The sequence below is a fragment of the Mycobacterium sp. NTMscope_MAC_12 genome, from assembly GCF_976985675.1.
This window is the reverse complement of the sequence record NZ_CDRJYY010000001.1, coordinates 2,183,084-2,240,754: the sequence shown is the minus strand read 5'-3', so window position 1 is coordinate 2,240,754 and position 57,671 is coordinate 2,183,084. Positions and strand designations below refer to the sequence as shown.

Sequence of the window (57,671 nt, the reverse complement as noted above, 5' to 3'; positions counted from 1 at the left end):
ACGCGGTGTTCGCTGACTTCACCGCCCAACCCATGGCCGCGGCCTCCATCGGCCAGGTCCATCGCGGTGTGCTGCTGGACGGTCGCCAGGTCGCCGTCAAGATCCAATATCCCGGTGTCGCACAAGCGATTCACGACGACCTGGCCAACACCGAACTCTTGACCACCCTGTTTCGGCTCACTGCCGGCGCATTCGGGGCGGCGATGCCCGACATCGACGGCGCCTCAGCCGAAATTGCCGACCGCATCTCCGAAGAAGTCGACTACCGGCGCGAAGCCGCCAACATCACCGCTTTCGCCGACCTGTACCGCGGGCATCCCTTCATCCGGGTACCGGAACTTGTGTCTGAGGCGTCTTCGGATCAGGTGTTGACAATGACGTACCTGGACGGAATGGACTGGGCTGCAGCCCAACACGCCGACCAAGAGCTGAAAAACCGCTGGGCCGAAGTCATCGCGCGGTTCGTCTTCGGCTCCTATCGGCACGCCAACCTATTCCACGCCGATCCGCACCCGGGCAATTACCGCTTCGGCGCCGATGGCACCGTCGGGTTCGTCGACTTCGGATGCATCAAACGCCTGACCGAGCCACAACGCCAACGCATCGTCACAGTCGTGCGCGCCGCCGTCGACGGGCGCAAGGACGACCTTCGCGACATCATGATCGACAGCGGATTCTTTACCGCCGATTCCGCGCTGACCGCCGATGACACCTATCAGTGGTGGCAGGGCATCCTCTACGAAACCATGGACAGCCAGCCGGCGACCTACACCGAACACGCCTCGGCGCGTGCCATCCAATTTCTGCTTGATGTTCGCGCCCCCGATCACCCCATGCGCCAGATGTCGATCCCACCCGACCTGGTGTTCTTCTCGCGGATCAACCTGTCTATGAACGCCGTGTTCTCCGCGCTGCGCGCCTGCATCTACAACCGGGGCCTGCTCGACGATATGGATGGCGTCGCACCGCCGGTTACCGAGTTAGGCCGCCAACACCTCACCTGGGTCAACCAGCGGGGCCTGCCGTTGGGAGTGGACAACCATGACCAGCGCTGACGTCGCCAGCATCCGGCTGCCCTGGGATGCCGCCGATCCCTATCCCTTCTACGAGGCGCGCCGCGCCGACGGGGAGGTGGTGTGGGATGACACCGCCCAAGCGTGGCTGGCACTGAGCTATGAGGCCGCGCGCGAAGTCCTCGGCGGATCCGGCTGGACTAGTGATCCAGTCGCCAACCCACTGGCTCGAGCTGCGATTGATCCGCTTAGCGCGGACTTCTTCGCCGGGTCCATGTTGTTCGCCGACGGAACCCGGCACACGCGGCTACGCACCGCGGTGCGTGACGTGTTTACCCGATCATTCGTTGCCAATCTGGGCGCAGGTGTCGAGGCGATCACCGCCGCTCTGATCGGCGAGCCCGAAGTCGCTGTGCCGTTTGATTTCATGGCAGAGATCGCGCTGCCGCTACCGATCGCAGTTATTTGCAGCTGGCTGAATCTGCAGCCCGCCACCGCCCGTCTGCTGCGGGAACTGTCGCCGGTGATCATCCGCATGCTTGGCGCTCTCGCCGATGCAGACGAGATCGCCGCTGGCGCGGCGGCCGGCGCCGCGCTGGTGGCCGAGTTCCTTCCCATGGCCGCCGACCGGCGCACCCACTCTGGTGACGATCTACTCAGCTTCATCGCCGCCGACCCCGACATCTCACTCGAAGAGGTCGCCGCGACCGCGATACTCATCGCCGTCGCCGGACACGAAACCACAGCCAATATGCTTGGCGCCGGCATCGTTACGCTACTCACCGCAGCCGACGATGGCAGCCGCGTCCTCGACCGCATCGACCCCGCCGACCCCGCACTGGTGACCGAGCTACTTCGGCTGCACGGGCCGGTGCAGTCCACGGTGCGTACCGCTACCACCGACCACACAATCGCCGGCACCCAGATCGCGGCCGGTGACACCGTGCTTGTCGTAGTCGCGGCCGCAAACCGCGATCCCGCGGTGTTCGACCAACCCGACCAGTTCCGGCTCGACCGACACGGGTCCGCGCCGCTGTCGTTCGGTTACGGGGCGCACTACTGCCTAGGTGCTGCCGTCGCGCAACTCGAACTCCGTACCGCGATACCCAAAACCCTTGAACGCCAGCCTGTTCTGGCCGGATCGGTGCATTGGCGGGACACGGCAGCCATCCGCGGCCCGCTGAGCGTGCCCCTGATCTTCACCAGCAGGTAGGGCGCGACCAGAAACAAGGGTGAGTGGGCGATGCGCATCTTCCTTACCGGCGGAACCGGCGCTATCGGCAGCTACGCGGCGCCTGCACTGGTCGCCGCGGGACACACGGTGTCAGCATTGGCCCGCACACCCGGCAAGGCCGCAACGCTTAGGAGCCAAGGGGCTCAACCAGTCTCGGTGTCCCTATTCGACTGTGAAGGTCTCACCGCCGCGTTCGCGGGCCACGACGCGGTGGTCAACCTCGCGTCAGCGCTGCCACCGGCACACCGGATGATCCTCACGTCGGCCTGGACCGCCAACCACCGCGTTCGTGCCGAGGGATCAGCCAACGTCGTCGACGCCGCGTTGAAAGTCGGCATCGCGCGGCTCATCCAAGAGTCGATCGTGATGATCTACCGCGACGGGGGCGACCGCTGGATTGACGAGGACTGGCCCACTGACCGCTTTCCCGCCGCGGCCGGAAATCACGCCGCCGAAGCCAGTGCGCAACGATTTATCGATGGCGGGGGAGTGGCTCTGACCCTTCGTTTCGGCATCTTCTACGGGCTCGGCGCCGCCCACAGCGAGCAAATAATGGCACTCGCACGCCGCCACATCGGATTCCAGGCCGGCCGCCCTGACAGCTACATTTCATCGATCCATGTCGCCGACGCTGCCAGCGCCGTCGTCGCCGCACTCGAAGTGCCTTCCGGTACCTACAGCGTGGTTGACGACCAACCTGTCACCGCACGCGACAACAGCAACGCCATGGCCGCCGCCGTTGGAACCAACACGTGGCTTCGTGCTCCGGGCCGCGCCGCGTCGCTGCTCGGTCAGCGCACCACATCGCTAACCCGCTCACTGCGAGTCAGCAACGCCCGATTCCAGACCGCCACCGCATGGAAGCCCCGGTACCCCAGTGTGTGGGAGGGCTACCGAGCCATGGCCGGGGGAAGGAGCCAACAGTGACGCCGGTCTACGGCAGCGGACTAGGCGATCTTCCGATAGCGCAACAGGTCGTAACGTGCTACGCAACAGTGCAATTCCATTCATCGATTCATCAAACGAATGCGTATACGCCAACCACTCGAACGCGTTAGGCAAAACCCAGTGGCCCAGGGGTACGAAGCCAAACGGCCATGGCCCGGTCACGAAATCCAGCGCAAGCCCCACCTATTCTTCGAGGTCGGGCGCGAGAGGCAGGCCGAGGGGAATCCTGATGTCGCCGCCATGGATCAAGATATCGGCGAAAAGGCCACCGGCTTGACCACCGGCGGACTTAAGCGGCAATTGGGGTGACGTTCGTTCGTGACCGCGTTGGCGACACGCTCGCGGTCCAATCGCACGAGAGCGACTGTCGGCCGAACTCGGGCCCGACGTCGCTACGCTGCTGCGTTATGCAGCAGACGCGCCTCGACACCGCCCGCATCCGGGCGGCTCGTCGGGTGATCGACCCGATTTTTCTCGACACGCCGCTGTACCGCTGCGAGGCGCTGGAACACCTCGGCTGCACCGTGAGCATCAAGCTCGAAACGGCGAACCCGGTCCGTAGCTTCAAGGCTCGCGGGACCGAGGTAGTCGCGAGCCGGCTTGCCTACAAAGGCTCGCCCGCCGTGGTGTGTGGCAGCGCGGGCAACCTCGGACAAGCCCTGGCTTGGTCTGGTCGCGCCAGGGGTCTCGAGGTCACAGTCGTGGCATCCCGGTTTGCACCTGCGGTCAAGCTCGATCACATCCGCGCGCTGGGCGCGAGATTGGAGTTGGTGGACGGCGATAACGAGATGGCACGGACCCGGGCGGCAGCCATCGCGCGGCATGAAGGCATCGGGCTGCTCGATGACAGCTCGGACATCGAAACCTGTGAGGGCGCGGCGACCATTGGCCTGGAACTGGCGGAGGCCGTTTCGTCGTTCGACGCTGTGCTTATCGCTCTCGGGGGCGGAGCGCTGGCTACCGGTGTCGGGCATGTGATGAAGACCCTCGCGCCCGACGTCGAGGTGATCTGTGTTCAGCCGGCCGGCGCACCGGCGATGACACGTTCGTGGCTCAGCGGCGCGTTGTCACCACCGAGTCGACTGACACCATCGCAGACGCTGTCGCCGGCCGGTGTCCAATTCCGGAGGTCCTCGACGACCTCCTCCTGGTCGGTGACGACGCTGTCCTGGTCCAGGAAGCATCGATCATCGCGGGTATGCGGGTACTTCTGGAGGACGCTGGCCTCGTGGTCGAACCGTCGGCCGCGCTCGGCATCGCGGCCATCCTCGAAGACCGTGACCGCTTCGCTGGCCGCCACGTAGTCACCATCGTGTGCGGCAGCAACGTCGACGTAGACGCGTATCATCGCTGGGTCGATGCGGCCGTCATCCGCAGGCCTTGATGGCCGCCGCTGATACCCATGCCAATCGAAGCTCGGCGGCCTGTTGCTCCAGGTGCGATTGATCGAAACCTTCACTGCGACAGGCAATTCTGGCTGAGCGGAATGCAGCGGAGCGAGGGGCACTGACCAAACGTCGAGACTGCAGCAGGCATGCGGCGCATGATGTGGAGGGCAAGTGTGCTTCGCCAATTTGTTGACGGTACCTACTCCGCAGGTCTGGGTACGGCGCCTAGGCTCTCGGCGGTATTTTTCAGTGCGAGCAGTGTGCGCTTCATGTCGTTGATCATTCGAGGTCCGCGCAGCCAGCCCACCATCCGCCAGTACAGACGCATCGCGGGGATGTCCTCGAGTTCGAACCGCTCGGTGACCACCGTTCCATCGCTGTTCGCGGGTTCGAATGTGTAGCGCCATGTCAGGCAGACGGTGTTCTTGGGTGCGATCGGAAGTCCCATTGGCCGTGAGCGCACCGTGAAGGCGAATACTCGATTGGGTTCACACTCGGTGATCATGCAGGACGTCCAGTAGGTGGGTCCTTTTCCGTTGCGTTTGACCCGACCCCGGAACTTCACGCCGGGACTGGGGCCTGTTGCGCCGTTGAGCCATTCGGCCGCGATGGTCTCTGGGCTGAATCGTCCGATCTGCGTAACGTCGCTGACCAGGTTCCATACAGCCGAGGGCGGGGCACTGATTCGGACGGTCGCTGACCCCCGCATGGGCCGAGAATCGCGGGCCTCCCGCCCGGTTCGGCGTGACAACGGTCAGGTCCATTCGCTACAAAGCCGATTCGGACCGGCCAGCGGAGGGTAGGGGGTCTGATCTGGCTCGGTCGGACGCTTGGGTGGATGGCCAGTCATCGCTTAACCCTTCGTATGAGAGCCGCCGAGTTACTAGCCACCGTAGTACCGTGGCGGACTTGCGTCACGAGCTGCAGTCTCGCCGTGATTCGTAATTGCCACCAGCCGATTCCGGCCAGGCGAGGGACGGTCGGGACTATCGCCCCCCAACATGCCTTACTGTTACTTGAGAGTACTCTTATTATTCTTAATATTCGTGTACGCTCACTCGCCATGGACTTGCGAAGCGGTGGCGTGGGCGGTGATCACTCGGCTCGTTTCGTGGTCGTGATGCCGCGCCGATGCTGAGTCGGAAGGGGCCGTGGGTGAGTGAGCGTGGTGAGCACGCGGTTGTGTTGGGCGCGGGGATAGCGGGTTTGCTTGCCGCGCGGGTGCTTTCGCCTGACGGTCGACCGCCACAACCTCGTCATCACCAGCCAGCGCGGCGCCGGCTCCACCGCCCCAGCCAACACCTAAGCCGTTCATGACTTCGCACAACGATGTGAACTCAACCATGTCGTACAAACCGGTGATCATCGTCGGGGGAGGCCCAATCGGGCTGGCCGCTGCCCTGGAACTCGCCAGGTTCGATGTTCCCAGCGTTGTTGTCGAGCGTCATGATTCAACATCGTGGCATCCCAAGGCCCGCAACCTAAATGCGCGGACGATGGAGATCGCCCGAGGGTGGGGAAGCGCGGTGTATCAACGGCTGCGCGGCATCGATATCCCGCCCGGCTGGAAGAGCCCGATGAGGTATCTGGACACGATTGTCGGTCGGCAGGTGGGTCAGATCGAGACGGGAGGTTTCGAAGGCCCCGGGCCGACGATCAGCCCGGCACTCCCGATCATGTCCTCGCAGGACCTGACCGAACCCGTCCTGCGTGACGCAGCGGAGGCCACGGGAATCGTCGACCTTCGGTTCGGTCACCAGGTCACCGACGTGCTATCCGGGTCCAGCGACCACGACACCGAAGCGGCCGTGGCAGTCCGCGTCAACGCCACGGGAGACACCTACACTCTGGCCGGGGAAGCGCTTGTTGCCGCCGATGGTGTCGACAGCACGATACGTCGCCAACTTGGCATCGCCTTGAACGGCGAGCAGGGCATCCATCACTTCGTCAACGGCTACTTCTGTGCCGATATCGAACGCCATGTCGGAGAACGCCGGGGCGTATTGTTTTTCGTCGCCAACCCTGATGCCGCCGGCCTGCTGCAACCACTCGACGGGCACGGCCGCTGGCTATGCCAGATCGGCGTATCGCCGGACCAGTGGGTGCGCGAGCTCTGGGACGCCGAGCGAGTGCGGCGGTGGGTCCGCGGCGCGGTCGGGGTTCCCCACCTCGTCGTCGAGGTGAAAGGCGTTGGGCTGTGGCAGATGAACGCAACCGTCGCTGATCGTCTGGTCGCCGGCCGCGTGGTGTTGTGCGGCGATGCCGCCCACCAATTCCCGCCCACCGGAGGACTGGGAGTCAATACCGGACTGCAAGGCATGCACAACGCCATGTGGAAGCTGGCCTTATGCATCCGTGGCCTGGCCGGGTGGTCGTTACTCAAGACCTACGAGGACGAACGTCGCCCACCCACGATCACCACGATCCACCAGTGTTTGCAAAATCACCGTGATCTCGCGCGGCTTGCCGCGGCTTACTACTATCCCGCGAGCAGTGACCTCACTGCCGAGGAGGCCGAGCGGGAGAGCCGACGCTTCGGCAATCATTTCGGCGTTGAGTTCGGCACGGTGTATCGCTCGGCCGCCGTCATCGTCGACGGCACAAATCCTCCCGACGTCGACGACAGCTATAGCGACTACGCGCCCTGCGCGACGCCGGGCTGCCGCGCGCCGCATGCCTGGCTGGGCAACGAATCTGCACCGGTCTCGACGCTCGATCTACTCGGCGCCGGGTTCACGGTGCTTACCGGTCCTGGCGGGGCAATCTGGCGGAAAGCAGCCACGGTTGCTGCTCGAGAGCTCGGGGTGCCCATAGCTAGCTACGCGATCGGCGATCCGGGATTGGTCGACCACACCAACACGTTCTTCGACCTCTACAGAATCGGCCGCGACGGGGCGGTCCTCGTGCGTCCCGACGGATATGTCGCCTGGCGCAACCCAACCGGACACTGCGAGGGTGTCCCACTCATTCAAGCCATCAGACAGATCCTGGATCGCCGGGCAGAGGAACGCTTGCGCATGCCGAGCGGCGGCGGTCAGTCCGACAGTGCGATCGGGCATAGGTAGAACCCTAGGCCCGGGACCCACTGATCAAGATGGCCACGAAATCTGAGTCAGTTATCTGGCGCGGTCGGGGATACGGTCAAACAGTGAACAATGACATAGCTGCGCCATTGAATCTATGGTCCGAGGACGACGGTGGCCGTTCTTACTTGCGAGCTCTACCAGTCCTGTCAGGAACAGGCTCCAGTTTCGAAACCCACAAGGCTCCCGCGCACCCGATTCCGCTCTTTGTGACATGGCTGCAGCAAGCGGTCGACGCTGGTGTTGCGGAGCCGCACGCGATGACGATCTCAACGGTCGACTCGCAGGGGATGCCGCGAGCACGGGTGCTCATCTTGAAGGCAGTCGATGATGCCGGTTGGCATTTCGCAATGAGTTCGGTGAGTCAAAAGGGCCGCGACCTCGACGCTCATCCCGCCGCGGCGCTGACGTTTTACTGGCCCGCGTTGGTTCGGCAGGTTCGTGTTGTCGGTGCTGTCATCAGTGATGGGGCCGCCGCAAGCGCAGAGGACTTTCGGGCCCGGCCGGTCGGTTCGCGTGCGCTGGCCTTGACTTTGCGTCAAAGTCAGCCGCTGCCCGATATGTCCGAGCTCGATACCGAGATCGAGAAGGCCTATCGCCGTTTGAGTGATGAGCCCGATCTCGTTCCGGACGAATGGATGTCCTACGCGGTGTTCCCGGATGAGGTGGAGTTCTGGGAAGGCTCGCCCGATCGCCGGCATCGCCGCCTGGCCTACTACCGAGTTGACGACAGATGGGAACGAACGCAGCTATGGCCTTGACGGCGGGCGTGGCTCGCCTGAGTTTCGGCTGCGCACTCCATTCATCTAATAAATCAGACTGCGCGAGGATACACGCGTTGCGCGAGAACGAAACCGGTTGCAATCTCGAATGACTTCGAGTATCCGATACATCGTCGGCTGCCGCGGCGGAGACGACTGAAAGCAACGCGATACATTGCTGCACAGCATGATAAAGAATCTAGCGAAACTTCATTGGATCTCGGCGACATCAAGACATGTCGAATTCCTCCGAGCTCAGGGAGGACACAAGGTGCAGACGAGCCTTAGCATCGGACAGCCCGGCGACGGTGGCGACGAGCTCAGAACGATGTAGCTGGAGGCATGACCTGCGCGTTGGTATCGCCGGAAGTGGCGGCAACACCTATCACACGTCGCCGCTTGGACGACCCGCATGGAGATTCCACTGGCCGCAGTCGGGGGCCAGGACGTCGTTGACGTCCACTTCGAATCCGCCGACCTTCGGCCCGGGATTGGACGCGGTGCTCACGACGCGCTGGTAGAGAACAGCGGCGGGGTGGACCTGATCACCGGACCAGGCTCGAGTTTGCCAGGCCCACCGGCGGCCAGGTGTGCTCGAAGACCCGATAACGCCATCGGCCGCGGCCCACTGGCAGACCCTGACGCCTCCGTAGACCCCCGTGCGCTGAACCCCAAGAACTGAGTTGATTCCGCGAAACCACGGCAGCGCGGTGTGAATCCAGGTGTTGCGGTTGATGTCCTCGTCGATGGTGAAGAAAATCGGCGCACTCTGGCCGCCGCCTGCCGCGGTGTGCAAACGCCAGGCGGTGCGCGCATCCGCGACGCCGCCCGCGTAGCCGCGCGTGAAGTCTGACGGTGTCGACCCACCCGGCTTGCCGTATTGGTAGTTACTGACAATCACCAAACCCGCGGCTGTCAGTGAGTCGGCGTAGGACCGAGTGATGGGCTTGGCGCCGAACGAGGAGCCGGGACGTGACAACGAGACGTAGTTGACCACCCCGCTATAGCCGGCAGCCCGGATCTGCTGCGCCGGAATCTGGTGTGCGGCAAAGTCGATCAGCTGAGGGGGAGCGGCGGCAGTCGCTGTCGGCATGCCGCAGGCTACCGATGCGGCACCCAGACCGGCCAACGTGGCGGCGTAGCGCAGTGCGTCGCGCCGGGAGACCGTGCGCAATGGCACATCGGTGGCGGCAGAGGGCAAATTGCGCACGGCGCAAGGTTAAACATGTGACTGTTGTTACCGATAGTGCTGCGCCAGTCGAAACGCGGTTGCATTCCCAAACAGATACCAAGTGGTGATCGTTCGGCTATAACCGCGAAGGGACATGCGGGCGAACGACCTAACCGACGACTGCCCGCGCTGCGCGCTCGGCGATGCGCATGGTCGGCGCGTTGGTGTTGCCGGAAGTGATGGTGGGCATAGCCGAAGCATCGGCCGGTAAACATCCATATTGGATTGGTGCATATCCCTCCCGCGCCGCAGCAGGGAAGGTCTTTCGTCACGATGGCAACTTCACCGCGGCTCACCCTGCTCGCCGCGCAGTGCAGGAGCACGACTGTGCTGTGGCCGTTAAGGATCGTTACCGCAATCGTGATCTCGCGCTCGTATCTTCGGATATACGAGAAAGCCGAAGCTTCGACCGTCCAATAACGCCTATAGGCGTCCCGGGGGCTGATATGACGACCGCAATCGCCGCGCACGACCCAGTCGACAATGACGTGGCCGACGGGCATGACGATCTCCTTTTGGCGGTCGCAAAAGTGAACGCAAATGGCTGCCCAAGAGACACCGTTCGCGTTGAATCGAAGCCGCGCCCGAGGCTCACGGAAGAAGAGATCGTGCGCGCGGCGATCACGGTGATTTTCGTGGCCCTCGTGACGGTGCTTGGCCTCGCCGCGGCCGCAATCTTGACAATGGGTTAGCCCGACGCAGCTTCGCGCCACCGTGGCAGCCCTCAGTCGGAGCTGGCGTGGATCCGGCTGAAGGCCGCGGTCGAGCGAAACGCTCTCAGCGCCATCCAGATCGAGTGTTCAACCCGCTAAGGAAACCAGCAGATCAAGCGGTTTCGCTTACTGGTAACGCTCCGCTGTGCGATAAACCCCGCCAAGGAACGACAGACCCTCGAAACCCAAGACAGAGTCGGCATAACGGTGGTTAGCTGATAGTCGATCAGCTACCCGAGGCTGGGCGTGTAAACGGCCGGGTACTGAGCTTAATCAAATGACGAGTATCGGCAACGCAAGGAGTATTACATGGCGGTCCGGGGCCTCAGGGCGCTCAGGAAAATCATGCAGACAACATTTGATCCAGAGCTCGTAGTCCCGAGAGACGTTAGAGTGACGGAATTTACGGACGATCATAGTTTGTCCCGGAGCGACCTTCTTCAGCATCCGCTCCCTGCCGGCTCTCTGATATGGAAATATTGGGGGCGTCTTGATGTTGCCTTTTTTGGTGGCGGAGTAGTGGGCACAATTGCGGGCGCATGGCCGCAGATGGCGAAAGCAACCGCGAATTCAGTACTTTTCACTGGTGACAGCTCCTTCGGCGCGCGCCGCAAGATATATAAAGAGCGGCGTCAGAGATCTCGTGAGTACATTTACGGTACGGTGTACGACGCACCTGAAGAAGCGATGAAATACGGACTGAAGACTCGGAATATGCACAAGGCCATCAAAGGGACCCTGCAGGATGGCACGTATCACGCTTTGAATGCGGAAACCTTTTATTTTGCGCATGTCACTTTCTTCTATCACTTATTGATCGTAATAACGGAGCAGCTGTATTTCGACGGGGCCATGCCGCGAGCCATGAAGGAGCAAATATTCGAGGAATCCAAAGAGTGGTACAGCATGTTGGGAGTGGACGATAGCCCTCAGCCGGATACCTACGACGATTTCGAGCAGTACCTGGACAACATCGAGCGTAATCATCTGGTTAATACACAGGTAACTCAGGTCATGCTCGAACAATTTATCGAGCGACGCCCGGCGCCGCGGTGGTGGCCTCCGGTCCTGAAAAAGACAGTGTGGCCCTGGGTGGCGGCGCGGCGGCAAGTCGTTGTCAACAGTTTTCCACCCCATGTGCGGGAGCTGTTCAACTTAGAGTGGACCCCCGAGGACGAGGAGATGTCGCGCCGCTTTATGCGGATGTATCGGCGGTTCTACGCAGTCGTCGAGCGTCTCGTCCCGCTGAAGTTTCTCTATTTGCCCATTGCGGTGGAAGGCTTCGAGAGGGAAGGGGTCGATCCACGCAACATCACCCTGGAGTCGGCACAGCAAGCACTCCGGGAAAGTCGCGCCCGCCGCGCCGCGCCAGAAAATTCACCAACCGATGAGACGAGCGGGGTGCTTGCTTCGGGCTAATAAGGTTGCTGGGCCGTCGGTTTCACCCGGCCGCTCTGGCCGCCCGAGGATTGCCCACTAACCACTTTGAGATCCGGTTTCCGCACCACGGCACAGGTGCGTTTGAGATAGTCAATCGCTGCGTTGAGCCTGATTGGGATCATCGCAATACGCGCCGAGGCCGGCATTGCGCGATGGGCACAACCCGCCAACCCTGTGAGATCAACGTCCGCGCGCCATCCGACTGCGGGGTTTTTGAGTTGTCCGCACCAATTGATGGGAGGGCAGCCGGATCAACTCCAAGTCAGACGGTGTCGATGTCATGGCCAACGCATGCCGCAGGACACCGACACTGATGGCAACGTCCGAGAGTGGAGCCTTCTCCCGATTACTGGTAACCCGCCATATTCGATCCTGCCGTATTCGTCGGGTAGGAACTCGCGATCCCGCCGCGGGGCGGTGAGGAGAGGGCCCTCGCCCGCCGCCATGGCGGCAGCATGGGTCTCGGCGCATTGCGCCGAGTCGCAGAGCGAGACGGTGGAAATACCCACACCCCACTATAGCAGTTAGTGCTATAGTGGGGTGTGGGTGATCGCGGCCAGCTACTACAGCAAGTCATCCGGGAGACGGGTACGACACAGACTCAGTTGGCGCGCTTCAGTGGCGTCCATCAACCCAGTATCAGTCAATTCCTCTCGGGCAAAGTAGATCTCAGTGACGACCAACTTGATCGTCTCTTGTCATGCATGGGATATCGCGTGGAGGTGTCGCGCTCCGCGGTCGCGGTTAAGCTAACCCGTGCCGAGCGCCGGTCGTGGATGTTGCACCGCCAGTTGGCGAGTCATCTCACACCGCTGACCCTCGAGCAGTGGAGTGCGACGATCGAAGAAAACCTCCGGCGGCTGCGGCTCGGGGTTACTGGACAACCGCATACCGACAACATCGAGCGCTGGGCAGAGCTAGTCGAGAACAGGGACGTCGGTGGCTTGCGCCGCGTCCTTACCGGTCTTGGCCGCGAGCAGATCGAGATGCGCGAAGTTAGCCCTATGGGTGGGCTGCTATCGGAACAAGAACGTACCGATGTGTTAAGGCGGCTGGTCCCGTGAGGCGTGATCAGCTTGAGCACGCTATCCGAGCCGCGTGCCAAATCACCGGCGCCACGGAAGTAATCGTGGTCGGCTCCCAAGCAATCCTGGGAACCTACCCCGAGTACGAGCTACCCACCCTGGCGACCCGGTCACTGGAGATCGACATCCTGCCGATCACTGACGACAACAACGTCACCATCGAGCTGGCCGACCTGATCGTGGCGATCGCCGGTGAGCTGTCCCCGTTCCAGCAGACACACGGTTTTAGCATCGACGGTGTAGATCTGACAACATCAGCACTACCTGATGGGTGGAGGACGCGACTTGTCAAGGTACAGAACGAAAATACCGCGCATCCCAGCGGCCAACCGCAGTACATCGGTTGGTGCCTTGACAAGGAAGATCTCTGCGTCGCGAAGCTCTGCGCATTCCGGGAAAAGGACCGCAACTTCGTCGACGCGTTGATTGACGCCCATCTCGTTGAACCCGCGGTGGTCGACGATCGACTCGTCACTGTGCCGGCACAGTACAGCTCCAGTGTCGAACGAGCCCGCCCGTGGCTTGCCTACCGCATCAACAGGTAGCGCGTGAGAACACGCTTTCCGGCGTCCGCGCCATCTTGACGCGTCGGCGCAATCTCGACGCTGTCATCCGCGGTGCCAGACGACTTCCTGAAGTCGCCCGGCCCGCGGCGCGGGAGAGGCGGCCGGGCCCCGGCCAGCGACGACACCAGGCCCTCTCGAGCGTGTCGCCAAGACTGTTGCTGCGATCAAGGATTCCGCCCCGTGCAACGGCGGCCAGCCGCGCGTCGACAGTCGGCGCCACCCCACCCATGCTGATGGACGGTTGGCCGTTTTCGCGTTCGAAGCCGGTCAGAAGGGTGGCTCGGAGCCCCAAGGGTCAGCCTCTTGCGGCAGGGCCTTCGCGGGCAGCGGCAGGTTGGTCACCACGTACAGGTTCAGGATGTCGGTTCGGTCCATGAACATGATCTGGCTGCGCTTCGTAGCGTCGAGCACGTTGGCAAGCCAGTTGCGGGCCGCCTTGGTGATCTCGCCACCGGCGACGATGAAGGCGTGATCGACCAGCACACGCCGGTTGGTTTCGGGGTCGAAAATCTCATGCGCGAGCATCATCAAAGCCTGATTGTGGATCTCGGCGATGTTGGCGTTGCCGGTTCTGGTGACGCCCGACGCGTCGAGCTTCCCCTTCTTCGCCTGGATACCGAAGTAAAGACGATGCTGGGTCGGCAGCGCGTACCGCATCCACACGTCCTTGCCATATTCGAGTGCCTTGTCTTTGTGTCCGACGGCGGTGACGCGGTGAAATCCCAACTGGCGGAACAGAGGTAGCAAGACCTCCTCGATCAGCTCGTCCTCGGTGCAGGTGTCGAGGCACGCCTCAAGCTGGGCGCGGCGCTTGTGCTCGGCGGCCGACAGTGGCCGATGCGGATTGGCCTGCAAAACCGTGACGGTGTTCGAGCCGATGTGGCGCAGGTAGCAGTGCCGGTCGTCGCCGTAGAACGCCTCGAACCCCTCGCGGGTCAGTACTTCGTTGAGCAGTCGCAACGCGTTGGGGCGATCGGCGCCTTCGTTCATGGCGTCGGCCGGGGTCATCAGATGGTCGATGAGGCGGCAGAACACCTCGGGCGGGTGTGCGGGGCCTTCGTGCGGCTCGTTGAGCAGGGTGTCGATCACGTCAGCCACCCACCGATGTCGAGTCGAACCGTCGTGCTCGTAATCGGTGTCCATGTCGCGGAAAAACTCGGTGATGTACATGCTCGATCGGTAGGGGAAGTACTTCGGCTCGACGCCGAAGGCCGGGGCATCGGAGCCGACGTTGCCGCAGATCAGGTCCGCGAGCGCTTCTGAGTTGCGGCGTTTGAACTTCATATCTGCCCATTATCGCGAGGCACCGCGAACGACAGCGTGTGGACGACCTGTGGGTGTCGAAAATTGCGGTGAGCCGTGGTGGCGGATACGCCGTTGCGGCGGGGCAACTCGCCAAACAGGCGCTGACGTGGGGTAGACGCGGCGCGGTCGGCGAGTTGGCAGCGGATGGCAGTGTGATGGGTCGACGCGGCAGTCTTGCAGCGGCATTGTCGTCGACATGAACACCCGATCCCAGGCAGGGTAGTTTGTCGCCAAGTTCGCCGACTTTTGGCGCCACCCCTCACCCCAACGGCTGCCGCACCTGCTGCACTCTGATGTGGTTCTGGTGCAACCGCTGGCACCGCCCACAGTCGGCATCAGGGCGGCGGAGGCCCAGTTCCACCATTCTTTTGCGGCCTTCCCGGCCTGACTGCCGACGTCGATCACTGGAGAGGCGATGACGACATTGTCTTCATCGAGTTCCGGCTGCGCGCCACCATCGGACACGACAGGCTCAAGTGGCCCAACATCAACCGGCTCCGGTTGGGTGACGGCAAAGGAATCGAACGTATCACCTACTTCGACCCTCTCGCCGTGCTGCCGGCGCTGCTGCGCCACCCATCGATAACCTGGCGGTGGCACCGCTCCAAAGCGGGTTAGACAGGACGAGCGCCGGGCTGGGCTTCGTGGAGGATCTGCTCGACGAGGATGTCTGCGTGGCCGGCGTGGCGGGCGATCTCGGCTATGAGCCCGAGGTAGATGAAGCGCAGGCTCACTGCACCAACGAGGCTGTGCTGGGCGGCGTAATCGAGGGTGTGGTGGGCGGCGATAGCATCAGATGTCGCGCACGCCGCCCGGTATTCGATCACAACGTCGTCCAGGGTTTCGTGATCGGCGACGAGGAAGCTGGCGTCACCACCGACAGCTTGGCCAGTGCATTCCTCAAGGGCCCACCCGGCCAGTGTGCGTTGAAACCAAATCCGCTCTGCTGCAGCGCAATGCTTCACCAAGGAGATCGGTGTTGTCAGCGAAGGCACCCGGCGTAGACGGGCCTGAGCGTCGGACAAGCCGCCGACGGCGGCCAGCAGCTCCGAACGCTGGAGTTGCAAAGTGTCCTCCAACAGTTGGCGTTCTGACCCTGTGAACGGTCGGCCCGGAGTCAATGCAGCGGTCATTAATCACTCTTTCCCTTCGGTGGGGGGTACCGGCATGAACAGACCGGAGCTGGGTGTGGACAGATGCGGGCGGCCTGCTGCACTCGGCGTTAAAGAATTCGCCGCGCCGGGCCTGAATGGATAGGGTTTCGCGTGTGCGTGAGGCGTTCGGCGAGAGTTTCGACGTTCCGCGGGGTTACCTGGACACCGCGGCAATCGGTGTACCGTTCGCTCGCGCCGCCGAAGCGTTGGTCGACACGGTCCGCACATGGCGCCAAGGCTCTATGCGGGTGGGGGACTTCGACGACGACATCACGGTAGCGCGCAACGCATGGGCCCGGCTCGTTGGCGCGTGCCCCTCTGACGTGGCGACTGGGACCAGTGTGTCTCAGCTTGTGGCTCGTAGCCGCCAGCGTACCCGACCGCACCAAAATCTTGACGGTGCGCAATGAGTTCACCAGCGTCACGTTTCCGTTTGCGGCCCAACACCATCGCGGTGTGACCGTTACCGAGAGCGGATATTCCGATCTGATACCGCGGGTGTGTGAACACGATTTGGTGGCAATCAGTGTTGTGCAATCCGCCGATGGCACGGTGATGGATCTCGACGCGTTGCAGGTCGCGGCAGGGGAGACGGGTGCCCTGGTGCTGCTCGACGTTACTCAGGCCGCCGGCTGGTTACCGCTGCAGCTACATTGGGCGCACTTTGTTGTTGGCGCGGGTTATAAGTGGCTGCTGACGCCGCGCGGCGCCGCGTGGATGGCGATCCGCCCCGACGTGCTCAGTGACGTCGCCCCACAAGTTGCGAATTGGTCTGGTGCGCAAGATATGTGGGCCAGCCTCTACGGATTGCCGCTGCGCCTGTCCAACGAAGCCCGCCGCCTCGACTCGTCCCCAGTTTGGTTCGCGCAACGCGGTGCCGCAGTGTCGCTGCCATGGGTGGCAGGTTTGGACGTCACCAAGGTACGTAAGCATTGCGTCGAACTCGCGGACGCAACTCTAGTCGGCCTAGGAGCGGAGTCGCGCGGATCGGCGATCATCTCGCTCGATCTAGCCGCCGATTCCGCAGAGCGAGTCGTGCACGCTGGCGCCACTGTAAGCACACGGGCTGGCCAGACACGCTTGTCATTCCATTTGTACAACACCATGGACGACGTCGACCTAGTTCTAACAGCGCTTAGATAGCCGGGGCAACGGAGGTCGTCCTGGACATTTGTGCGACGTCAGTCCCCCGACGGGGGAGAGGTGCCGGGCGCTAGGCAAAAACGCCACCAGGCGCGACTGTCGACGAGTCTCATCTATGAGTCATCCAATGAATCATCTTGCGGCAGCGCCGCGGTCGCAGGGCGGCAATGAAAATTGCTATACGGCATCATGTTACGCACGGACTCACTCTCGGTGCCACGCACGGGGAAAGCAATTGCGTTGCGGCGTAATACATCTGATGAAAACGACGTAGTTGCTGGTAACCCTCCGTATTCGATCTGTGCATATTCCTCGCTTGCAGCAGGCCTAGACCCCAGGACCAATCGGTGGGTTCATCTGGGGGTTCGATTCCCGACCCTGGCGGGTAGCGGCGGCTGAAGGTAATCCGCTCCTCCGACGTACACCGTGTCTTGGGTGGGTGCTGCGCTGAGGGCCTCTGTGGCGATCGCGGACGCGAACTCGTCCAGGGTAGGAAGTGGGCCGAATGCGCGGCGCCCGTCGACGGCACCCGGGTCTCGCCGCTCAAGCAGTCGAACAATGATCGTTCCTTCAATCATGTCGCCGGAGACAACACTCAGCGAAACTCCTCGCTGTGCGAGGTCTGGGCGCATGGCACGAAGAGCGTCCTCGCCGGCTCGCTTACTTTCCGCGATCGGGATGTACTCGGCGGGTACCGGTTTGAGGCCGTGGAAGTGCGCTTGATGGCTGGTGACGAAGACGACGCGGCCGCCGACGGGAATGAGCGGCAAGGCCCGGGTGAGCAGTTGTACCGGGGCGTGACAATTGATGCGCATCGCATAACCGGGGTCGGCGTCCCGCTCGAGCCCGCCCGAGGCGTTCAGGATCAGCGTGTCCAGGCGACCGAAGTCGTCACGAACGGCACCGGATGACCTCAGCGCACGCGTCCGGATCGCAGATATCTAGACGTAAAGACGATGCAGAGCCTCCGGCCGCGGTGATGCTTTCGACGAGATTGGTTGCACGGCGCTTCTTTTCGCGGTAGGTGATGATCACGTGGGCTCTTGCGGTGGCTAAGTGGCGTGCCGTCGCGGCGCCCACGCCGCGCGATCCACCAGTGATCAACACAATCGGCATGTACGTCAACGTGTAACTCCTACCTGGTTAGCGTCCGCCTGGGGGCGGACCTCACAGATGGTCGGTCATTCGACCAGGTCGTCAGCGGGGGGACGTATGCCGTCGTGGGTGAAGGCGGGAAGCAGGTTTGTGAAGGCGGGCATCAGCTCTGCCGGGTTGCCGTCCCAAGGGAGCGCAAGCAGCTGCGCGACGCTGCGTCGCCCGCCGAAGGCATGCAGGGCCTCGAAATCCGAGATGCTCAGAGCGACGCGACCACGCGCCGCGTGCGGATCACCGAGTTGTACGGATCCAATTGCGGGAGTGCACAAGCAGAGCGCCGGCAGCTCAGCGTATCGAATGAACTGGTCGCCCATCGTCGTCACGAAGCTCAGGGCCGTCTCGAACGCCGGGTCGCCCGTGCGGAAACCCGGTTCACGTAACGCACCGCGGATATCGTGCTCATGGGTAAAAGTGTCGAAAACGAGCTGGCAAACCCCTGCATCAGATGCCAGATCGAGGTTCGCCGACACCGCGTCGAGCGACTGCCCCCACAGGTCGAGTAGGTCCTCGACACCGTATCCGTCCAGTCGCGCGACTTGCGCGTCAGCCCAAGGTCCGGTGCCCTTTTTCTCCAAGTTCAGCGAAATGATGTCCTGGGCAACACCAGTCAGGTGTGCAACCACCTGCCGGATGGTCCACCCGGGGCATGCAGGAACCACCAGCTCTGCAATGCCAGTACGGCCGCGGAGCAGCGCATCCACACGGTCGCAGATGAGACGGTATGCCGCCACCGCGACACGGATCGGCACTAGCTCGGGCACTTGCCCGCACGGCACGCTCAAAAGTTCTTCCCCTCGCCAACGTCAGAACTCCGACTCTGGAAGACGCTACACCAACATTAAGAAAAATAAGAGAACTATATGGTAACGGTAAGGGCGAGTTGGTTCGGGGTTTGACGAGTCCGGCGGGGGAGTGGATTCGCGCGCTGCGCAGCAACCGCTGTCGGGGCCCAAACGGGCACAATACGGCGCAAGTTTCTGGCTCGGCGCAGTACGCTTCGGGGCATGAGAATGGCACTGACCGTTGCTGCTGCCGCTACGGCCATCGCCATGGCACCACCAGCCCACGCCGACGCCGATCAATATTTAGCTGACCTCCACTCATCGGGTAGGCCGTACCCGCAGATACCAGACTCGGGTCTGAGCGCTATTGGAAACGATGTCTGTGCCCGTCTGAGTGATGGTGTGACATCAGATGCTGCGCGCGCTTGGCTAGTTGACCACCTTTGGCACGGCGGCTACCACGCAACTGATGCTGAAGCAGGGACCGTGGTGCATTTCGCGCACCAGGACCTGTGTACTGGCACTCGTGGCCCCGGGCCTTACGGGCCGGGTCCAGCCCCTAATGCTCCTCTCGGCCCCTACGCTCCGGGGTAGCTGAGAATCGGTGGGAAAAGCGGCGCAAACGGACATACGGTTTGATCGAGACGCACAGTGCTGGGCTGGAACGCAATAAGGCTACATACTTTGCAGCGCAGTGTGATTCATCTGATGAATCGCAACTATAGATGGGCAGTCTCTGACCTCGCCGCGAAAACCGTTGGGGGAGTGGAACGGCGCAACGTGGTCGATTTATCGGTAGCCGACCGGCACTGAAATATGTTGCTATGAAACATGTTTGATAGCACGGAGTAGTTTACTGGTAACCCGCCATATTCGATTCCGTCGTATTCCTCCCGTGCGCGAGGGTCAACTTGGCCTGCACCGGCCGGGGAGAGGCCGAAACCCTAGCCACGATCTAACTAAGGTGTTGAGTGCATCTTGTGGAGAGGGCCTTCGTCCATAGTTTGCTGACGCTGCCTGGAAGTATCGGATGGGCCGAATGGAGGGTCTGTGGTCAGTGCCGAGGATCTGCTGGTCGACGTGTCTGCAGAGATAATCGATGATGCCCGGCGCTTCTACGCCGTAAGGCAAACCGGACGCGGCCCGCGCACTGTCGAGGAGTTGATAAAAGTCAGATCCGCAAGAGCTGTCGCGGCTCCGTCGGATCCACCGGCAAGTGTGGACATCGTGCAGGCTTCTCAAGTTCAAGTTCCCGTCCGGATCTTCACACCCGCCAATGTTGCACCGCGAGGCGTCTATATGGACATCCACGGCGGCGGGTTCTACATGGACTGCGCCGCACGAGATGACGTGCGCAATCACGAGCTTGCGGCCGTCCTGAACATTGTTGTGGTCAGCGTCGATTACCGGCTGGCGCCCGAACACCCGTGGCCAGCGGCACCCAATGACTGTGAAGCCGTTGCGCGCTGGCTCATCGCAGAAGCCCAGGCCCGCTTCGGGTCATCGCGACTGGTAATCGGGGGGCGATCAGCTGGTGCGACACTGGCCATGACCACCCTGCTGCGACTTCGGGACAGCGGTGACGTGGACAAAATTGATGGCGTTGCGCTGCAATTCGGGACCTTCGACCTAAGCGCTCAGACGCCAGCCGGACGCCATATCGCGGATGAATACTTCCTTGAGGCCTACGTCGGCCACGCGGCGGACCGCACGGTTTCGGATATCTCGCCGGTTTTTGGTGACCTGCACGGACTGCCGCCGATCCTGATGGTCGTCGGAGCGAAGGACGTGCTGTTGGAAGACAACCTCGCGATGGCCAGTCGGCTCTGCGCGGCCGGCAACGACGCCGACATACGGATCTATCCTGAGTCGCCCCACGGGTTTACTGGACATCCGACAGCCATGGCCCAATCGGCGCTCGATGACATCAATTCGTGGCTACTCGACCGATTCGCCTCCGCCACGCACTGAGTGATCCCCGATGGTGGTGGGGGCCTATGCGAACGCGATTGGGCCGCACATCATCTGGCGCAGTTTACTGGTAACCCGCCGTATTCGATTCTGCCGTATACCGTTCGATACGGACTGTCGAGACGGTCGAGATATTTGCAGAGGAGAGGCGCTAATTGCCAGGCCCGGTATGGCTGAGTCGGCTCGGTTGTCGCGGCAAGGTTCCGTTGCCGCAATCTTTGCTGTCGGGTGAGATCGCAATGGCCTTAGCCCGCTAGATCCTCCGGGCTACCGCCTAGCTCGCGTAGTGCGTCGAGTGCCGCCGGGTTCTGCAGCGTGGAGGGCCGGGGCTTGCTGGTTGGGCGGGAGCGGTCGGCATGCAGCACGCGGCCCCACAATTCCTCGGCACTGACCTGGCGCTGCTCCTCGGCGCGCATGGCCCGTGCCAAGGCGTCGTCGACGCCGGCTTCGTCACGCGTATCCGCGCCAATACCCGTCGCTAGCTCGGCGCGTCGCCGCGCTTCAGCGAACACGTCTTCATCGAACCCCTTGCAGGCACAATCCGCAGGAGCGCACTCGCCAACGTTCTCGCCGCTGTCATCAGCCCAGTGGAAGCCCTGCGGATGGCCGCACAGGCACATGTGCTTCGAGGACAGCATGATGTCGAGAATCTTGGCGTCAGCCGCCCGCTGTTGCTGGCGGTACCGCTCCCAGGGGCTGCGTTTTGGCATCTGGCTAACTCTCATCGCGTTCATATCGCCCGGTGTCAGCGCACGATTGAACCTGGCGCTACACCGCCACGATCATCTTGGCTCATTAGTAGCCGGAACCGGTGGTGCCACGCCGCAACTGTTCAACGCGTTCTATCCGGTGACTGACCTTAATTACTAGTTTGTCGGCGTCTGGACCGGATCGCCGGCAGGAGGAATGACTTGCTCGATGACGACTCACACGCGCCGATCGTGCTTAGGCCATGCCCAGCGATTCCAACTGTTCCGGCGAGGTCGAGAATCGGGGCTGGAACCGTCGGCCAGGCAGCGCGACCATGCCCGCGACCGCCGCTACGTAGCAAAGACCAGCCACCACGGCGCAGGCTACTGCGAGGCCGGACAGGAATGAGTCCTGCGCGGCCGCGAGCAGGCCCGGATTGCGCGCCGCGATATTGAACGCGACCGGGACCGAATTGGCGGCCTCGGCGGCCTTCCCGGTTGCCGCGAAGGCGGTGTCGACGAGGCGGGCACCGAAAATCGACGAGAACACCGAGCCGACGACGGCGACACCCATCGTCGAGCCCAACTCGCGGGTGGCATCGTTGACCGCCGAGCCGACACCCGCCCGAGAGGGCGGAAGTACGAGCATGATGGATTCGGTTGCCGGAGTGGCGATTAGCCCCATCCCAAGGCCCATGAGCAGCATCTGTGGGACGATCAACGTCCAGTACGGCGCGTCAGTTTCGACGCTGCCGGCGATCCACGCCATCGCCGTGCCGAACGAGATGAGCCCGGTGACCACAACTGCGCGGGTGCCCACGCGGGTAGTGAGCTGCCCGCCGACCAGCGAGCCGACCGCAATCGACAGCGCGACCGGGAGGATTCGGGCCCCGGTTGAGAGCGGGCTGAACTCGCGGATCACCTGGAAGTACTGAGTGATGAGGAAGATGAATCCGGCCAGCGCGAAGAAGGTGACGGTAACTGCTCCGCTGGCGGCGCTGAATCGTCGATCCGTGAATAGCCGGACGTCGAGCATGGGGTGTTCGGCGGCGCGCTCCAGCGCCACAAATGTGAATGCCAGACCGAGGGCGATGGCGAACCCGATCAGAGTCGCGCTGCTGCGCCAGCCGCGTTCGGGGGCCTCGATCACTGTGTAGACCAGCACTCCGAGGACGGCTACCGACGTTGTTAGGCCGCGGATGTCCAGCCGGGGCACCGAAAGGTCGCGCGACTCGGGCACCAGAATGAACCCGAGTACTGCGGCAACAAGGGCGAGCGGCACCAGTGCCCAAAACACGCTCCCCCAGTAAAAGTGGTTGAGGAGTAGTCCGCCCGTGACCGGCCCTGCTGCGACGCCGACCCCGACGACCGCGCCCCACCCGCCGAGTGCGGCCGCGCGCTGGCGGCGGTCGGGGTAGGTGTTGGTGATAATCGACAGCGTCGTGGGGAAAATCAATGCGGCGAACGCTCCCATGCCGAAGCGCGCGGCGACCAGTGCGCCGGAGCTATCGACTAGGGCACCCACCGCGCTGGTGACCGCGAATCCGAGCAATCCGATCAGCAGGGCCGGCCGACGTCCGTAGCGATCCGAGAGACTTCCCGCGGCCAGCACCAGCGAGGCGAACGCTAGGTTGTAGCCGTCGACCACCCACTGCAGTCCGCGCGTATCAGCACCGAGTTCGGTCGCGATGCGGGGCAGCGCAACGTTGACGATCGTGACATCGAGGTTGATCGCGAGCACCGCCACATACACCGCGACCAGGATTCCCGCCTTGCGATGCATGACAGCCGCCTCCATTAGTTTGTCCCGGGGGGTTCGCCGGCAGGGGGCTGTGTGTGCCAGCGGCGGATCGCTGCCGCGAATTGCCCGGCGGCGTCGGATGGGACGAAGTGGCCAGCACCTTTGACGATGACGGTCTGGTGATCGGTAAAGGTCTGTTCCCACCGCCGCAGTTCGCTGTTTCCGAAAGCGAAGTCGGAGTCTCCCCAGATGATGAGCGTCGGGAGTGCCATGATGCCGCTCAAGCCCGCTTCAACGTCGGCGAGAAAGGCGCGGCTGGCGGTGATTTGGCGGGGAAACACAGCCGAGGCCTCCCGCCGCCCGGGACTGTCGAGGGCTTTTTGGTAGTGGGCCATTTGCTCGTCGGTGGGCTTAGTCAAGCGGTGCCCGACGGGGATCATGACGTTGACGAAGAGGTTGAGCTGGCGGATCAGCAGGCGCCCGATCGGGCTGCCCATCACATGGGACATGATCCGCACGAGCGGGGCGCCGACCGGCCATGCCCATGTGTTGGTCAGCACCAGCCGGTCGAAGGTTTCGGGACGATGTTGCACCGTGGCCAACCCAATCGGGCCGCCCCAGTCGTGAGCCACCAGTGTGACCCCGCTCAGCGCAAGTGCTTCGACGAACGCCCCGATCACCTGGGCGTGTTCGGCGGGCAGATAGCGGTATCCCGGCGCTGCCGCCGACAGCCCGAATCCGGGGTAGTCCACTGCGATGCAACGAAATTCCTTCCGCAGGGATTGGATGACCTTGCTGTAGTCGAACGACCAGGTCGGGTTGCCGTGCAGAAACAGCAGCGTGGGACCTGAGCCTTCATCGACGTAGTGGATGGTGTGCCCGTCGATGTCGGCGAAGCGGCTCTCAAAGGGGAACAACTCGTCATCGACCCAGGCGGGTCGCTCAGCGACGGTCACGACTAGCCCCTTCCCGTATGTACTTGATATAATCACGTTAACTTGAAAAGCTCAAGGAGCTAGCGTGAGTCGAAGCTACGGCCAGTACTGCGGACTGGCCCGAGCGCTCGATGTTGTGGGCGACCGGTGGAATCTGCTCATCGTCCGCCAACTCCTCATTGCTCCGGCCCGCTACCAGGCGCTACTTGATGGTCTTCCCGGCGTCGCCACCAATCTGCTCGCCGATCGGCTCCGCGATTTGGAAGCGGTCGGCGTGATCGAACGGCGGCTGGCCGAACACGGCAGGGCTATCACGTACGCCCTCACGACCTGGGGTGCCCAACTACGCGAGCCGATCGACGGCCTCATCCGCTGGTCCACGCCGCTCATGATCCGAGGGCCCGAAGGCGATACCTTCCACCCTGACGGGCTCCTGGTCGCGTTGCCCGCCCTGCTCAAGGGCAGAGCGGTTGCAGATCGGTCATCGACGGTCGGCATCACCGTGAACGGCGATACCGACCGTCGAGTTGTCCAGGTGCGGGCGACACCTTCAGGCATCGAAGTTACCCCGCAGGATGATCGAGAGCTCGACGCCGTTCTGAGCGCTGACGCGCCAATAATTCTCGGGCTGGCGGCAGGCGTGCTCGCACTCAACGACGTCCTCGGGCTCGTTGACATCCAAGGCGACGAAGATGCCGTGCGCGCCATTTTCGCCGCACCCGTGAACCCCTAAACGCTAAGCGCCCGAGGGTCTGCTTGTCGCCAGTTGCACCACCGATGATTAGCCAATTCGCTTATCGCCGAACGTATTTCGCCCATGTGCTGCCGACCTCCGCGGCGTGCTTCTGCGTGACTTGGTCGCTGTAGCCGACCATTTCGGCGACCAGGGGAGCGGGGATTTCAGAGACGAGTTCTTGTAGGGCGGTGTTGCGTGAACCGAGCAGGTTGACGCCGAGCGTTCGTAGCCGTTTCATGATGGCTTGCGGGTCGATGTGCCGTCCTGGTCGGATGCTGGGAAATAGCCATGGGGTACCGAGCGCTCCGCCTGCGGTACGCAGGTTCGGCCGGTTGTAGCGGTGATAGTTGAGTTGGGATGCGAACGGCTCGGGAACGGGGATCGGATCCTTGCCGAGCGCGATTCGGGTCTCGCCGTCGGTGTGGGTGATCGCGGTGCTCTGCAGGGCGGCGATTTTGGTCAGAGGCTGGGCGTAGAGCAGCAGCAGGACGCCGGCGACGCGGTAGGGAAGGCTTTCGGAATCGCCGGTGAGCAGTTCCTTGAGCCAGGCGAGCCGTTGTTCCTGGGTGATCGTCGGCGTGCTGTTGGCCTGTCGGAAGCCGATCTGTACCGCGACATTGATCTTGCTCTTCTTGGCCCAGATGAAGAAGGTGCGGATCGAATGGCGGGTGGTCGGCCCTGATCCGAGATATTCGTCGACGTCCTGCTGGGTGCAGTGATCGATGCCCCGGCCGTGGGTGCTCTCAAGCCAGGTGAGGAACTTGATGGTCTCGGTGATCTCTTGTTTCGCCGACCGTTTGGGGCCGTCAGTGGCCTGGCCGGGTTTGGACTCGCTGCGCAGGCGTCTGAGGTGGTGCCAGGTCGCGAACTGTTCGACGGGCGCGCGGACCGTTGGTGAGTCGATGGCGTCGAGTTTGGCCGCGAGCCAGACTTCGAAGCGTGCCAGGTGTTCGTCGCGTTCGGGGAGCAGTCCGTGGTGTTGCAGAATGCTGCGCAGATGATCGACGTGGCGCCCGGATCCCGCTGCGGTTAGGCCGTCGTGGGTGAGTGGTATTGCGCCTGAGGCTATTCCGCCGAGAAGCTCGAGCACTTGAACGTTGCGTTTCCAGGTCAGTATGCTTTCGGGTCGGTCCACGCCACAGAGCACTTCGATGAGTGTCTGCATAGCCGCGGGGTCGACGGCGGGTTGGTGCAGAAGAATCTTGCAGAGGTCGTCGCGCAGGGCGCATCGGGCACATTTGCCGCGGCGGTAGATTTCCCCTTCTTGTCTGCAGGTTTTGCAGGTGAAGTTGCCGGCGATTCCGGCGCAGGTCAAGCAAATTGGGCGCGGGTCGCTGCGGTTTAGTCGGCCAGGCAGGACGCCGTCATGTCCGCAGTTGGGGCAGATGCCGTGAGTGCGCATCGCAGCGTAAAAGCAGCTATGGCAAAGCTGATCGCCCGGCCAGTAGGCCCGCAGCGTGTTCACCATGCGATGGCAGCGGCTGCATTGGAAAGCACCGCCGGTGACTCGCGGTCGTCCACGTGTGGTGGAGCGGGGCGTGGGATTAATCGGTGCCATCGGTGATGATCCGCGCTCGCCGTGGCCGCACTGATTTGTTGAGTTCGACGACGTTGGGCGGCGGAGTCGTGCCGGAGGCGGTCTTCTTTTTGCGGACGTCGGTGGCGGTCACCGTCACGAGATCGTTCACGCCACAGTCCAGGATGTCACACAGTGCTGCCATCAGCTGCAGGGAAATACGTTCGGGGCGTTGATGAACGACACGGTAGACCTGTGGGCGGGAGAGGTGTATTCCGCGCTCAGCGAGCCGGGGGATGAGGTCGGTGCTGTTGTGCATGCCGTGGGCCGCCATCAACTCAGCAAGGCGCCAACTGTAGTCGACTTCGCGTCTCATGATGTTTCCTCTCCGAGCGAGAGCGCATCTTTGATGGTCCTGTCGAGGACCCGGCGTACCGTGCGGGTTCGAAAATCACTGGAGACGCCGGTGTAAAGCGATGTGGTACTGGCGTAGTCGTGGCCGGCCTGGTCTTGCATTATCTTGAGCCGCTGGCCTATTCGGGGCTTTGACCTGCGGTGTTTCGTTGTGGACGTTGTCGTCGACGTTTGAGGTGGGGTCATGGGGGAGGCCTTTCAGCAGGGACCGATCGTTATCGAGCTGAGACGTTTCCGGGGGGTGCGGGTTGACGTGGTTTCGGATGCGGTGCGCTGCTGGCCGAGTGCTCGGGCGAGTTGGTCTCGGAGCGTGCGGTTCTCCTCGGCCAATTTCCGGTTGCGCTGGTTGGCGGCTTCGAGCCTGCGTAGCAGTGAGGCGTCCGAGGTTCGTTGCCGCGCGGGGACCGGTGTCGCGGGTGCTCGACGGTGGGCAGCGCGAAGCCGTTCGATCTCAGCTCGGACGTCGGATTGCGCGTAGAGCCAGGACCGAGACACCGCCGCTGCTTGAGCCACGGCCTCGAAGGTGACCGGGCGCCCTTCGGCGTCGAGGGTCCTCAATGCCTGGATCGCCTTGGCTCGGGTGAGTTCGTGGCGTTGTCGGGCGGCGACGATGAGGTGCCGGGTGTTGTCAGCCCGCATCAGCAGAATCCAATTCCTCTGAACCGGAGTCGGTTTCGAGTGTGGTGATGATGGTGTCGAGGTTTCCCAGGACTTGTTGGTTCATCTCGACGAGGCGTAACTGACCGCGCGCCTCGGCAGCGGAGATGATCTGCAGGACTTGCTGACGGTGTTCGTGGTGTTGCGGCAGGAACTCGGGCGTAGTCACGAACATCGGACATGTCAGACAAGCATTGGCATGCGGGCAGGTCTTTTGAACTGGCAGCCCGCAGAAGCCGTTGGGCAATGCTTGGGTCACGCGCCCGAGCCGTTGCTTGGCCCAGTTCGCTTCGGCCAGTGGGCCGTCGGGGTCGATCGCAACGGTTTGGCCCCTGGCATCGACCTTGCGGGCGGACTCCCAGTGCCGGCGGACGGTGGTGTCGTGAAGGCGGGCGTAGTGAGCTGTCATCTCACCGCTGGAGTGATCGAGTAACACCCGTACGACTTCTTGCGGCACGTCCCGGTTGATCAACCGTGTTCCAAAGGTGTGCCGCCATTGGTGCGGAGTCAGATGCACTGGACGGCCGTGCTCGTCGCGGATCTCGCAGCGCGCCAGCCAGTCCCGTAGCTGGCCGCGGTAGGAGGGCGTAGTCAGCGGCCGGCGGCCGTCTGGGTTCATCTTCGGAGCGGCGAACAGCCAGGGGCTGCCGTTGGTCCAGCGGCGCAGGATCCGCTGTTGTTGCTCGGCGATGGCCTGCTCGACTTCCTCGTCGATCGGGACGAGAGCTTCGCGTTTCATCTTGCCGTTGGTGTAGCGCAGATAGGGAGCTCCGTCGCCGCCACGGATGACGCAGTCGAAGGCGATCTTGGTGGCGTCACCGACGCGCAGTCCGCAGCGCATCAGGATGATCGTGAGCAGCCGACTCTCGGGGTTGTTCCATCCGTCGAGGTTCGCGGGCTGTTCGACCTGGGCCATGATGTGCTCGGCCAGCCCGCGGGGCAGGCGTTTCGCGGGTTTGGGGAAGTCGTCGGGATAGAACGCGGCACTCGCGGGCAGGTCGTGGTCCCACTCGTGGCGGCGGATCGCGTCGAGGAACGCACCGAGCGAGCTGATGTCGCGGCTGCGGGAGTGCAGTGCCCGGGGGTCGGTGGACAGGTCGGCCAGGTAGCGCTCCAATACCGCGCGGTTGATGCCGGCCAGGCTGGTGATGTCGACCGGCGGGGACGCCAAGAAGCCGGCCAAACGCGTCACCGCCTGGACGTCGATGTAGGTCTGGTTGGGGCTGCGTCCGATGCTTAACCGCCAGCGGGCGAACCGCTTGGCCAGATCCCGCAGCCACGGTTGCGCAATGCCGTCGAAGCGCAGCCGCTTGCGGCCCTCGACGCCGAGCCGGTGCAGCTCCCACACGTCGCGCGGGAACTCGGCCTCCCACCCGCTGCCGCAGTGCAGGTCCTCCAGACAGCGATAGGCGTAACGCAGAAACGCCAGCTGTCCGTTCTGGCCGTGTTGCGCAGCGTGGTTGGCGTCGAAGAACTCGATCCAACGTGCCATCGGCCAGTCCAGCAGCGAGGCCACCCCACTGGCGGCCGTGAGTGCGATGACAGGACGCGCGACGGCAGCGGGAGTCTTGACCTGGCGTTCATCGTGCCGGCACTGCAGCGCGTACTGCATCTCCAATTTGAGCTGTCGGCGATCACCGAACGGTCGGAAGTCGAACCGGTCGTCGCCATAGGACTCGCAGAGCACGATGAACTCGTCGATGTCGGGACATCCCACCGCTGCCCATCGGGACCGATGATTGACGCAGAACGGCGACCGTCCCTGCGTCCATAGCGTGCAATAGGACAACGCGCAGACGGGATGATCGGGATCATCCACCGGAGCAACGGCAGCCAGCCATACGTCTCGGTCGGCGATGCCGGACCGTTCCCAAAACCCTTGGTGGCGTGGGCATAAACCCCGGCGAGCACCTCCGTACCGGCAGCCCTGGACGGCGCAGACCGTGAGCTCTTTGCGCCCGAGCCCTTCCGGTGCTGCAGTCGTGGCGAACACGTCGATGTCCGGGCGGCCTTCTTGCTGCCAACCGACGTAGTGGCCTTTGCAGAGCCCGCGGGTGCGCGGTTGGCGCACGCAGCCCGGCACCCGGCACGGCGCGGTGTCGAACACCAGCGCACCACGCTCGGGAACGAGGATGTCCACCCGGAACTCCGGTCGAACCGCGGCCACCAGCTTGCGCAGCAAGCCCGGAGCCGCAGCCGACGGTAGCGGCGGGACTGCCGCGGTCACCACTGCACCTCCTGCCCGGTCAGGAAGCCGGCCGCCTCCAGAGCCCGGCGGGCGTCCTCGACGGACAGATGCCCGTAAATGTCCATCGTGGTCGCGATCGAGGAGTGTCCCAGCAGCGTGCTGACGACCTCGATCGGGGTGTTCTGGCGGAGCAAACGCGTGGCGTAGGTGTGCCGATACCAGTGGGGATCGAAGTCGATGCCGGTGCTCCGGCGCAGCCGCAACACCAGGTCGTAGACCGCGGGATAGCCCCACGGGTGCCCGAACGGTTCGCCCCAGAGGTTGACGAACACGTAGTCGGAGTCCAGATCGCCGTATTCGTCGTGCAGGTAGTCGGCGTAGAGGCGGATGAGCTGCGGGCTGATCGGGATGGTGCGCGGTGTCGCCGACTTGGCGCGCGCCCTGTTGTCGTTGGATCGCGGCGCGACCGTCAACTCACCCTCGGCAGCGGCCACGTCCTCGTGACGCAGACCTAGCGCTTCACCAATCCGAATCCCTGTGTCCCACAACAACGCCCACAACAAGCGATCCCGCAGGTGGATGCAGGCATCTAGGATCGCCTGCACCTGACCGGCGGTCAGAATGGTCGGATGCTGACGCGGGGTCCGGAGCTTGATCGTGCGCCGCCGCTCCGGCTGGCCGCTGCTCAGGTGGTAGAGGAACGGCTTCCATCCCGAGCGCCGGCGCCGACCTGGGTGCAGTTCAGTGACCAAGTCGCCGAGGTCGACTCCGTGCCGGGCGTGAAACGTGTAGAGGCCGCTGATCGCCGCCAGCTTCCGGTTGACGGTTCCCGCAGAGCAGTGATGCTCAGCCGAGGGCAACAGCACCACTGCGCCAGCCCGGCCAGCCGGCGGCAGCCGCAGCCAGGACACGAACTCCCCGAGATCCTCCAATCGGACCTCGCGCCAGTTCAGGCTGCGAGCGTCGAGGAAGACGAACCAGTCCTTCAGGTCGTGCGCATAGGCCTTGACCGTGTTCGGGGACCGCTCGATGTCGGTCAGATAGGCCAGGTAGCGCTCGATTGGCTCCACCGAGCCGCCTCCGTCGCCGAGGACCGTCCAGGATTCAAGCGACGAAGTGGGCATCAGTACCCGTTGCACAAGCATCAAACCTCCGTGGAATCTGCGTGATGGACCGCTGCAGATAACCACCTCCGCCACGAAGATCGCCGCCAACGCCACGTGCGTGTTGCACGTCGTGGACACCCCTGTGCGGGCTCGAGAGAACTTGGACAAACTTGGCGTCCCAACCGTCTTCGATGAGGTGGGTGATGTAGGAGCGTCGGAACGAATGCAGATCGAGGCCATCGGATAGTTCAAGGTCCTGGCAGTAGCGTCTAAATCTGCGCAACAGGGTTCTCTCGGCGACCAGTAACCCGCGCTCGCTGGGGAAGAGGTCGATGCCGTCGTCGATGTAGGGCTGACCGTGGGTGAGCCAGTCAGCGATCACCTCCGGCGTCCAATCAAACACAGTCAGCACGGTGCGGCGCTTGGGTGGGGATCCTTTCTTTGCTTTGCCGTAGCGGACTTTGACCGCGCCGTAGCGGCCGAACTCCGGGGCGTGTGGATTGCGGGAGAAGTCAATGGTTTGCAGGTGCCTCAGCTCGTTGAACCGTAAACCGTAGGAGTAGCTGATCTTGAACATGACGGCGTCGCGGTAGGCCGGCAGCCACCCTTTCTTCTTCGAGTTGGCGATCAGGGTGACTTGATCGTCGGCGTGGTCCAAGAAGTCTTGTAGCTCCTGTTTGGTGAACGGCCGCTTCTCGGGGGACTGCTCGTTGTCTTGGACGTGGGTGGCGGTGTTCCAGACGAAGAACACCTGTGCCGGATGGGTGCCGAACCGCTGCTCACAAACCCGGTCCCAACCGTAGTCTGGGTCGGCGATATAGGAGCAGAACAGTCGTAGCGCATTCTGATAACCGCGCACTGTGGACTGGCGTCGCCCTTTGATGCCGCGCAGGTCGCTGAAGAACTCTTCGACGATGGCCGGCGTCCATGACCACGGGAACTCGTTGGTGTGCTCGATAAACCGGCGAACCGTCGCGATCCGCGCGTCGATCGTGTCGTGTGCCAGGTTGCGACACAGTTGCTGGTTACGCCAACCCTGCAGCATCTCGTCGACGGTTTGGGCCTCTGGATGCAGCAGAGGGACCGAGCCGACGAGGAACACACGACCGCTCTTATCGACGGGCAATCCGCCCTCCAGCCTGTCTCATCGAATGAATCATTGAATCACCTGATGAATCATTACCACATCCGTGCTGGTAGATCCACCGCATCAGAAAGGTTCACTGCAGCATGTCGGAATGTCGGCTAGCAACCACTTCGCGGCTCACGCATCGCCACATGCCGAAACCCCCTGTGATCCGGGCGTTTTGATTCGTTCGCAGCCCGGCGACAACGGGGGGGGTCGGTCAGGGTAGGCATGATTCATCCGATGAAAACGGCGAGCTTTACCCGACATAATGTCGCTTATCGGCATGATGCTGACCAGCGCGAAGCGGCTAGCGCGTCGCGTCGGGCGAAAAACGAGCCCCCGCAACCCCGTGACCACTGCGAAAGCCGCGGAACGCTCTGTAAGAAAGCTGCCGTCGGTGTACGCGCGCCAGTCCCGCGATGAACTAGCTCTGTGATCGCTAAACGAACGCATCCCACGACATCGCAGCGCAGGCCCATTGAGTGATCCTCGGCCTCGCATGCCCGACCGGCCTTTACCGACATCATTGCGTCACAGTGACGAATTGCTTTGTGGCGGCTGCACATGAGGCCCGCACCAATGCGCGGCCACCGCTGTCCGTTGACATCCGATGTGATGTATTGCCACCGTATCTGCGGTATCGGCGTGTCTTTGCCAATCTATCCGAGGTACCGCCGGTAGCGTTGTTTAGGTGAGTGTGGCGCCGGCGGCGCTATGGCCGCAGGTCAACGGTGGCGTTGAGGTGGAATTCAACTCCTCCGGGGGTTCTTCGCGCTTGCCGCTGGCGGAGTGTGCCGCAGTGGCCTTTGAGTTGGACTGCTCACCCGTGCGTGGTTTCCCAGCGTTTCGCGGGCAGGGCAATTATCCAGGCCTGTGGTGGTTTTCGACGACTCGTGAGCACGTTGGGTACGAGTCGTGGTCGGAGCGTGACCATTTGATCGCGCTGGACGCCGATCCCGCGGTGGTTGGTGTTGCGTCGCAGCCGTTCCGGCTCCATTGGGGTGACGGCAGGCACCACGTGCCTGATTACTTCGTGCGGTTGTCCGACGGAACGGCGACGGTTCTTGACGTGCGGGCCGATGACCGAATATCGGATGCTGATGCTGAGTTGTTCGACCGGTCCGAGCAGGCGTGCCGTTCCCTGGGATGGGCCTATCGGCGAGCGGGCGTTGCGGATCCGGTCGTGACGGCGAATTTGCGCTGGTTGTCTGGGTATCGGCATCCACGGGTGTACCGCCCGGCGGTCGCCGCAGCGTTGGAGGCGGTGTTCGACTCGGCGCGGCCGCTGATGACCGGGGTGAGACCGGTCGGTGAAGCGATCATGGTGTTGCCGGTGCTGTTTCACCTGTTGTGGCACCGGCGACTGGGCGTGGATCTTTCCGCGGCTGTCTTGACCGAGGAGTCGATCGTCGGGCCCGCGTTGTCACGATGACGGGTATGCGGTCGGGTGTCATCCGCGAGGGCGATGAAATCCGGTTATCCGACGGCGTATTCACGGTTGTCACACTTTCGGGCAGTTCAGCCAGGCTGACCGATGCGGTCGGCGGGCAGTCGGTGGTACCGCTGTCTCGGCTGCTGGGCGACCCGGCGTTGGAGTTGGTGTCAGGATCGCGACCGGCTTTGTGTTCCGAAGAAGCGTTGGCCGGGGTGCCCGAGGCTGCCGCCGAGCGGGCCCGCTGGTGGGAACGGCACTTGATCGAGGTGTTGACGGGTCGACGGGTTGATTCCGAGGCGGGTAGCCGGCCGCGGCCGGAGTTCGATCCGGCGTCGCGTTCGTTGCGGCAGCGCGAATTGGCCAAGCTCGCCGAGCTGCGCTCGGCTGGCCACGAGATCAGCTTGTACACGTTGCAGCGGCAACGCTATGCCTACGAACGAGACGGCCTGCTGGGGGTTGTGGATCGCCGGCACATTCCCCGGCGGGCGATGTTCGGCCGCGTCGACGAGCGGCTGGTGGCCGCAGTGCGGCAGGCCATCGATGACGAGACCGACGTGTCGACCGGGACGGTGAGCCGCCTGCAGCGACGGGTGACCAAATCGCTGGTGGCTCAATACGGTGCCCAGGACGCACCGGCGATGCCGTCTCAGCGGACGTTCTATCGTCTGGTGAAGAGGCTGTCGGAGGGCCGGCACACGTTCGGGTCCGCGCGCACCCGGCGTTCGTTGTCCAAACAGCCCGACGGCCCGTTCGGTGCGCTGACGGTGGCGCGCCCCGGCGAGGTGGTCGAGATCGATTCGACCCCCCTGGATGTGCGGGTGGTCCTCGATGACGGCACGGTGGACCGGGTCGAGCTGACCGGCATGGTTGACGACGCGACCTGCTCGATTCCGGCCGCGGTGTTGCGGCCCACGACCAAAGCGGTCGACGCGGCGCTGCTGCTGGCCCGAGCGTTGACGCCAGAACCGATGCGGCCGGAGTGGTCCGATGCGCTGCGGATGTCGCGGTCGGTGCTGCCGTATCGCTGTTTGACCGGCGTGGATCAACGGTTGGCCGATGCGGCCGCCCGGCCGGTGATCGCCCCGGAGACCGTAGTGTGCGACCACGGGAAGGCGTATCTGTCGCAAACCTTCCGGCAGGCGTGTTGCACGTTGGGGATCAATCTGCAGCCCGCCCACCCGGATACGCCGACCGACAAACCCAAGATCGAGCGGACCCTGCAGTCGGTGGCCACCTTGTTCGCCCAGCATGTCGCCGGGTATGTCGGCTCCAGCGTCGAGCGGCGCGGCAAGAACGCCGAACAGGACGCAGTGTGGTCGATCGTGGAGCTGCAAGCCCTGCTGGATGAGTGGATCGTCGCGGTATGGCAAAACCGGCCCCACGACGGCCTGCGTGACCCCGTCACCCCGGGCAAGGCGTTGACGCCCAACGAAAAGTACGCCGCCTTGGTCGAGGTCGCCGGGTATGTTCCGGTGCCGCTGTCGGCCGAGGACTACATCGAGTTACTGCCGTCGTGCTGGCGGCGCATCAATTCCTACGGGATCCGGGTCAACAACCGCAGCTACGACGCTAAGGCACTCAACCCCTACCGCCGCCAGCACTCGGGGGTGGAATCCAAGAAGGGCCAGTGGGAGGTGCACTACGACCCCTACGACGTGTCGCGGATCTGGGTGCGCAACCATCACGACGAGGGCTGGCTGGCCGCGACCTGGACGCATTTGCGCAGCCACCCGGTACCGTTCGGCGAATTGGTATGGCAGCATGCGCGGTCCGTGCTGGCCCAGCGCGGATGCGATCAGGCCACCGAAGCCGAGATCGCCCGCGCGGCCGATGACCTGCTCGACCGGGCCGCGCAAGGCCCCGCCCCCACCCGACAGGAATCCAAGGATCGCAGGGTGGCGGGTCGAACGCGAGCCACCGCGACACCGGCCTGGCCCCGCCCGCCGGATACCGCAGAACCCTGCGATGAGGAGCCGCCGCCAGGCGGTGACGAGGACGCCGACGACATCGAGATCGCCCAAGTCATTCCACTACCGGTGTTCGATGCACGCAAGGAGGCTGAATCGTGGCGGCTGTGAACACTTTTGCCCCGGTGAGCCAACTCGAGGACCGGCGCCAACCCACCACCACGCTCGAGGGTTGGCGCCGTTTCGTCGATGCCGATCCACCCGAGTTCACCCTGTTACCCGATGAGCAGTGGAGCACCCTGTCGGAGACCGAACGGACCAACTACAACGAAGCCCGGGTAGCGCATCACAGTGAACTGGTCGTGGTCACCACGTCGGCGATCCAGCGCATCACCAACGAAGGCCGGCTGCTGACCCTGCTCAACCAACGCGAGATCGGCGCCCGGCGCGGGCTGATCATTTCCGGGGCGGCCGCGACCGGCAAGACCACCGCGGTCAAACAACTCGGCCGATTCCACGAACTGCGTATCAGGACACGATTCGCCGACAAGTCCCGGATCCCGATCGTATACGTGACCGCGCCCCCGAAAGGCTCGGCGCGCAAACTCGCGATGGAGTTCGCGCGATTCCTGGGCCTTCCGCCGATGCAACCGCGGATGAATGTCACCGATATCGCCGACGCTGTCTGCCAGGTCCTCATCGACGCCCGAACCGACATCGTGATCGTCGACGAGATCCACAACCTCAACCTCGATACCCGGGCCGGCGAGGAACTGTCCGATCACCTGAAGTACTTCACCGAACACCTGCCCGCCACGTTCGTCTACGCCGGCATCGACGTCGAGCGCTCCGGTGTGTTCACCGGCACCCGCGGACGCCAGCTCGCCGGGCGCTGCGGTGTGATCAACACCAGCCCGTTCCCGTACGCCGGGGAATGGAAGTCGCTGGTGGCCGCGATGGAAGGCACCCTGCGGTTGCACCATCACACCGCGGGAACGCTGGTCGCCGAAGCCAAATACCTGCATCGACGCACCGGCGGAATGATCGGCAGCCTGGCGCACCTGATCCGCTCGGCTGCGATCCGCAGCATGCTCGACGAAACCGAGAACCTCACCAGGGATCTGATGGACACGGTGCTCATCGACTACGCAGCCCAAACATCGGCGCAACGCCATGCCAGCTGACGTATCAACCCCACCGGCGTGGCCGCAGGGGCCTGCCGCGCCACTACCGCGCACCGTCACACCGTTTCGTGGCGAAACGGTGCAGTCCTATCTTGATCGGCTCGCGCACGCCAACCACCTAGAACCCCGAGGTCTGCGGCGCTACCTGGCCGACGGTCCAGCGATCTGCCGTCCCCGGCCGGACTGGTTGGCAACCGCCAGCGGCCAGCCCGTGGGCATCCTTCACGCCCGGCTCATCGGGCTGGCCGCCCCCGACCGCGACACCACCCGCCAACGCCGCCACGCCCGGCCCGCATGCCGCCTGTGCATGGCACGCCGCGGTGTCTATGAGCCGGTCTACTGCTGGTTGCCCGACTACGCGACCGTCTGCTGCCGCCACCGCCGATGGATCGGTGCAGGCACCTCCACCCTCGACGATCAACGCGATCTGCGCTGCGCCCCCGCGGTGATCGCCGCAGCGCAGCGCCATGCCCGACTGGATCGGTGTCACGGCGACGCTGCGCGCTTCGCGGTCAGGGATGCCGCGCGGATTCACCGCTGCTGGGCACGCAGCACCAGCCCGTTTACGCTGCCGCCTGCCCGCGCCGACGCCGACACGCACATCGGCGCCTACCCGGACCTGATCGCCTTGGCCGCCATCCTGGCCGGCGCTCATCGCCGGATCTGGGGCACCGCGCCAGCCACACCCGCCCGTGCCCGCGCCGTCGATGCGGTCTACGTCAACGTCAGCGCCCGGTTTCCCCAGCACCGCGACCAAACCCGCCCCATCGAACAGTGGATCCACGATCAACAACTCAGCGCCACCCGCCGCGCACACCACTTCGACGCGTGGAAACCACGACCAGGTCAATCCCCGCGATCACCGTGCCCGGCTGGGCCAGCTGGGCGGCGTCAGGGCTGACGGCGGCGTGTGGAGCCATGGCACAATTCAGCCCTTGCTGACATATCAGTATCGGCTGTACTGTTTGGTGCATGCTGACGTGTGAGACGCGGGAATCGGCGCTGGCTCGGCTGGGCCGAGCGCTGGCGGATCCGACGCGGTGTCGGATTCTGGTGGCACTGCTCGATGGGGTGTGCTACCCGGGCCAGTTGGCTGCGCAGCTGGGGTTGACACGGTCGAATGTGTCCAATCATTTGTCGTGTTTGCGGGGCTGCGGGCTGGTCATCGCGACCTATGAGGGCCGGCAGGTTCGCTACGCGCTGGCCGACCCTCACCTCGCCCGTGCTCTGGGCGAGCTGGTCCAGGTTGTTTTGGCGGTGGATACCGACCAGCCCTGTGTCGGCGAGGACGCCGCATCGGGCGCAGCCGAGGCCACCGTTGGTCGATGACCATCAGTGGCAGCGATCCGGTGACCTTGAAGATCGCGGTCGCTCAATCGTAGTGAGTTGGCAGAACAGAAGGGATAAGCAGTGGCTATACATGGGTTCGTGGCCAAAGCAGCCGGGACAGTGTTCACCGGGCTGGTCGGGGTGAGCGCCTACGAGGTGCTGCGCAAGGCGGTGGGCACGGCGCCGGTTCACCGGGCAGCGGTGACCGTGACGGAGTGGGGACTGCGCGGAACTCGGAGCGCAGAGGTAGCAGCGGAGTCGGCCCGGCTGAAAGTCGCCGACGTGGTCGCCGAAGCCCGCGGACGCATCGGCGACGATGCCCCTCGGCCGCCCGCCGCCAAGGCTGACGATGACGACTGCTGCCAAGTGATGGGTTAGCCGTTTTCACGGGGAAAGGTCGATTGTGCCTACTGCTGAGGTTTCCTCCGATCACGGGGCCGCGCTGGTTGTCGTGTCTGCGGGTGCGCGACGAATACGGGTGCGTGCTAACTGGTTTCGGTTCGACGCGGTGCGGGCTGTCGCGATCGAGGACTCGGTCGCCACGGTGGCTGGTGTGGATGCGGTCCGCGCGTATCCGCGCACGGCTTCCGTGGTGGTCTGGTATTCACCCGAGCGCTGCGACACCGCTGCCATTTTGTCGGCGATCGCCGCCGCCGAGCACATCCCTGCCGAGTCGGTGCCCGCCCGGGCGCCGCACTCGGTCGAGGGAGGCAACCCCGGTGTGGTGCAGAGAATCCTCGACTGGAGCGAGCGGACGCTATCCGGCGAGCAAGCTGACAGGGTTTCACAACGACCAGTGCAACGAAGCGATGGCTGCTGCGACCACGACGACAGCCACCCTGAGTCGGAGCGGCTGTGGGGCGTTGTCAAGCTGCGGCGGGCCGCGTTCTCCGGGGTGGTGCTGACAGCCTCACTGGTGACGGCGTGGCTGACTCCATTCGGGCCGGTGGCGTTGGGATTGAAAGTCGTGGCGCTCGCGGTGGGCGCTTCGACGTTCGTGCCCTCAACCGTTAGGCGACTGACCGAGGGCCGTGTCGGTGTCGGCACGTTGATGACGATCGCCGCGCTCGGCGCTGTTGGACTCGGTCAGGTCGGCGAGGCCGCGATGCTGGCGTTTTTGTTCTCCATCAGCGAGGGTTTGGAGGAATACGCGGTGGCCCGTACCCGCCGCGGCCTGCGTGCTCTGCTGGCGCTGGTGCCGGATCAGGCCACGGTCTTGCGCGCAGGTGTCGAAACCGTGGTGGCCGCAGCCGAACTGCGCGTCGGTGATCAGATGATTGTCAAACCCGGGGAACGCCTGGCCACCGACGGCATCATTGTTGCCGGGCGCACCGCCCTGGACGTCTCGGCGATTACCGGCGAATCGGTGCCGGTAGAGGCCGGACCCGGTGATGAGGTGTTCGCCGGGTCGATCAACGGGTCCGGAGTGCTGCAGGTGGAGGTCACCGCGACCGTTGAGGACAACTCGTTGGCGCGAATCGTGCAGATCGTGGAAGCCGAACAGGCCCGCAAGGGCGCCAGCCAGCGCCTGGCCGATCGGATCGCGCAGCCGTTGGTGCCGGGCATCATGATCGCCGGGGCGCTGATCGCCGGGACGGGCAGCATCTTCGGTAACCCGCTGGTGTGGATCGAACGCGCTCTGGTGGTGCTCGTCGCCGCGTCCCCGTGCGCGCTCGCCATCGCCGTGCCGGTGACCGTCGTGGCGGCAGTCGGTGCCGCCTCGAAGATCGGGGTACTGATCAAGGGCGGTGCCGCGCTGGAAGCCCTGGGCACCATCAGTGGGATCGCGCTGGACAAAACCGGAACTTTGACCGCCAACCGGCCCACCGTCATCGACATCGCCACCACCAACGACGCCACCCGCGAAGAGGTGCTGGCGGTCGCGGCCGCGCTGGAAACCCGCAGTGAACACCCGCTGGCCGCGGCCGTCCTGGCCGCTACCCAAGCGCCGGTGGCCGCCGCGAGTGACGTGCACGCCGTTGCCGGAGCTGGGCTGACCGGCCACCTCGACGGGCAAGCCATCCGGCTGGGCCGGCCCGGCTGGATCGACCCCGCCGACCTCGCCGATCACGTAGCGCACATGCAACAAGCCGGGGCCACAGCGGTGCTCGTAGAACGCGATGACCGGCTGCTCGGTGCCATCGCCGTGCGCGACGAACTACGCCCAGAAGCTCCCGAGGTCATCACCGCGCTACGTGCCGGCGGCTACCAGGTGACGATGCTCACCGGCGACAATCACGCCACCGCGGCGGCGCTCGCCGCCCAAGCCGGCATCGAGCACGTCTATGCCGAACTGCGCCCCGAGGACAAGGCTCACCTGATCGCAGAACTGGGCGCTCACCGGCCCACCGCGATGGTCGGCGACGGCGTCAACGATGCTCCGGCCCTGGCCGCCGCCGACCTGGGAATCGCGATGGGCGCCATGGGAACCGATGTCGCGATCGAAACCGCCGACGTCGCCCTGATGGGCCAAGACCTGCGGCACCTGCCCCACGCACTAGCACATGCTCGACGCTCCCGGCAGATCATGGTGCAAAACGTCGGACTCTCCCTGGGCATCATCACCGTGCTCATGCCGCTGGCGATGTTCGGAACCCTCGGCCTGGCCACGGTCGTACTGGTGCACGAGCTTGCCGAAGTCGTCGTCATCGCCAACGGCGTACGCGCCGGACGCATAACGCCTCTTGCGGGGCCAGCACGAGACACCCGGCGGCAGGACAACTCAAGGTAGCGGCGGCCGTCACTGAATCCGAGGCATCGCAGGTCAGGCCCTCAAGCGCTGCCTCAGCCACAACGACAACGGACAACAAACACCCCGCCGAGCGCATCCAGGGCCGCGGGCACCAGCCGGTAGTACGCCCACTTGCCGCGCTGGGTTCGGTCGAGCAGGCCGGCCTCGACCAGGATCTTGAGGTGATGCGACACCGTCGGCTGGGATAGCCCCACAGTAGCGGTCAGGTCGCATACACACGCCTCGGCGCCCTCATGGCCCGCGATCATTGACACAAGCCGTAGCCGGGTCGGTTCGGCCAGCGCCTTGAGCACGCCGGCCAGCCGCTCGGCGGCGGCCGCGTCGAGTACGCCGTCGGTGATCGGGCTGCAGCACGCCGCAACGTCAGCGACCAGCAACGAGTCATCGCGTTCGGTCGGGGAGGCGATCGCGGCGGGCATGGCCCCAGTATGACACACGCATTGACAGTCATCGATGTTTCCCGCACACTGCTCACATAGATGTCTGTCGATGGAAAGAGTAGGTGCGATGACCGCCGAACACAATGAGCTGCGTGATCAGGTCCGGGCCAGCTACGGCGCCGCCGCCACCGCGATCAGCGGGGGCGCTACCAACAGCGATGTGCTGACCGCCGCGAGCTGCTGCGGGTCCAGCGACTCAGCCGATATCGGGACCATCTTCGGCGCCGGTCTCTACGGCGACGACGAGCACTCCGAGATTCCCGCTGAAGCGGTTGCGGCCAGCCTGGGTTGCGGTAACCCGACCGCGGTCGCTGACTTGCACCCCGGAGAGCGGGTGCTTGACCTGGGTTCTGGCGGCGGGATCGACGTTTTGTTGTCGGCGCGCCGGGTCGGCCCGGACGGGTTTGCTTACGGCGTCGACATGACCGACGAGATGCTGGCCTTGGCGAGGCGGAACGCCGAAGAATTCCGAGCCAAGGCCGGTGTCACCAACGTCGAGTTCCGCAAGGGCACCATCGAAGACATCCCGCTGCCCGATGCCGCCGTCGATGTGGTGATCTCCAACTGCGTGATCAACCTGTCCGCCGACAAACCGGCCGTGATCGCCGAGATGTTCCGGGTGCTGGTCCCCGGCGGGCGGATCGGGATCTCCGACGTCGTCGCCGAAGACCACCTCAGTTCGGCCGAGCGCGCCGAACGCGGCTCCTACGTCGGCTGCATCGCCGGAGCGCTGTCCCGCCAGGAGTACCTCGACGGACTGGCCGCGGCCGGGTTCACCGATGCCACGGTCACGTTCACCCACCAGGTGGCCGAAGGGATGCACGGCGCGATCATCCACGCCACCAAACCCGCCGCATCGTCTGATTGAGACAGCCGCAGCGAACGACCGCGCCACCGCGCCCCGACCCACCTCACGTTGACAGCTGCCAGTGAAGCGGTACGCCGCTCGCGCCACGGGAGAGAAACCTCATGAGTGACACCGCCATATCGACTGCTGCACCCGCAGTGGCCGCCAAGCTGTCCACCCTGGACCGGCTCTTGCCGGTATGGATCGGGGTAGCGATGGCCGCCGGCCTGCTGCTGGGGCGGCTGGTGCCCGGCCTGGGCGCGGGCCTAAGTGCCATTGAGGTCGACGGAGTCTCGCTGCCCATCGCCCTTGGGCTGTTGGTGATGATGTATCCGGTGCTGGCCAAAGTCCGCTACGACCAGCTCGGCGAGGTCACCGCCGACCGCAAACTGCTGGCGTCCTCGCTGGTGTTGAACTGGCTGATCGGGCCGGCGGTGATGTTTGCCCTGGCGTGGCTGCTACTTCCCGATCTGCCCGAATACCGCACCGGGTTGATCATCGTCGGGCTGGCCCGCTGCATCGCCATGGTCATCATCTGGAACGACCTGGCCTGCGGGGACCGCGAGGCCGCCGCAGTGCTGGTCGCGTTGAACTCGATCTTTCAGGTTCTCATGTTCGCCGCGCTGGGCTGGTTTTACCTGTCGGTGCTGCCGGGCTGGCTGGGCCTGTCCCAGACCGGGATCGAGGTCTCCCCGTGGCAGATCGCCAAATCGGTGTTGATCTTCCTCGGCGTCCCACTGTTGGCCGGGTACCTGTCCCGCCGCCTAGGCGAACGCGCCAAAGGCCGCACCTGGTACGAGTCGCAATTCCTGCCCCGCATCGGCCCCTGGGCACTCTATGGACTGCTGTTCACCATCGTCATCCTGTTTGCCCTTCAAGGTGATCAGATCACCTCCCGGCCTTTCGATGTCGCCCGCATCGCGGTGCCGCTGCTGGCCTACTTCGCGATCATGTGGGCCGGCGGCTACCTGCTCGGCGCCCTCCTCAACGTCGGGTACGAGCGCACCACCACGTTGGCGTTCACCGCTGCCGGCAATAACTTCGAACTCGCGATTGCCGTCGCGATCGCCACCTACGGCGCCACCTCCGGGCAGGCCCTGGCCGGGGTCGTGGGCCCGCTCATCGAAGTACCGGTGCTGGTCGGACTCGTCTACGTGTCCCTGGCGCTGCGTACCCGCCTCTTCGGACCCGAGTCCCAATCACGCAGTGCCCGCTGATGGCCGACAAACCCAGCGTCCTGTTCGTCTGCGTGCACAACGCCGGTCGCTCCCAGATGGCGGCCGCACTGCTGATCCACCAGTCCGGTGGCCGCATCGAGGTCCGTTCCGCGGGCACCGAACCCGCCGACCAAGTCAACCCGGCGGCCGTTGCCGCGATGGCCGAACTGGGCATCGACATCACAGCCAACAGCCCCGCGGTGCTCACCGCCGACACGGTGCAAGCCAGCGACGTCGTGATCACCATGGGCTGCGGAGACACCTGCCCATACTTCCCGGGAGTCACCTACCGGGACTGGAAACTGCCCGACCCCGCCGGCCAAGCCCTTGAGGTCGTCCGCTCCATCCGCGACGACATCGCCAACCGCGTCCAGACCCTGATCGCCGAACTGCTACCTGGCACCACTACATAACCCAAACCCACAGTCACCGAAACCTGTTGCGCCACTGAGATCCCCCCGGGTTATCCAACGCGGCAACGGCCCATGAAATGCTGGTCGACTGTCTGGCCGTACCCGGGATCGATACGGCGATCGCTGAGCGTGCCGGCCCGTCTCCGTCACCGTCGATACTGATCGGCGGGGCCGAGGTGATGCGTCCCGATCCGCCCCCGATGGGTCGGTTTGGGCCTGCCCGGCCGCCACGTGATGCTGAGCTAGTGGCCGCGAGGGGCGTACATGATCACGGCAACGCCTACCAGGCAGGCCAGGGCGCCGATCACATCCCAACGGTCGGGTCGGAACCCGTCGAGGGCCATGCCCCACGCCAGCGAGCCGGCGACGAATACGCCGCCGTAGGCGGCCAAGATCCGGCCGAAATGGGCATCGGGCTGCAGGGTGGCGACGAACCCGTACATTCCTAGCGCGATGACGCCGAGTCCCGCCCAGAGCCAACCACGTTGCTCGCGGACGCCTTGCCAGACAAGCCAGGCACCGCCGATTTCGGCGACCGCAGCCAGGACGAATAACAGGATTGAACGCGCCACCATGATTGCTGATCTTAGGAGACCGTGCCGGGGCATCGGGGCGTCCCCGGCTTCCGGACGCGGCAGCCCCACAACCCGATCGTCGACCCGTGCGCGTACCCGTGACAGACACCTGCCCCGCACACCATACTCAGAGAGCCAACCCACGGGAACCGACGTGAACACGGCAATGCGTTGGCGTTCAAATCGAATGCCGCACTGCCGGTTCAGTCAGTTCTTCGAGAACTGGGCACTCGGCACTGGACCCGCTCACGCAGGCAGCACCGGCATCCTCGATCAACCCCGCAATACTGTGCTCAAGCGCACGGATCTGAGGCGCCGCAGGTCAAACGGCCAGCAGCGCCTCAGATCAAACGACAGCGGACAGCCAGATCAAAATGTCGCCGCTAAAGCGCAGGGGCGGGTGCGTGGTTGTGTCGTCGTCGTCATGACTTAACTCCTCGCTAGACAAGGTTGATGACCAACGCGGGGTGCACCAGCAGCACAACGCCAAGGATTACGAGCACCGCCCCCGTGACGCGCGTGAGCCAATCGCCGAAGGAGGCGACTCGCTCCAGCCAGATCACCACCGAGAGCGCCAGCATCCACGCCAATTGCATGGTGCCGAAGGCGATCATGACTACGAACAGCATCCAGCAGCTGCCCAGACAAAAGACGCCGTAGCGCCCACCGGCACGAAGCGCCCGGGCCGGGCTGTCGTGGTACTTGCCGCACGGCGGGGAAACCGACAATGGCCAGTAGCAGTGCCGCAGGCACGCTGCTTTCAGCGGCGTGAGCTGATAGATCCCGGCGGCCAGCGCTATGGCGCCGGCCAGGCGGCCGACCCACGGTGATCCGTGTGCCAGTGGCCCGTTGAGGTGGCTCCACGCCCAGAAGGCGGGGATCCCGGTGGCGCTCCACAGGGCCAGGTATCCGGCGACGAAGACGATCGCTGGAGCGGCGCTGCCGGTGGCGGCGCGGGCGTAGGCGCGAACGACGGGCAGGACCGCAGGAAGCATCATCGCGGCCATCATGGCCACCCACGCGATGAGGAAACCGGCGAACGACATCATTGGCGCGGTCTCCATGGGCATTCCTGGCTCGGTGTCCATAGACATGGCGTCGCCGGTCATGCTGACCACTGACCACCACCAGCCCACCCCCGCCACACCCAGCAGGGCGGCCGGCAACCACGCATCAGTCCATGACCACTCACGCATTTCGGTGCTGTTCATGGTCTAGTGGCCGGGACCGACGGTGGCGTCGGCATCCAGGTCGCTTTCCAGAATCCAGCACACCGTGGACTGGTCATGTTCGGTGGGCGCGGCGTGCGCCGCGTGGTCGAGAAGGGTCTGCAGGTGGCCTTCGAGGGCGACCAGTTCGGCGATCTGCGCGCGGACTTGGTCCAGACGGGTGTGCAGGACCTGTTGCACGTGCCCGCACGGCACCTCACCGCGGTCGTGGATCGCCAGGATTTGGCGCACCTTCTGCAAGGTCAGCCCGGCGGCTTGGCCCCGATGGATGAACCGCAGCCGATCCACGACCTCGGGCCCGTAGTCGCGGTACCCCGACGCCGTGCGTGCCGGTGGCGGGAGCAGCCCCGCGTTCTCGTAGAAGCGAATGGTTTTCGCGCTGGTATTGCTGAGTTTCGCTAGTTCGCCGATCTGCATGGAACCCATCCTTGACCTTCCACTGTACTGGAAGGTCAAGGATGGGTTCGTGTCGCTCCGCAGCGACCGTGGCCGACTGGTCACCGTTTGGCGGTGCAACGACGGGAAGGGAGTGCTTGGTATGGCGTGGCATGGGTTCTTGATGAAGGCGGCGCCCACGGTGGTAACCGGGGTGGTGGGGGTTGCGGCGTATGAGGCAGTGCGCACGGCCGTGGCGAAGGTTCCGTTGCGCACGGCAACCGTTGCTGTGACCGCGTGGGGCATCCGGGCCGCCCGCGAAGCGCAGCGCACGGCCGAAACGAACACGGAACAGATCCGATTGACGGTCGCCGACGTGGTTGCCGAGGCACGAGAGCGCGCCGGAGAGGACACCGAACCGGCGATCGTGACGAGCCCGGGCGACGGCCATGACGACTGAGGTCCTGCCGGCCGCCGACGCCACGGCGACGGTCGTATCGGACGCGTCCGGGCGGATGCGGCTGCGCATCACCGGATTTCATGTCGATGCGGTCCGGGCCGTCGCGATCGAGGAGACTCTGGCCACGGTGCCCGGTGTGCAGGCGGTGACGGCCTATCCGCGCACGGCATCGGTGGTGATCCAGTATTCGCCGCAGCGCTGCGACACCGCGGCGGTGCTGTCGGCGATCGGCGTAGCCGAGCACATCCCTGCAGAGTTGGTGCCCACCCGTGCCCCGCATTCCGGCGATGCGCGCACCCCCGGGGTGGTGCGCAAGGCCATCGGTGGACTCCGCCGATTACTGGGCGCCCGGCCCGATAGCGACGCGCCGCGCGACACCGAGGGTAGTGGCGGCTGCGGGCAGGGACAGGGCGGTGCGTGCGGCACGGCGTCCTCGGGTGAACTGAACAGGCGTGAGCAGCGGAACTGGTTGCGGCGGTTGTGGCTGGCCATGCCGTTGGCGCTGCTGGCGTCGGTGTCGACGATGGTGTTCGGCGCCTATCCGTGGGCGGGGTGGTTGGCGTTCGCGGCGACGGTACCGGTGCAATTCGTCGCCGGGTGGCCGTTCCTGCGCGGCGCGGTGCAGCAGGCGCGGGCGGGAAGCGCCAACATGGACACGCTGATCACACTGGGCACATTGACCGCATTCGGCTACTCCACGTATGAGTTGTTCGCCGGTGGCGCACTGTTCTTCGAGACGGCGGCGCTGATCATTGCGTTCGTGGTGCTGGGTCGCTATTTCGAGGCCAGATCCACGAGCAAGGCGTCGGAGGCGATCGGCAAGCTTTTGGAGATGGGCGCCAAGGAAGCCTGCCTGCTCGTCGGCGGGCAAGAAATTCTCGTGCCGGTTGATCAGGTACAAGTCGGAGACCTGGTACGGGTACGGCCTGGGGAGAAGATCCCGGTCGACGGCGAGATCACCGACGGGCGCGCCGTCGTCGATGAGTCAATGCTGACCGGCGAGTCCGTCCCGGTCGAAAAATCGGTGGGCGACCGTGTTGCCGGTGCGACGGTCAACATCGACGGGCTGCTGACCGTGCGCGCCACCGCCGTCGGCGCCGATACCGCGCTGGCGCAGATTGTGCGCCTGGTCGAGCAGGCACAGGGCGGCAAGGCGCCGGTACAGCGACTGGCTGACCGGGTCTCGGCGGTGTTCGTCCCGGCCGTCGTCGGGGTTGCCGCGGTGACGTTTGCCGGGTGGACGCTGATCGCCGCCAACCCGGTCGCCGGTATGACCGCCGCGGTGGCGGTGCTGATCATCGCGTGCCCGTGTGCGCTGGGCCTGGCCACTCCCACGGCGATCACGGTCGGCACCGGCCGCGGCGCGGAGCTGGGGATCCTGGTCAAAGGCGGCGAGGTGATGGAAGCGTCGAAGAAGATCGACACCGTGGTGTTCGACAAAACCGGCACGCTGACCCGCGCCCAGATGCGGGTCACCGATGTGATTGCCGGCAAGCGGCGCCAGCCCAATCTGGTGCTGCAGATCGCCGCCGCGGTCGAGTCGGGCTCCGAGCACCCCATCGGCGCGGCGATCGTCGCGGCCGCGCGCGAGCTGGGGTTGCAGATTCCGGCCGCCACGGCGTTCGCCAGCCTCGCCGGCCACGGGGTGCAGGCCCAGATCGACGGCCGCACCGTGCTGGTCGGACGTCGCACACTTGTCGACGACCACGAGCTGCTGCTGCCTGAGCACCTTGCGGCGGCGGCCGCCGAACTCGAAGAGCAGGGCCGCACCGCGGTGTTCGTCGGCCGCGACGACCACGTTGTGGGCGTGCTCGCCGTCGCTGACACGGTCAAGGACGACGCCGCCGACGTGGTCGCTCAACTGCACGCCATGGGCTTGCAGGTCGCCATGATCACCGGCGACAACGCGCGCACCGCCGCCGCGATCGCCACACAGGTCGGCATCGATCACGTCCTGGCTGAGGTGCTGCCGCAGGACAAGGTCACCGAGATCGAGCGGCTACAAGACCAGGGGCGGGTGGTCGCGATGGTGGGCGACGGCGTCAACGACGCCCCCGCGCTGGTGCAGGCCGATCTGGGCATTGCGATCGGCACCGGCACCGACGTGGCCATCGAGGCCTCCGACATCACGCTGATGTCCGGCCGGCTCGACGGTGTTGTGGAGGCGATCGCGCTCTCGCGGCAGACGCTGCGCACGATCCACCAGAACCTTGGCTGGGCCTTCGGCTACAACACCGCCGCGATCCCCCTAGCCGCACTCGGTCTGCTCAACCCGATCATCGCGGGAGCGGCGATGGGGCTCTCCTCGGTCAGCGTGGTCACCAACTCGCTGCGGCTACGCCGCTTCGGCCGCCACACCCGACAAGGATCGCCCCAGACCGCCCACATGGTGGACATCCCAGATAGCGCGACGTGGGATTCGTGAAGCCAGTAGGTATGCCACAACATCGGCGCTCATTCACCCCGCAGTATCGAGTCACGGCCGCGCACATGGTGATCGACGGGCAGCGGCGAGTCGCTGAGGTAGCCCGCCAGCTAAACGTGGACACGAGCCTGCTGCATACATGGGTGCGCGATGAGCGGTGGCTGATGTCCCAGGCCCGCAGCGGTGACGGCCAGCGGCCAGATGTCGCTGGCGAACAGCCGCTTTCGGTCCAGGAGCGAGCGGATTTGGTCCGGCTAGGGCAGACCGCAGCCGAGCAGGCGCAAGAAATGGCCGGCATAGACGCGTCTCGGCACACTTTGCGACCGCAGCAGCGGCGAGCCGCGGCTTGAACTCGCCGCAAGGGAGTGCGCCTGCCACGGCGTACCCGAAATCGCCGAGCTACCGGGCGCGTCGAACTCCGGCTGCAACTGTCACCGGGTCGCGAAAATTGACAGTGATCATTGTTTCGGAGCTTGGTGGCGGGCCTGGCCCGAAAATTGACCGGCGCCGGATGGCTGCCTTTGAGTGGGATCTGCCGGTCCGTCACTGAGCCCATGCACCCGTTGAGGGCGTGCTTGGTGACCTTATAGGAGCTTGTCGTAGCAACGGGGCCCATCACTGTCTTGTCCCATCGGCCCGCGCTCAGGGTGCTGTCCGTATCAGTACCACTGAAGGAGGCCAATGCCTGCCGCATCGACCGCTGTCTTTGTCGGGGTCGACACCCACGCCGATACGCACCACGTTGCTGTCATCGACCAACTCGGACGCCACCTCGGCGACCGAGAATTCCCCGCCGATCCGGACGGCTACCGCAGCCTCCTGGACTGGATCTCCTCGATCGGATCGGTCGCCGGTGTGGGAGTGGAAGGCACCGGAACCTACGGAGCCCAACTGGGCCGGGTGTTGACGGCAGCGGGCCTGGCGGTGCTCGAGGTCAACCGGCCCGACCGTGCGACCCGGCGCGCCAATGGCAAGTCTGATCCCGTTGATGCCTACGCAGCAGCCCAAGCGGTAGCCTCCGGGCGAGCCGACAGCGTTCCGAAATCACGAGACGGCATCGTGGAGTCCATCCGTTGTCTTCGCGTGGCTCGGCGATCGGCAGTCAAGGCAAAGACTCAGTGCATCAACCAGATTCGCGGACTGCTGATCACCGGCCCGATGGACTTGCGTGAGCACATGAAACCGTTGGGAACCGTTGCATTGATCCAGGCGCTGTCGCGTCTGCGCCCCGGAACAGACCTCTCGGCGCCAGCGGCAGCGATCAGACTTACGCTTCGATCCCTGGCTCGCCGCCACCTGGCGCTCAATGACGAGATCAAAGAGCTCGACATCGTCTTGGATGAGCTGACCACCACTGCTGCTCCAGGTCTGCTGGCCAAGACTGGCGTCGGCACCGAGGTCGCCGGACAACTGTTGGTCAGTGCCGGCGACAACCCCGAACGGCTTCGTTCCGAGGCCTCCTTCGCCCATCTCGCCGGTGTTGCTCCTATCCCGGCATCCTCGGGACGCACGAACCGCCACCGGCTCAACCGGGGTGGCGACCGGGCAGCGAACAAAGCACTTCACACCGTCGCTGTCGTGCGGCTGAAATATGACGAACGCACCCGCGCCTATGCTCGCCGGCGAACCGCCGAAGGACTGTCAAAGAAGGACATCATGCGCTGCCTCAAACGGGCCATCGCCCGCGAGATCTACCAGGAACTCACGCGCCCAACACGATTCACACCCACACCCGAAGACCCAGCGGTCAGCCCTTGACAATCTATAGGAGCATCCCACCTGAGATGCTAATGACGGGTGTTGGGAGACCGTGGGATGCGGATTGAGATTCTGAGCAGCCCGGGCTGTCCGAACGCGGCAACGGCCCATGAAATGCTGGTCGACTGTTTGGCCGTGGTCGGGATCAACACGGCGATCGTTGAGCGGGTCGGACCCTTTCCGTCACCGTCGATACTGATTGACGGCACCGATGTGATGCGTCCCGATCGGCCGCCGACGGGTGACGTCTGTCGGTTGGATCTGCCCAGCCGTGACGTCATACTGACCGCGCTGCGACGGGCGATTGCGGCCGAAAGCTAGTGGCCGCGAGGAGCGTACATGTTCACGGCAACGCCGGCCAGGAAAACCAGGGGCGCCAAGCACGTCCCAGCGGCCGGGTCGGAACCCCTCGAGGGCCATACCCCACGCCAGCGAGCCGCCGACGAACACGCCTCCCCGTAGGCGGCCAGGATCCGGCCTATTTACCTCAGATCAGATGACAAACCACCCGCAACAGGATCGCCATTTGATCTGAGGCACCGCAGGTCAGACGCCCGCACCTGCCTCAGATAGAACGACAACGGACAACCGCGGGCCAGATTCCCGTCCTTGTCGCTACATCGACGCACACGTCTGATCACGCGAACGGTTGGCCGGCGCGCACCTCCCAAGTCCACGCCGGCTGCCACATCTAGAACACTGCCGCGCTCGGCAAAACTACTTGCCGCAGCGGCGACGCGCTACTCCGGCGGCGGCGCCACCGGTTGGCACGCATTGGCTCCCGGATTCCACCAGTTGCCGGCACCGCAATCAGGCGGCGCCACCGGCTGGCACGAATTGGCCCCAGGATTCCACCAGTTGCCAGGGCCGCAATCCGGGGGCGGCGGCGCCACCGGCTGACACGCATTGGCTCCCGGATTCCACCAGTTACCGGCACCGCAATCCGGGGGTTGGGCGGAGGCCACGCCGGGCGATACCGCTGCCACGTACGCCATGGGTCCTAATGCCACCGCCACGGCGCACACGACGCGACGAACGAACACACTCATCGAGCCCTCCCATCGCAAGCGTCCAGACTTTAGCTGGGCGTGAGTTTAAACCGACTACCCATTCCGGCGGCCCGGCAATCACTACGCCGAATTTGTCCGCGCCGGCCGAGTCGCCCCCGCTCGGCGAGTGGCCACCCGACCCGCCCAATTCGTCACCGTGACGTTTGCGTAAGGCGGTAATGGCACCGTGGCGCGCCAGGCTTCGACTCCTTCGTCAAGCGCAGCGACCGTTGCGAGATTTCCGATGGCGACGGGATAGTGGAACGACATGACGCGGAAGGGGCACCGAGTCGCGCTGCGGACCGAACCCGACCGCCATATCCCCTTCCCCACTTCCGGGGCTCCTATGGCCTAATTACGTCACTGTGACGAATTTCCTTGCAGCGCAGCCCTATTGAGATGGCAACGGCGTCACGTTGAAAGGCGAACCATCAATTTGCGGTCTCAGGCTGCGTACGGCGGGAAGTACATCTCTTGTTTCACCGTGCACACCAGCTCGCCTGTACGGTTGAACATCGTCCCACTCGCCAGCGCCAGCGAACCGGCGCTACTCGGCGACGAGCGGTCGTAGAGAAGCCAATCCGACAACGCCGCCGGAGCGTGGAACCACACCGAATGGTCACGCTGAGCCGATGCCCCGACACCACCGCGTGCCGCGTATGCCGGTTCGGTCAACGTCACCGCCGACAGGTAGGCCACCAGGCTGGCGGTCAGGACTGGATCGTCGGGAACTTGCCCGTCGGGTCGCCACCACATCGACGCGCGTGCGGGTGGAGCGACCTCGGTGTCGATGATCCGGCGTTCGAACCAGCGCAGGCTGGCCCAGCGCCCTTGGGTGCCTTCGTCGGACTCCGCTAAATGCGGGGTAACCCACGGCAGGGACTCTGGGCTCGGAGCCGCTGGCATGGGCGGCTGGTAAACGACGTGCGCGGGCGCGGAATCGGCGACTTTGAACGACGACATCGCTTCCATCAGAATCTTGCCATCTTGGCGTGCGGTGACCCGCCGCGCCGAAAACGTCCGGCCCTCTTGCAGGTCGACAACTTCGAAATCAACCGGCCGACGCGAGTCGCCCGGCCGCAGGAAGTACGTGTGGACGCTGTGCGGCGCTCGACCCGGCGCGGTGTGGCTTGCCGCCAACAACGCCTGAGCCGAGATATGCCCACCGAGAATATGATTGGCGGGCGCGGGAAGCTGCTGCCCGACGAAGAGCCACTGGTCGACTCGGCCGAGCTCCAAGGTGGCGAGCACGTCGCCCAGCGAAGAAGACATCAAGCCGTATCTTGCCGCATCATCGCTCACCCGCTGAACCGCCGGTACCGTTGAAGACGCCGCAATGCCGGCGCCGGCGCCGACCCCGACGCCGGCTGCAGCGCGTTGTCGAGGCGCGCGCGTACGGCGGGGATGTCGAGATGCATCCCGATCGCCACCAGGCAGTTGGCCATGGACCCCGGCGGTGCTTTTGCGATGTGTATTGCGCTACCCACCAGGTTGACGACATATTCGCGGACGGTCGTCCTGTTCCGCACCGCCACAATGCCTTTCATCCTGAAAACCTGCGGCGGCGGCTGTTCGAGAAGATCGAGCAGGGCATCAGGGTCGACGCAACCATCGCTGCTGACGGTGACGGCATCCGCGTGGACGTGGTCATGCTCGTGCTCGGACACCAAGTCCAGAAACGAGAGCTGCCCAGCCTGTCCGGACATGCCAGACGCGTCGAAGAGAAGCGCTGGGTCTATCCGGCCGCCGCTGGTGCCGACCACGTGGATGCGCGGATTACGTTGCGCCGCCCGCTGTATGACACGTTGCACCACGGCCGATCGCTCATTCTCGGGAACCTGATCAAGCTTGTTGACCACAATCAGCGACGCCGCGCCATACCGCACCGGCGGTAGCGTGCCGCAGTCGACGGTGTCGAAGTGATTCACGGCATCGACCACGTCGACAAGCGCGCCTGCGCGGACCCCGCGTATCTCACTGAAGCCAATGATCCGCGCGATCGCCACGGGGTCGGCCAGACCGCTGGCCTCGACCACTATGGCATCGAGGCGCCGAGCCGGGTCGGCGAGCTTGATCAGTGCCTCATCCAGCCCACCTCCATCGGGCAGGCAACAGATGCATCCGCCGGCGATCGAGGCCGGCTCGTCGACCTGGCCGGCCACCAGAGAAGCGTCGATGTTGATATCGCCGAAATCATTGACCACCACGCCGATTCGTGTGCCGGGATGGCGTAGCAAGTGGTTGAGCAGAGTCGTCTTGCCAGCCCCGAGGTGACCGGTGAGCGCGATGACGGGTATCGCAGCCAATGCCCTACCTTCCGCACCGACATCCGGACGTCCGATGCTAACCGGCGCTACATCACGGTACGCGGACGCGGTCACCGGCACCGCGATTGACGAGCTCCGCGCACTGGGCGGCAAGGTTTGGTCACGTCGCGCGTTCACTCACCGGCGGCGACGACCGGACGCGCTGAAACGAACTGTGCCGCTTGGCTAATGCGTCGGCTGCCCAGTGCGACGCGTGACCAATGCGCGGACGCTCAGCCGGTTCAATTTTCCCACGCATGGACATTACCTCCGTCCTGTATGGTCAGCATGTCTGCCGGCGCAAGGGAACAGAGGGCATTCGATGGCAAACAGGCTCCCCGACAACGCCTTCACGTCGCCCCACGTCTTGGATCCCGGTCTTCGCAAAGTGGCTCGATTCCTGCCCCGGGGTTACGCCTTGCACCGCGGTCTGAAGCTGCAGCGCGCCATCATGAACCTGATGGGCAACGCCGGCCGCATCCGCACCGTGCCGGTGGCCGCGGTCAATGAGCACGTCAGCGTGCGTCTGCACCGTCCGGCCGGCCTTGCCGACCACGCACCGGCGTTGCTGTGGATCCACGGCGGCGGCACCATCATGGGCCACGCTGCCCAGGACGACAAGTATCTGCGCCAACTGTCTGAGCTCACCAGCGTCGCGATCGCGGCGGTCGAACACCGGCTAGCCCCCGAACACCCCTACCCGATACCGGTCGAGGACTGTTATGCGGCCCTGCTCTGGCTGGCGCGCCAGCCATGGGTGGACCCGGATCGAGTCGCCGTCGGCGGGGCCAGCGCCGGCGGGCATTTCGCCGCCGCGGTGGCGCAGCGGGCGCACGACCGCCAGGACGTCAAAGTCGCTTTCCAAATGCTGGTGTATCCGATGCTCGACGATCGCACCGGCGCCCGGCGTGATGGCCCCAGGCGGATCATGTGGACCGAATCCGATAACCAATTGGCCTGGCAGTGGTACCTCAACGGGGCCGACCCCGAAGAAGCGGCACCGGCGCGCCGGAAGGATTTGTCGGGCTTGCCGCCCGCCTGGATCGGCGTGGGAACGCTGGACCTCTTCTATTCCGAGAGCCTCGAGTACGCGCGGCGGTTGCGTGAAGCGGGCGTGCCGGTGCAGGAGGAGATCGTTCCGGGGGCGTTTCACGCCTTCGACCAGATCGCCGACAAGGCGGCGATCTCGGCGAAGTTCTTCGAGAGTCAATGCGACTACTTGCGGGGCGCCCTCGCCCCCAGCGGATGACCCGCCCGAACCCGGCTCTTGTACCGCCGCGGCTGGTCCAATGATGTTGCGCCAGAACGACGATGGCGCGATGTGCCGAAAGCCCGGAACGTAGTTGCTTCCGCCGTCAGGTGTGCCCTCCGACCGTCAAGATGGCACCTTTTGACTGCAAACTGTGCACAACGTGCAACTATATGGGTATGGCCAATCCCCTAGGGCTGCGCGAGCGCCGTCGCCGCCAGACGAGCGCCGACATCCGCGACGCCGCCGTGCGCCTCACGCTGGAACGGGGATTCGACAAGGTCACGGTCGACGAAATCTGCGCCGAAGCCGGAGTGTCGACCCGCACGTTCTTCAATTACTTCCCCAACAAGGAGTCCGCGCTCGCCTACGGCCCCTCAGACATCCCCGCCGAGCTGGCCGAGGATTTCGTCGCCGCCGGACCCGCCCCCTACTCGGTCGTCCTAGCAGAGCTGATCACCCTGGCGGCACACCACCTGCGCGACGTGCCACCTCGGCGCGAACACGCGGCTCACATGCTCGAACTCGCCAAGACTTCGCCCGCCGTTCTGGCGGCATTCCTCGCCGATCTGGAACGATTCCAGAACCAGTTGACCGACATCATCGTCCGCCGCCAGGCGATGCAACCCGATGACGAGATGGCCGCGCTGATTTCCGCGCTGGCGCTGACGGCGGTGCGGTCGGGCCTCGAGCGGTGGGCAAGCGGCGAGGCGAGTGAAAAAGCCGACACGCCGATGCCCTATGTTGAACGTGCCGCCGCGCTGGTGAACAGCATCTTCACGAAGTGATTTGAAACACCAGCAGCAAATGTTGCATACACTGCAAGATATGCACATCATGTACTATGCGCTGGTGGCGGTGCCCGGGGAGGCTGCAGCAACAAGGTGAGCCGGGTGTCGCCGCCGGGGACGTCAGCAGTGGGGATGGGTGACTTTCACCGCATTTGACGGTCTTGCGCACGAACCAAAGCAATCGACGTAATTCGTTGTTGATCGGTGCGACTTGTGGGCACTCACCTGGCCACGACCTCCAGTCGCGCAAACGCTGATCCGTGTCACGTCCGCGTGATGAGGAAGGGATCACCTAGGTGCAGATATCGAGATTTGTGCGCAACGCCTGGCTGCCGCTGTTGATCGTGGCGGTGGTGCTGGTCGGCGGGTTTGCCGTCGTTCGGGTCAAGTCGTTCTTCAGCGCGCACGACACGGGCGTCATGACCAGCCCGCGACTCGATGAGTCCAAGCCGTTCAAGCCCAAGGTCGTCAAATACGAAGTCTTCGGCTCGGCCAGCTACGCGAACGTGAACTACCTGGATCTGGCCGCCGACCCGAAGCGAATCGACGGGGCACCTCTGCCGTGGACGCTGGTCCTGAGCACCACCGCCCCTTCGGTCTTCCCGAACCTTTCGGCACAAAGCGACGGCAACTCCCTCGGTTGCCGCATCACCATCGATGACGAAGTCAAGGACGAGAACATCACCCACGGCGTACACGCCCTGACCTTCTGCTTGGTGAAATCCGCATGAGCACAACGTTCAACGACGCCCGTACCGACACCATCCCCGTCGTCGACGAACCGGTGCGCGACAAGATCCCGCGGCTCATCCGGACGTTCGCCGTACCGATCATCCTGGGCTGGATCGCGATCATCGCGGTGCTCAACGTCTCCGTCCCCCAGCTGGAGGAGGTCGGCAAGATGCGCTCGGTGTCGATGGCACCGGATGACGCGCAGTCGGTGGTCGCGACCAAGCGCATGGGCGCGATCTTCAACGAGTACAAGTCCAACAGCTCGGTGATGATCGTCCTCGAGGGACAGAATCCGCTGGGCGCGGACGCGCACGCCTACTACGACGAGGTCGTCAAGAAGCTCGACGCCGACACCAAACACGTTGAACACGTACAAGATATGTGGAGCGATCCACTCACCGGAGCGGGCGCGCAGAGCAACGACGGCAAGGCCGCCTACGTCCAGGTCTACCTCGCCGGTAACCAGGGCGAGGCCCTGGCCAACGAGTCGGTGGAATCGGTCCAACACATCGTCAAGAGCGTGACCCCACCCAAAGGGGTGAAGGCCTACGTCACCGGTCCCGCGGCGTTGTCGGCGGACCAGCACGAGGCCGGCGACCGCAGCATGCAGCTCATCACCGCGGCCACGTTCACCGTCATCATCGCGATGCTGCTGTTGGTCTATCGCTCCGTCATCACGGTGCTGCTCACGCTGGTGATGGTCGTCCTCGAGCTGTCGGCCGCGCGCGGAATGGTCGCGTTCCTAGGCTATTTCAAGCTCATCGGGCTCTCCACGTTCGCCACGAACCTGTTGGTCACCTTGGGGATCGCGGCCGCCACCGACTACGCGATCTTCTTGATCGGCCGATATCAGGAAGCCCGCTCTATCGGCGAGTCCCGAGTCGATGCGTACTACACGATGTACAAGGGCACCGCGCACGTGGTGCTCGGGTCGGGCTTGACCATCGCCGGTGCTACCTTCTGCTTGCACTTCACCAACCTGCCCTACTTCCAGACGCTGGGTATCCCGCTGGCGATCGGCATGGTGGTCGTCGTCGCGGCGGCGTTGACGCTGGGTCCCGCGGTCATCTCCGTGGTAATCCGCTTCGGTAAGACACTGGAACCCAAGCGCACGC

General features: G+C 64.4%; 53 protein-coding genes and 3 pseudogenes (2 of these 56 running past the window's edge). 33 read left to right on the top strand and 23 right to left on the bottom strand.

The features are described 5' to 3' along the window. The 5 genes and pseudogenes from AC0KS4_RS10265 to AC0KS4_RS10245 form a co-directional block, all read left to right on the top strand. On the top strand, positions 1-1,055 hold the 3' portion of the coding sequence (locus AC0KS4_RS10265) for an ABC1 kinase family protein (RefSeq protein ID WP_238955766.1). The gene continues 364 nt to the left of window position 1, outside the view; the window shows 1,055 of its 1,419 coding nt (coding positions 365-1,419); its start codon lies off the left edge, out of view; the stop codon is at positions 1,053-1,055. After that, positions 1,042-2,226: a cytochrome P450 gene (locus tag AC0KS4_RS10260; protein WP_225330411.1), complete on the top strand. Its 1,185-nt coding sequence runs from the start codon at positions 1,042-1,044 to the stop codon at positions 2,224-2,226. Before AC0KS4_RS10265 ends, AC0KS4_RS10260 begins: the two co-directional genes overlap by 14 nt. Positions 2,227-2,256: 30 nt before the next feature. Then, positions 2,257-3,174, top strand: a complete 918-nt coding sequence (locus tag AC0KS4_RS10255; protein ID WP_225330410.1) for an NAD-dependent epimerase/dehydratase family protein — start codon at positions 2,257-2,259, stop codon at positions 3,172-3,174. A gap of 141 nt (positions 3,175-3,315) precedes the next feature. After that, a complete protein-coding gene (locus tag AC0KS4_RS10250; RefSeq protein WP_225330409.1) occupies positions 3,316-3,504 on the top strand; it encodes a hypothetical protein in 189 nt (62 codons plus the stop codon). Between the two features lie 98 nt (positions 3,505-3,602). Then, positions 3,603-4,579, top strand: a pseudogene (locus AC0KS4_RS10245) (threonine ammonia-lyase). A 203-nt stretch (positions 4,580-4,782) separates the two neighbouring features. Here AC0KS4_RS10245 and AC0KS4_RS10240 read toward each other — a convergent pair. Then, positions 4,783-5,292, bottom strand: a complete 510-nt coding sequence (locus AC0KS4_RS10240; RefSeq protein WP_225330407.1) for an SRPBCC family protein — start codon at positions 5,290-5,292, stop codon at positions 4,783-4,785. 634 nt (positions 5,293-5,926) lie between these two features. Here AC0KS4_RS10240 and AC0KS4_RS10235 point away from each other — a divergent pair. Together AC0KS4_RS10235 and AC0KS4_RS10230 are read left to right on the top strand one after the other, a co-directional pair. Then, the gene (locus AC0KS4_RS10235; RefSeq protein ID WP_238955764.1) at positions 5,927-7,648 is read left to right on the top strand and encodes an FAD-dependent monooxygenase; all 1,722 of its coding nucleotides are present in this window, start codon (positions 5,927-5,929) and stop codon (positions 7,646-7,648) included. Between the two features lie 107 nt (positions 7,649-7,755). Then, positions 7,756-8,427: a pyridoxine/pyridoxamine 5'-phosphate oxidase gene (locus tag AC0KS4_RS10230; RefSeq protein WP_225330417.1), complete on the top strand. Its 672-nt coding sequence runs from the start codon at positions 7,756-7,758 to the stop codon at positions 8,425-8,427. Between the two features lie 385 nt (positions 8,428-8,812). On the opposite strand, the gene AC0KS4_RS10225 is transcribed toward AC0KS4_RS10230, so the two are convergent. Further along, entirely contained in the window at positions 8,813-9,637 is an 825-nt protein-coding gene (locus AC0KS4_RS10225; protein ID WP_238955763.1) for a DUF1906 domain-containing protein, read from the bottom strand. A gap of 170 nt (positions 9,638-9,807) precedes the next feature. Here AC0KS4_RS10225 and AC0KS4_RS10220 point away from each other — a divergent pair, with 170 nt between their 5' ends. From AC0KS4_RS10220 to AC0KS4_RS10205, 4 genes are all read left to right on the top strand, one after another. After that, positions 9,808-10,350: a hypothetical protein gene (locus tag AC0KS4_RS10220; RefSeq protein WP_425326348.1), complete on the top strand. Its 543-nt coding sequence runs from the start codon at positions 9,808-9,810 to the stop codon at positions 10,348-10,350. Positions 10,351-10,680: 330 nt separating this feature from the next. Next, complete coding sequence (locus tag AC0KS4_RS10215; protein ID WP_238955762.1) at positions 10,681-11,790, top strand: oxygenase MpaB family protein; 1,110 nt, start codon at positions 10,681-10,683, stop codon at positions 11,788-11,790. A gap of 563 nt (positions 11,791-12,353) precedes the next feature. Then, entirely contained in the window at positions 12,354-12,875 is a 522-nt protein-coding gene (locus AC0KS4_RS10210; protein WP_238955760.1) for a helix-turn-helix domain-containing protein, read from the top strand. Continuing rightward, complete coding sequence (locus AC0KS4_RS10205) at positions 12,872-13,441, top strand: DUF6036 family nucleotidyltransferase (RefSeq protein WP_238955759.1); 570 nt, start codon at positions 12,872-12,874, stop codon at positions 13,439-13,441. Before AC0KS4_RS10210 ends, AC0KS4_RS10205 begins: the two co-directional genes overlap by 4 nt. Positions 13,442-13,729: 288 nt before the next feature. Here the strand turns inward: AC0KS4_RS10205 and AC0KS4_RS10200 are convergent, their stop codons facing one another. Further along, positions 13,730-14,746, bottom strand: a complete 1,017-nt coding sequence (locus tag AC0KS4_RS10200) for a restriction endonuclease (protein WP_238955758.1) — start codon at positions 14,744-14,746, stop codon at positions 13,730-13,732. Positions 14,747-15,381: 635 nt separating this feature from the next. After that, a complete protein-coding gene (locus tag AC0KS4_RS10195) occupies positions 15,382-15,900 on the bottom strand; it encodes a DinB family protein (RefSeq protein ID WP_238955757.1) in 519 nt (172 codons plus the stop codon). 420 nt (positions 15,901-16,320) lie between these two features. On the opposite strand from AC0KS4_RS10195, the gene AC0KS4_RS10190 reads away from it, so the two are divergent. Then, complete coding sequence (locus AC0KS4_RS10190) at positions 16,321-17,064, top strand: aminotransferase class V-fold PLP-dependent enzyme (RefSeq protein WP_238955756.1); 744 nt, start codon at positions 16,321-16,323, stop codon at positions 17,062-17,064. 353 nt (positions 17,065-17,417) lie between these two features. On the opposite strand, the gene AC0KS4_RS10185 is transcribed toward AC0KS4_RS10190, so the two are convergent. The 3 genes from AC0KS4_RS10185 to AC0KS4_RS10175 all read right to left on the bottom strand — a co-directional run bounded on the left by AC0KS4_RS10185 (position 17,418) and on the right by AC0KS4_RS10175 (position 18,980). Next, complete coding sequence (locus tag AC0KS4_RS10185) at positions 17,418-17,927, bottom strand: SDR family oxidoreductase (RefSeq protein WP_308193077.1); 510 nt, start codon at positions 17,925-17,927, stop codon at positions 17,418-17,420. A 28-nt stretch (positions 17,928-17,955) separates the two neighbouring features. After that, on the bottom strand, positions 17,956-18,180 hold the full coding sequence (locus AC0KS4_RS10180) for an SDR family NAD(P)-dependent oxidoreductase (RefSeq protein WP_308193052.1): 225 nt from the start codon (positions 18,178-18,180) through the stop codon (positions 17,956-17,958). A 65-nt stretch (positions 18,181-18,245) separates the two neighbouring features. Continuing rightward, positions 18,246-18,980 carry a maleylpyruvate isomerase N-terminal domain-containing protein gene (locus AC0KS4_RS10175; RefSeq protein ID WP_238955755.1) on the bottom strand — a complete coding sequence of 245 codons (735 nt, stop codon included), beginning with the start codon at positions 18,978-18,980 and terminating at the stop codon, positions 18,246-18,248. A 243-nt stretch (positions 18,981-19,223) separates the two neighbouring features. On the opposite strand from AC0KS4_RS10175, the gene AC0KS4_RS10170 reads away from it, so the two are divergent. After that, positions 19,224-19,595 (top strand): DUF732 domain-containing protein, encoded by a 372-nt coding sequence (locus AC0KS4_RS10170; RefSeq protein ID WP_425326347.1) that lies wholly within the window; start codon positions 19,224-19,226, stop codon positions 19,593-19,595. A gap of 456 nt (positions 19,596-20,051) precedes the next feature. Then, complete coding sequence (locus AC0KS4_RS10165) at positions 20,052-20,972, top strand: alpha/beta hydrolase (RefSeq protein WP_238955754.1); 921 nt, start codon at positions 20,052-20,054, stop codon at positions 20,970-20,972. Between the two features lie 245 nt (positions 20,973-21,217). Here AC0KS4_RS10165 and AC0KS4_RS10160 read toward each other — a convergent pair whose 3' ends face one another. The 3 genes from AC0KS4_RS10160 to AC0KS4_RS10150 all read right to left on the bottom strand — a co-directional run bounded on the left by AC0KS4_RS10160 (position 21,218) and on the right by AC0KS4_RS10150 (position 24,358). Beyond that, the gene (locus AC0KS4_RS10160) at positions 21,218-21,682 is read right to left on the bottom strand and encodes a hypothetical protein (RefSeq protein WP_225330520.1); all 465 of its coding nucleotides are present in this window, start codon (positions 21,680-21,682) and stop codon (positions 21,218-21,220) included. A 235-nt stretch (positions 21,683-21,917) separates the two neighbouring features. Beyond that, positions 21,918-23,444, bottom strand: a complete 1,527-nt coding sequence (locus tag AC0KS4_RS10155; RefSeq protein WP_225330519.1) for an MFS transporter — start codon at positions 23,442-23,444, stop codon at positions 21,918-21,920. Between the two features lie 14 nt (positions 23,445-23,458). Beyond that, positions 23,459-24,358, bottom strand: coding sequence for an alpha/beta fold hydrolase (locus AC0KS4_RS10150; protein ID WP_225330518.1), 900 nt, complete (start codon positions 24,356-24,358; stop codon positions 23,459-23,461). Positions 24,359-24,473: 115 nt separating this feature from the next. On the opposite strand from AC0KS4_RS10150, the gene AC0KS4_RS10145 reads away from it, so the two are divergent. Beyond that, entirely contained in the window at positions 24,474-25,070 is a 597-nt protein-coding gene (locus AC0KS4_RS10145) for a winged helix-turn-helix transcriptional regulator (RefSeq protein WP_308011606.1), read from the top strand. A gap of 61 nt (positions 25,071-25,131) precedes the next feature. Here the strand turns inward: AC0KS4_RS10145 and AC0KS4_RS10140 are convergent, their stop codons facing one another. The 6 genes from AC0KS4_RS10140 to AC0KS4_RS10115 all read right to left on the bottom strand — a co-directional run bounded on the left by AC0KS4_RS10140 (position 25,132) and on the right by AC0KS4_RS10115 (position 32,080). After that, complete coding sequence (locus AC0KS4_RS10140; RefSeq protein ID WP_225330516.1) at positions 25,132-26,541, bottom strand: hypothetical protein; 1,410 nt, start codon at positions 26,539-26,541, stop codon at positions 25,132-25,134. Positions 26,542-26,617: 76 nt separating this feature from the next. Then, on the bottom strand, positions 26,618-26,965 hold the full coding sequence (locus AC0KS4_RS10135; protein ID WP_225330515.1) for a helix-turn-helix domain-containing protein: 348 nt from the start codon (positions 26,963-26,965) through the stop codon (positions 26,618-26,620). Between the two features lie 236 nt (positions 26,966-27,201). Then, positions 27,202-27,642, bottom strand: coding sequence for a DUF6262 family protein (locus AC0KS4_RS10130; protein WP_007172194.1), 441 nt, complete (start codon positions 27,640-27,642; stop codon positions 27,202-27,204). Beyond that, the gene (locus AC0KS4_RS10125) at positions 27,632-29,887 is read right to left on the bottom strand and encodes a tyrosine-type recombinase/integrase (RefSeq protein ID WP_007172193.1); all 2,256 of its coding nucleotides are present in this window, start codon (positions 29,885-29,887) and stop codon (positions 27,632-27,634) included. Before AC0KS4_RS10125 ends, AC0KS4_RS10130 begins: the two co-directional genes overlap by 11 nt. Then, complete coding sequence (locus AC0KS4_RS10120) at positions 29,884-30,993, bottom strand: tyrosine-type recombinase/integrase (RefSeq protein ID WP_007172192.1); 1,110 nt, start codon at positions 30,991-30,993, stop codon at positions 29,884-29,886. Before AC0KS4_RS10120 ends, AC0KS4_RS10125 begins: the two co-directional genes overlap by 4 nt. Continuing rightward, positions 30,953-32,080, bottom strand: coding sequence for a tyrosine-type recombinase/integrase (locus AC0KS4_RS10115; RefSeq protein ID WP_238955753.1), 1,128 nt, complete (start codon positions 32,078-32,080; stop codon positions 30,953-30,955). Before AC0KS4_RS10115 ends, AC0KS4_RS10120 begins: the two co-directional genes overlap by 41 nt. A gap of 694 nt (positions 32,081-32,774) precedes the next feature. Here AC0KS4_RS10115 and AC0KS4_RS10110 point away from each other — a divergent pair. The 7 genes from AC0KS4_RS10110 to AC0KS4_RS10080 all read left to right on the top strand — a co-directional run bounded on the left by AC0KS4_RS10110 (position 32,775) and on the right by AC0KS4_RS10080 (position 40,669). Then, a complete protein-coding gene (locus AC0KS4_RS10110) occupies positions 32,775-33,515 on the top strand; it encodes a TnsA-like heteromeric transposase endonuclease subunit (RefSeq protein ID WP_099459185.1) in 741 nt (246 codons plus the stop codon). A 5-nt stretch (positions 33,516-33,520) separates the two neighbouring features. Beyond that, entirely contained in the window at positions 33,521-35,596 is a 2,076-nt protein-coding gene (locus AC0KS4_RS10105) for a Mu transposase C-terminal domain-containing protein (RefSeq protein WP_224860251.1), read from the top strand. Further along, a complete protein-coding gene (locus AC0KS4_RS10100; RefSeq protein WP_007172501.1) occupies positions 35,584-36,609 on the top strand; it encodes a TniB family NTP-binding protein in 1,026 nt (341 codons plus the stop codon). Before AC0KS4_RS10105 ends, AC0KS4_RS10100 begins: the two co-directional genes overlap by 13 nt. A 79-nt stretch (positions 36,610-36,688) precedes the next feature. Beyond that, positions 36,689-37,510, top strand: coding sequence for a hypothetical protein (locus AC0KS4_RS10095; protein WP_065018912.1), 822 nt, complete (start codon positions 36,689-36,691; stop codon positions 37,508-37,510). Between the two features lie 71 nt (positions 37,511-37,581). Beyond that, positions 37,582-37,938, top strand: coding sequence for a Cd(II)/Pb(II)-sensing metalloregulatory transcriptional regulator CmtR (cmtR, locus tag AC0KS4_RS10090; protein WP_007170255.1), 357 nt, complete (start codon positions 37,582-37,584; stop codon positions 37,936-37,938). 81 nt (positions 37,939-38,019) lie between these two features. After that, on the top strand, positions 38,020-38,316 hold the full coding sequence (locus AC0KS4_RS10085; protein ID WP_033718759.1) for a DUF1490 family protein: 297 nt from the start codon (positions 38,020-38,022) through the stop codon (positions 38,314-38,316). Positions 38,317-38,380: 64 nt separating this feature from the next. After that, positions 38,381-40,669 carry a heavy metal translocating P-type ATPase gene (locus tag AC0KS4_RS10080; protein WP_033718775.1) on the top strand — a complete coding sequence of 763 codons (2,289 nt, stop codon included), beginning with the start codon at positions 38,381-38,383 and terminating at the stop codon, positions 40,667-40,669. A gap of 53 nt (positions 40,670-40,722) precedes the next feature. On the opposite strand, the gene AC0KS4_RS10075 is transcribed toward AC0KS4_RS10080, so the two are convergent. Then, complete coding sequence (locus AC0KS4_RS10075) at positions 40,723-41,109, bottom strand: ArsR/SmtB family transcription factor (protein ID WP_007170252.1); 387 nt, start codon at positions 41,107-41,109, stop codon at positions 40,723-40,725. 88 nt (positions 41,110-41,197) lie between these two features. Between AC0KS4_RS10075 and arsM the strand changes: the two genes are divergently transcribed. After that, positions 41,198-41,998 carry an arsenite methyltransferase gene (gene arsM, locus AC0KS4_RS10070; RefSeq protein ID WP_007170251.1) on the top strand — a complete coding sequence of 267 codons (801 nt, stop codon included), beginning with the start codon at positions 41,198-41,200 and terminating at the stop codon, positions 41,996-41,998. A 101-nt stretch (positions 41,999-42,099) separates the two neighbouring features. Further along, positions 42,100-43,607 (top strand): annotated as a pseudogene (gene arsB, locus AC0KS4_RS10065) (ACR3 family arsenite efflux transporter). 242 nt (positions 43,608-43,849) lie between these two features. Here arsB and AC0KS4_RS10060 read toward each other — a convergent pair. From AC0KS4_RS10060 to AC0KS4_RS10050, 3 genes are all read right to left on the bottom strand, one after another. Then, entirely contained in the window at positions 43,850-44,182 is a 333-nt protein-coding gene (locus AC0KS4_RS10060; RefSeq protein ID WP_007170248.1) for a YnfA family protein, read from the bottom strand. 440 nt (positions 44,183-44,622) lie between these two features. Continuing rightward, the gene (locus AC0KS4_RS10055) at positions 44,623-45,393 is read right to left on the bottom strand and encodes a DUF2182 domain-containing protein (RefSeq protein ID WP_007170247.1); all 771 of its coding nucleotides are present in this window, start codon (positions 45,391-45,393) and stop codon (positions 44,623-44,625) included. A 3-nt stretch (positions 45,394-45,396) separates the two neighbouring features. Further along, positions 45,397-45,828: a heavy metal-responsive transcriptional regulator gene (locus AC0KS4_RS10050; protein WP_007170246.1), complete on the bottom strand. Its 432-nt coding sequence runs from the start codon at positions 45,826-45,828 to the stop codon at positions 45,397-45,399. Between the two features lie 121 nt (positions 45,829-45,949). On the opposite strand from AC0KS4_RS10050, the gene AC0KS4_RS10045 reads away from it, so the two are divergent. The 5 genes from AC0KS4_RS10045 to AC0KS4_RS10025 all read left to right on the top strand — a co-directional run bounded on the left by AC0KS4_RS10045 (position 45,950) and on the right by AC0KS4_RS10025 (position 50,750). Then, positions 45,950-46,246, top strand: coding sequence for a DUF1490 family protein (locus AC0KS4_RS10045; RefSeq protein WP_033718771.1), 297 nt, complete (start codon positions 45,950-45,952; stop codon positions 46,244-46,246). A gap of 55 nt (positions 46,247-46,301) precedes the next feature. Beyond that, the gene (locus AC0KS4_RS10040; RefSeq protein WP_089150873.1) at positions 46,302-48,671 is read left to right on the top strand and encodes a copper-translocating P-type ATPase; all 2,370 of its coding nucleotides are present in this window, start codon (positions 46,302-46,304) and stop codon (positions 48,669-48,671) included. A gap of 11 nt (positions 48,672-48,682) precedes the next feature. Beyond that, complete coding sequence (locus AC0KS4_RS10035; RefSeq protein WP_033718757.1) at positions 48,683-49,021, top strand: transposase; 339 nt, start codon at positions 48,683-48,685, stop codon at positions 49,019-49,021. Between the two features lie 331 nt (positions 49,022-49,352). Beyond that, positions 49,353-50,429 carry an IS110 family RNA-guided transposase gene (locus tag AC0KS4_RS10030; protein ID WP_238955752.1) on the top strand — a complete coding sequence of 359 codons (1,077 nt, stop codon included), beginning with the start codon at positions 49,353-49,355 and terminating at the stop codon, positions 50,427-50,429. Between the two features lie 57 nt (positions 50,430-50,486). Beyond that, complete coding sequence (locus AC0KS4_RS10025; protein ID WP_007172605.1) at positions 50,487-50,750, top strand: hypothetical protein; 264 nt, start codon at positions 50,487-50,489, stop codon at positions 50,748-50,750. Here the strand turns inward: AC0KS4_RS10025 and AC0KS4_RS10020 are convergent. From AC0KS4_RS10020 to AC0KS4_RS10010, 3 genes and pseudogenes are all read right to left on the bottom strand, one after another. Then, a pseudogene (locus AC0KS4_RS10020) lies at positions 50,747-50,908 on the bottom strand (YnfA family protein); the annotation flags it as partial. The gene AC0KS4_RS10025 and the pseudogene AC0KS4_RS10020 overlap by 4 nt on opposite strands. A 1,014-nt stretch (positions 50,909-51,922) precedes the next feature. After that, entirely contained in the window at positions 51,923-52,750 is an 828-nt protein-coding gene (locus AC0KS4_RS10015; protein WP_238957997.1) for an acyl-CoA thioesterase, read from the bottom strand. A 26-nt stretch (positions 52,751-52,776) separates the two neighbouring features. Continuing rightward, the gene (locus tag AC0KS4_RS10010; RefSeq protein WP_238958051.1) at positions 52,777-53,784 is read right to left on the bottom strand and encodes a CobW family GTP-binding protein; all 1,008 of its coding nucleotides are present in this window, start codon (positions 53,782-53,784) and stop codon (positions 52,777-52,779) included. Between the two features lie 322 nt (positions 53,785-54,106). On the opposite strand from AC0KS4_RS10010, the gene AC0KS4_RS10005 reads away from it, so the two are divergent. The 4 genes from AC0KS4_RS10005 to AC0KS4_RS09990 all read left to right on the top strand — a co-directional run. Continuing rightward, positions 54,107-55,033 carry an alpha/beta hydrolase gene (locus AC0KS4_RS10005; RefSeq protein ID WP_238957996.1) on the top strand — a complete coding sequence of 309 codons (927 nt, stop codon included), beginning with the start codon at positions 54,107-54,109 and terminating at the stop codon, positions 55,031-55,033. Positions 55,034-55,212: 179 nt separating this feature from the next. After that, the gene (locus AC0KS4_RS10000) at positions 55,213-55,821 is read left to right on the top strand and encodes a TetR family transcriptional regulator (protein ID WP_225326769.1); all 609 of its coding nucleotides are present in this window, start codon (positions 55,213-55,215) and stop codon (positions 55,819-55,821) included. 299 nt (positions 55,822-56,120) lie between these two features. Beyond that, entirely contained in the window at positions 56,121-56,555 is a 435-nt protein-coding gene (locus AC0KS4_RS09995; RefSeq protein WP_308011532.1) for an MmpS family transport accessory protein, read from the top strand. Further along, positions 56,552-57,671 carry the 5' end (the start) of an MMPL/RND family transporter gene (locus tag AC0KS4_RS09990; protein ID WP_225326770.1) on the top strand. 1,784 nt of this gene lie beyond the right edge of the window, so the window shows 1,120 of its 2,904 coding nt (coding positions 1-1,120); its start codon is at positions 56,552-56,554; the stop codon falls past the right edge of the window. Before AC0KS4_RS09995 ends, AC0KS4_RS09990 begins: the two co-directional genes overlap by 4 nt.

Bases quoted from the DNA above. Each gene is read 5' to 3' on its own strand.
- AC0KS4_RS10260 (WP_225330411.1), top strand. From the start codon at position 1,042: ATGACCAGCGCTGACGTCGCCAGCATCCGGCTGCCCTGGGATGCCGCC.
- AC0KS4_RS10255 (WP_225330410.1), top strand. From the start codon at position 2,257: ATGCGCATCTTCCTTACCGGCGGAACCGGCGCTATCGGCAGCTACGCG.
- AC0KS4_RS10240 (WP_225330407.1), bottom strand. From the start codon at position 5,292: ATGCGGGGGTCAGCGACCGTCCGAATCAGTGCCCCGCCCTCGGCTGTA.
- AC0KS4_RS10235 (WP_238955764.1), top strand. From the start codon at position 5,927: ATGTCGTACAAACCGGTGATCATCGTCGGGGGAGGCCCAATCGGGCTG.
- AC0KS4_RS10220 (WP_425326348.1), top strand. From the start codon at position 9,808: ATGGTCGGCGCGTTGGTGTTGCCGGAAGTGATGGTGGGCATAGCCGAA.
- AC0KS4_RS10215 (WP_238955762.1), top strand. From the start codon at position 10,681: ATGGCGGTCCGGGGCCTCAGGGCGCTCAGGAAAATCATGCAGACAACA.
- AC0KS4_RS10200 (WP_238955758.1), bottom strand. From the start codon at position 14,746: ATGAAGTTCAAACGCCGCAACTCAGAAGCGCTCGCGGACCTGATCTGC.
- AC0KS4_RS10195 (WP_238955757.1), bottom strand. From the start codon at position 15,900: ATGACCGCTGCATTGACTCCGGGCCGACCGTTCACAGGGTCAGAACGC.
- AC0KS4_RS10180 (WP_308193052.1), bottom strand. From the start codon at position 18,180: ATGCCGATTGTGTTGATCACTGGTGGATCGCGCGGCGTGGGCGCCGCG.
- AC0KS4_RS10170 (WP_425326347.1), top strand. From the start codon at position 19,224: ATGAGAATGGCACTGACCGTTGCTGCTGCCGCTACGGCCATCGCCATG.
- AC0KS4_RS10160 (WP_225330520.1), bottom strand. From the start codon at position 21,682: ATGCCAAAACGCAGCCCCTGGGAGCGGTACCGCCAGCAACAGCGGGCG.
- AC0KS4_RS10155 (WP_225330519.1), bottom strand. From the start codon at position 23,444: ATGCATCGCAAGGCGGGAATCCTGGTCGCGGTGTATGTGGCGGTGCTC.
- AC0KS4_RS10140 (WP_225330516.1), bottom strand. From the start codon at position 26,541: ATGGTGAACACGCTGCGGGCCTACTGGCCGGGCGATCAGCTTTGCCAT.
- AC0KS4_RS10135 (WP_225330515.1), bottom strand. From the start codon at position 26,965: ATGAGACGCGAAGTCGACTACAGTTGGCGCCTTGCTGAGTTGATGGCG.
- AC0KS4_RS10130 (WP_007172194.1), bottom strand. From the start codon at position 27,642: ATGCGGGCTGACAACACCCGGCACCTCATCGTCGCCGCCCGACAACGC.
- AC0KS4_RS10120 (WP_007172192.1), bottom strand. From the start codon at position 30,993: ATGCTTGTGCAACGGGTACTGATGCCCACTTCGTCGCTTGAATCCTGG.
- AC0KS4_RS10105 (WP_224860251.1), top strand. From the start codon at position 33,521: ATGCGGTCGGGTGTCATCCGCGAGGGCGATGAAATCCGGTTATCCGAC.
- cmtR (WP_007170255.1), top strand. From the start codon at position 37,582: ATGCTGACGTGTGAGACGCGGGAATCGGCGCTGGCTCGGCTGGGCCGA.
- AC0KS4_RS10075 (WP_007170252.1), bottom strand. From the start codon at position 41,109: ATGCCCGCCGCGATCGCCTCCCCGACCGAACGCGATGACTCGTTGCTG.
- arsM (WP_007170251.1), top strand. From the start codon at position 41,198: ATGACCGCCGAACACAATGAGCTGCGTGATCAGGTCCGGGCCAGCTAC.
- AC0KS4_RS10060 (WP_007170248.1), bottom strand. From the start codon at position 44,182: ATGGTGGCGCGTTCAATCCTGTTATTCGTCCTGGCTGCGGTCGCCGAA.
- AC0KS4_RS10055 (WP_007170247.1), bottom strand. From the start codon at position 45,393: ATGAACAGCACCGAAATGCGTGAGTGGTCATGGACTGATGCGTGGTTG.
- AC0KS4_RS10050 (WP_007170246.1), bottom strand. From the start codon at position 45,828: ATGCAGATCGGCGAACTAGCGAAACTCAGCAATACCAGCGCGAAAACC.
- AC0KS4_RS10045 (WP_033718771.1), top strand. From the start codon at position 45,950: ATGGCGTGGCATGGGTTCTTGATGAAGGCGGCGCCCACGGTGGTAACC.
- AC0KS4_RS10040 (WP_089150873.1), top strand. From the start codon at position 46,302: ATGCGGCTGCGCATCACCGGATTTCATGTCGATGCGGTCCGGGCCGTC.
- AC0KS4_RS10035 (WP_033718757.1), top strand. From the start codon at position 48,683: ATGCCACAACATCGGCGCTCATTCACCCCGCAGTATCGAGTCACGGCC.
- AC0KS4_RS10030 (WP_238955752.1), top strand. From the start codon at position 49,353: ATGCCTGCCGCATCGACCGCTGTCTTTGTCGGGGTCGACACCCACGCC.
- AC0KS4_RS10025 (WP_007172605.1), top strand. From the start codon at position 50,487: ATGCGGATTGAGATTCTGAGCAGCCCGGGCTGTCCGAACGCGGCAACG.
- AC0KS4_RS10015 (WP_238957997.1), bottom strand. From the start codon at position 52,750: ATGTCTTCTTCGCTGGGCGACGTGCTCGCCACCTTGGAGCTCGGCCGA.
- AC0KS4_RS10005 (WP_238957996.1), top strand. From the start codon at position 54,107: ATGGCAAACAGGCTCCCCGACAACGCCTTCACGTCGCCCCACGTCTTG.
- AC0KS4_RS10000 (WP_225326769.1), top strand. From the start codon at position 55,213: ATGGCCAATCCCCTAGGGCTGCGCGAGCGCCGTCGCCGCCAGACGAGC.